The organism is Carnobacteriaceae bacterium zg-84 (genome assembly GCA_013874835.1).
Classification (GTDB): domain Bacteria; phylum Bacillota; class Bacilli; order Lactobacillales; family Aerococcaceae; genus WM01.
Genome location: CP059430.1, coordinates 115,343 through 173,013, shown reverse-complemented (window position 1 = coordinate 173,013; position 57,671 = coordinate 115,343). Strand labels below are relative to the sequence as shown.

The 57,671-nt window shown below is 34.6% G+C and carries 58 protein-coding genes and 1 other annotated feature (2 of these 59 running past the window's edge); of the genes, 17 read left to right on the top strand and 41 right to left on the bottom strand.

The window, feature by feature from the left end; genetic code table 11:
- The 6 genes from H1220_00850 to miaA all read right to left on the bottom strand — a co-directional run.
- Positions 1-232, bottom strand: the 5' portion of a protein-coding gene (locus tag H1220_00850) for a hypothetical protein (GenBank protein ID QMI85951.1). It extends 167 nt beyond the left edge of the window; the window shows 232 of its 399 coding nt (coding positions 1-232); its start codon is at positions 230-232; its stop codon lies off the left edge, out of view.
- Positions 233-574: 342 nt separating this feature from the next.
- On the bottom strand, positions 575-1,039 hold the full coding sequence (locus H1220_00845) for an 8-oxo-dGTP diphosphatase (protein QMI85950.1): 465 nt from the start codon (positions 1,037-1,039) through the stop codon (positions 575-577).
- Positions 1,040-1,055: 16 nt separating this feature from the next.
- Complete coding sequence (thiI, locus tag H1220_00840; GenBank protein QMI86616.1) at positions 1,056-2,243, bottom strand: tRNA 4-thiouridine(8) synthase ThiI; 1,188 nt, start codon at positions 2,241-2,243, stop codon at positions 1,056-1,058.
- 30 nt (positions 2,244-2,273) lie between these two features.
- Positions 2,274-3,404: a cysteine desulfurase gene (locus H1220_00835; GenBank protein QMI86615.1), complete on the bottom strand. Its 1,131-nt coding sequence runs from the start codon at positions 3,402-3,404 to the stop codon at positions 2,274-2,276.
- Complete coding sequence (hflX, locus tag H1220_00830) at positions 3,404-4,648, bottom strand: GTPase HflX (protein QMI85949.1); 1,245 nt, start codon at positions 4,646-4,648, stop codon at positions 3,404-3,406. Before hflX ends, H1220_00835 begins: the two co-directional genes overlap by 1 nt.
- Positions 4,633-5,550: a tRNA (adenosine(37)-N6)-dimethylallyltransferase MiaA gene (gene miaA, locus H1220_00825; GenBank protein QMI85948.1), complete on the bottom strand. Its 918-nt coding sequence runs from the start codon at positions 5,548-5,550 to the stop codon at positions 4,633-4,635. Before miaA ends, hflX begins: the two co-directional genes overlap by 16 nt.
- Before the next feature lie 77 nt (positions 5,551-5,627).
- On the opposite strand from miaA, the gene H1220_00820 reads away from it, so the two are divergent.
- A complete protein-coding gene (locus H1220_00820; protein QMI85947.1) occupies positions 5,628-5,858 on the top strand; it encodes a hypothetical protein in 231 nt (76 codons plus the stop codon).
- A gap of 57 nt (positions 5,859-5,915) precedes the next feature.
- Here the strand turns inward: H1220_00820 and guaB are convergent, their stop codons facing one another.
- The 5 genes from guaB to H1220_00795 all read right to left on the bottom strand — a co-directional run bounded on the left by guaB (position 5,916) and on the right by H1220_00795 (position 10,043).
- A complete protein-coding gene (gene guaB / locus H1220_00815; GenBank protein ID QMI85946.1) occupies positions 5,916-7,397 on the bottom strand; it encodes an IMP dehydrogenase in 1,482 nt (493 codons plus the stop codon).
- 134 nt (positions 7,398-7,531) lie between these two features.
- Positions 7,532-7,951: a transcription antitermination factor NusB gene (nusB, locus tag H1220_00810; protein ID QMI86614.1), complete on the bottom strand. Its 420-nt coding sequence runs from the start codon at positions 7,949-7,951 to the stop codon at positions 7,532-7,534.
- Positions 7,952-7,958: 7 nt separating this feature from the next.
- The gene (locus H1220_00805) at positions 7,959-8,333 is read right to left on the bottom strand and encodes an Asp23/Gls24 family envelope stress response protein (GenBank protein ID QMI85945.1); all 375 of its coding nucleotides are present in this window, start codon (positions 8,331-8,333) and stop codon (positions 7,959-7,961) included.
- Positions 8,334-8,754: 421 nt separating this feature from the next.
- The gene (locus tag H1220_00800; GenBank protein QMI85944.1) at positions 8,755-9,819 is read right to left on the bottom strand and encodes an aminopeptidase P family protein; all 1,065 of its coding nucleotides are present in this window, start codon (positions 9,817-9,819) and stop codon (positions 8,755-8,757) included.
- 77 nt (positions 9,820-9,896) lie between these two features.
- On the bottom strand, positions 9,897-10,043 hold the full coding sequence (locus H1220_00795) for a hypothetical protein (protein QMI85943.1): 147 nt from the start codon (positions 10,041-10,043) through the stop codon (positions 9,897-9,899).
- A gap of 135 nt (positions 10,044-10,178) precedes the next feature.
- Here H1220_00795 and H1220_00790 point away from each other — a divergent pair, with 135 nt between their 5' ends.
- The 4 genes from H1220_00790 to H1220_00775 all read left to right on the top strand — a co-directional run bounded on the left by H1220_00790 (position 10,179) and on the right by H1220_00775 (position 13,180).
- Positions 10,179-10,904, top strand: a complete 726-nt coding sequence (locus H1220_00790) for a helix-turn-helix domain-containing protein (protein QMI85942.1) — start codon at positions 10,179-10,181, stop codon at positions 10,902-10,904.
- A gap of 145 nt (positions 10,905-11,049) precedes the next feature.
- Positions 11,050-11,358, top strand: a complete 309-nt coding sequence (locus H1220_00785) for a hypothetical protein (protein ID QMI85941.1) — start codon at positions 11,050-11,052, stop codon at positions 11,356-11,358.
- A 49-nt stretch (positions 11,359-11,407) separates the two neighbouring features.
- On the top strand, positions 11,408-12,316 hold the full coding sequence (locus H1220_00780) for a helix-turn-helix domain-containing protein (protein ID QMI85940.1): 909 nt from the start codon (positions 11,408-11,410) through the stop codon (positions 12,314-12,316).
- 288 nt (positions 12,317-12,604) lie between these two features.
- Entirely contained in the window at positions 12,605-13,180 is a 576-nt protein-coding gene (locus tag H1220_00775) for a hypothetical protein (protein QMI85939.1), read from the top strand.
- Between the two features lie 655 nt (positions 13,181-13,835).
- Here the strand turns inward: H1220_00775 and recR are convergent.
- From recR to H1220_00695, 16 genes are all read right to left on the bottom strand, one after another.
- Positions 13,836-14,438 carry a recombination protein RecR gene (gene recR / locus H1220_00770; protein QMI85938.1) on the bottom strand — a complete coding sequence of 201 codons (603 nt, stop codon included), beginning with the start codon at positions 14,436-14,438 and terminating at the stop codon, positions 13,836-13,838.
- A 33-nt stretch (positions 14,439-14,471) separates the two neighbouring features.
- Positions 14,472-15,455: a hypothetical protein gene (locus H1220_00765; protein QMI85937.1), complete on the bottom strand. Its 984-nt coding sequence runs from the start codon at positions 15,453-15,455 to the stop codon at positions 14,472-14,474.
- A gap of 89 nt (positions 15,456-15,544) precedes the next feature.
- A complete protein-coding gene (locus tag H1220_00760) occupies positions 15,545-15,856 on the bottom strand; it encodes a YbaB/EbfC family nucleoid-associated protein (GenBank protein QMI85936.1) in 312 nt (103 codons plus the stop codon).
- Between the two features lie 7 nt (positions 15,857-15,863).
- On the bottom strand, positions 15,864-17,597 hold the full coding sequence (gene dnaX / locus H1220_00755) for a DNA polymerase III subunit gamma/tau (protein QMI85935.1): 1,734 nt from the start codon (positions 17,595-17,597) through the stop codon (positions 15,864-15,866).
- 74 nt (positions 17,598-17,671) lie between these two features.
- Positions 17,672-18,382 (bottom strand): glucosamine-6-phosphate deaminase, encoded by a 711-nt coding sequence (locus H1220_00750; protein ID QMI85934.1) that lies wholly within the window; start codon positions 18,380-18,382, stop codon positions 17,672-17,674.
- A gap of 84 nt (positions 18,383-18,466) precedes the next feature.
- Complete coding sequence (rplT, locus tag H1220_00745; protein QMI85933.1) at positions 18,467-18,826, bottom strand: 50S ribosomal protein L20; 360 nt, start codon at positions 18,824-18,826, stop codon at positions 18,467-18,469.
- 87 nt (positions 18,827-18,913) lie between these two features.
- Positions 18,914-19,114 carry a 50S ribosomal protein L35 gene (rpmI, locus tag H1220_00740; GenBank protein ID QMI85932.1) on the bottom strand — a complete coding sequence of 67 codons (201 nt, stop codon included), beginning with the start codon at positions 19,112-19,114 and terminating at the stop codon, positions 18,914-18,916.
- A 51-nt stretch (positions 19,115-19,165) separates the two neighbouring features.
- Positions 19,166-19,678 (bottom strand): translation initiation factor IF-3, encoded by a 513-nt coding sequence (gene infC / locus H1220_00735; GenBank protein QMI86613.1) that lies wholly within the window; start codon positions 19,676-19,678, stop codon positions 19,166-19,168.
- Positions 19,679-19,698: 20 nt separating this feature from the next.
- Positions 19,699-19,815 (bottom strand) — a sequence feature (ribosomal protein L20 leader region).
- A 92-nt stretch (positions 19,816-19,907) separates the two neighbouring features.
- Complete coding sequence (locus H1220_00730; GenBank protein QMI85931.1) at positions 19,908-20,420, bottom strand: adenine phosphoribosyltransferase; 513 nt, start codon at positions 20,418-20,420, stop codon at positions 19,908-19,910.
- A complete protein-coding gene (gene recJ / locus H1220_00725; GenBank protein ID QMI85930.1) occupies positions 20,417-22,711 on the bottom strand; it encodes a single-stranded-DNA-specific exonuclease RecJ in 2,295 nt (764 codons plus the stop codon). Before recJ ends, H1220_00730 begins: the two co-directional genes overlap by 4 nt.
- Before the next feature lie 240 nt (positions 22,712-22,951).
- Entirely contained in the window at positions 22,952-24,577 is a 1,626-nt protein-coding gene (gene groL / locus H1220_00720) for a chaperonin GroEL (protein ID QMI85929.1), read from the bottom strand.
- 16 nt (positions 24,578-24,593) lie between these two features.
- Positions 24,594-24,851, bottom strand: coding sequence for a co-chaperone GroES (locus tag H1220_00715; GenBank protein QMI85928.1), 258 nt, complete (start codon positions 24,849-24,851; stop codon positions 24,594-24,596).
- Positions 24,845-24,988 (bottom strand): hypothetical protein, encoded by a 144-nt coding sequence (locus H1220_00710; GenBank protein QMI85927.1) that lies wholly within the window; start codon positions 24,986-24,988, stop codon positions 24,845-24,847. The genes H1220_00715 and H1220_00710 overlap by 7 nt, the downstream gene beginning before the upstream one ends.
- 304 nt (positions 24,989-25,292) lie before the next feature.
- Complete coding sequence (typA, locus tag H1220_00705; GenBank protein ID QMI85926.1) at positions 25,293-27,140, bottom strand: translational GTPase TypA; 1,848 nt, start codon at positions 27,138-27,140, stop codon at positions 25,293-25,295.
- A gap of 107 nt (positions 27,141-27,247) precedes the next feature.
- A complete protein-coding gene (locus tag H1220_00700; protein ID QMI85925.1) occupies positions 27,248-28,486 on the bottom strand; it encodes a CapA family protein in 1,239 nt (412 codons plus the stop codon).
- 16 nt (positions 28,487-28,502) lie between these two features.
- On the bottom strand, positions 28,503-29,270 hold the full coding sequence (locus H1220_00695; GenBank protein ID QMI85924.1) for a C39 family peptidase: 768 nt from the start codon (positions 29,268-29,270) through the stop codon (positions 28,503-28,505).
- A gap of 260 nt (positions 29,271-29,530) precedes the next feature.
- On the opposite strand from H1220_00695, the gene H1220_00690 reads away from it, so the two are divergent.
- The 5 genes from H1220_00690 (at position 29,531) to H1220_00670 (ending at position 34,634) form a co-directional block, all read left to right on the top strand.
- Positions 29,531-30,451: a U32 family peptidase gene (locus tag H1220_00690; protein QMI85923.1), complete on the top strand. Its 921-nt coding sequence runs from the start codon at positions 29,531-29,533 to the stop codon at positions 30,449-30,451.
- Positions 30,452-30,464: 13 nt separating this feature from the next.
- On the top strand, positions 30,465-31,703 hold the full coding sequence (locus H1220_00685; GenBank protein ID QMI85922.1) for a U32 family peptidase: 1,239 nt from the start codon (positions 30,465-30,467) through the stop codon (positions 31,701-31,703).
- Between the two features lie 9 nt (positions 31,704-31,712).
- Positions 31,713-33,140 (top strand): SLC13 family permease, encoded by a 1,428-nt coding sequence (locus H1220_00680; protein ID QMI85921.1) that lies wholly within the window; start codon positions 31,713-31,715, stop codon positions 33,138-33,140.
- A gap of 11 nt (positions 33,141-33,151) precedes the next feature.
- Positions 33,152-33,418, top strand: coding sequence for a chorismate mutase (locus tag H1220_00675; protein ID QMI85920.1), 267 nt, complete (start codon positions 33,152-33,154; stop codon positions 33,416-33,418).
- Positions 33,419-33,488: 70 nt separating this feature from the next.
- The gene (locus tag H1220_00670) at positions 33,489-34,634 is read left to right on the top strand and encodes an AI-2E family transporter (protein QMI85919.1); all 1,146 of its coding nucleotides are present in this window, start codon (positions 33,489-33,491) and stop codon (positions 34,632-34,634) included.
- A gap of 49 nt (positions 34,635-34,683) precedes the next feature.
- Here the strand turns inward: H1220_00670 and H1220_00665 are convergent, their stop codons facing one another.
- Entirely contained in the window at positions 34,684-35,508 is an 825-nt protein-coding gene (locus H1220_00665) for an undecaprenyl-diphosphate phosphatase (GenBank protein QMI86612.1), read from the bottom strand.
- Between the two features lie 87 nt (positions 35,509-35,595).
- Between H1220_00665 and H1220_00660 the strand changes: the two genes are divergently transcribed.
- Positions 35,596-37,521: an ABC-F family ATP-binding cassette domain-containing protein gene (locus H1220_00660; protein QMI85918.1), complete on the top strand. Its 1,926-nt coding sequence runs from the start codon at positions 35,596-35,598 to the stop codon at positions 37,519-37,521.
- 46 nt (positions 37,522-37,567) lie between these two features.
- Here H1220_00660 and H1220_00655 read toward each other — a convergent pair whose 3' ends face one another.
- On the bottom strand, positions 37,568-37,849 hold the full coding sequence (locus tag H1220_00655) for a hypothetical protein (protein ID QMI85917.1): 282 nt from the start codon (positions 37,847-37,849) through the stop codon (positions 37,568-37,570).
- 156 nt (positions 37,850-38,005) lie between these two features.
- Between H1220_00655 and H1220_00650 the strand changes: the two genes are divergently transcribed.
- Together H1220_00650 and guaC are read left to right on the top strand one after the other, a co-directional pair.
- Positions 38,006-39,484, top strand: coding sequence for a threonine synthase (locus tag H1220_00650; GenBank protein ID QMI85916.1), 1,479 nt, complete (start codon positions 38,006-38,008; stop codon positions 39,482-39,484).
- A 442-nt stretch (positions 39,485-39,926) separates the two neighbouring features.
- On the top strand, positions 39,927-40,913 hold the full coding sequence (guaC, locus tag H1220_00645) for a GMP reductase (GenBank protein QMI85915.1): 987 nt from the start codon (positions 39,927-39,929) through the stop codon (positions 40,911-40,913).
- 88 nt (positions 40,914-41,001) lie between these two features.
- On the opposite strand, the gene H1220_00640 is transcribed toward guaC, so the two are convergent.
- The 8 genes from H1220_00640 to H1220_00605 all read right to left on the bottom strand — a co-directional run bounded on the left by H1220_00640 (position 41,002) and on the right by H1220_00605 (position 49,312).
- Entirely contained in the window at positions 41,002-41,913 is a 912-nt protein-coding gene (locus H1220_00640) for a bifunctional hydroxymethylpyrimidine kinase/phosphomethylpyrimidine kinase (protein QMI85914.1), read from the bottom strand.
- Between the two features lie 171 nt (positions 41,914-42,084).
- Positions 42,085-42,885, bottom strand: coding sequence for an ABC transporter permease (locus H1220_00635; protein ID QMI85913.1), 801 nt, complete (start codon positions 42,883-42,885; stop codon positions 42,085-42,087).
- Between the two features lie 3 nt (positions 42,886-42,888).
- Positions 42,889-43,851 carry an ABC transporter permease gene (locus H1220_00630; GenBank protein QMI85912.1) on the bottom strand — a complete coding sequence of 321 codons (963 nt, stop codon included), beginning with the start codon at positions 43,849-43,851 and terminating at the stop codon, positions 42,889-42,891.
- A 15-nt stretch (positions 43,852-43,866) separates the two neighbouring features.
- Complete coding sequence (locus H1220_00625) at positions 43,867-44,805, bottom strand: succinylglutamate desuccinylase/aspartoacylase family protein (protein ID QMI85911.1); 939 nt, start codon at positions 44,803-44,805, stop codon at positions 43,867-43,869.
- Between the two features lie 10 nt (positions 44,806-44,815).
- Positions 44,816-45,571 carry an ABC transporter ATP-binding protein gene (locus H1220_00620; GenBank protein ID QMI85910.1) on the bottom strand — a complete coding sequence of 252 codons (756 nt, stop codon included), beginning with the start codon at positions 45,569-45,571 and terminating at the stop codon, positions 44,816-44,818.
- Positions 45,568-46,344 carry an ABC transporter ATP-binding protein gene (locus tag H1220_00615; GenBank protein ID QMI85909.1) on the bottom strand — a complete coding sequence of 259 codons (777 nt, stop codon included), beginning with the start codon at positions 46,342-46,344 and terminating at the stop codon, positions 45,568-45,570. The genes H1220_00620 and H1220_00615 overlap by 4 nt, the downstream gene beginning before the upstream one ends.
- 3 nt (positions 46,345-46,347) lie before the next feature.
- Positions 46,348-47,886: an ABC transporter substrate-binding protein gene (locus H1220_00610; protein ID QMI85908.1), complete on the bottom strand. Its 1,539-nt coding sequence runs from the start codon at positions 47,884-47,886 to the stop codon at positions 46,348-46,350.
- A gap of 145 nt (positions 47,887-48,031) precedes the next feature.
- Complete coding sequence (locus tag H1220_00605) at positions 48,032-49,312, bottom strand: hypothetical protein (protein QMI86611.1); 1,281 nt, start codon at positions 49,310-49,312, stop codon at positions 48,032-48,034.
- Between the two features lie 262 nt (positions 49,313-49,574).
- Here H1220_00605 and H1220_00600 point away from each other — a divergent pair, with 262 nt between their 5' ends.
- Positions 49,575-50,978, top strand: a complete 1,404-nt coding sequence (locus H1220_00600) for an IS1182 family transposase (protein QMI85907.1) — start codon at positions 49,575-49,577, stop codon at positions 50,976-50,978.
- A gap of 25 nt (positions 50,979-51,003) precedes the next feature.
- On the opposite strand, the gene H1220_00595 is transcribed toward H1220_00600, so the two are convergent.
- The 4 genes from H1220_00595 to H1220_00580 all read right to left on the bottom strand — a co-directional run bounded on the left by H1220_00595 (position 51,004) and on the right by H1220_00580 (position 54,691).
- Positions 51,004-51,561 carry an NAD(P)H-dependent oxidoreductase gene (locus H1220_00595; protein ID QMI85906.1) on the bottom strand — a complete coding sequence of 186 codons (558 nt, stop codon included), beginning with the start codon at positions 51,559-51,561 and terminating at the stop codon, positions 51,004-51,006.
- On the bottom strand, positions 51,540-52,007 hold the full coding sequence (locus H1220_00590; GenBank protein ID QMI85905.1) for a MarR family transcriptional regulator: 468 nt from the start codon (positions 52,005-52,007) through the stop codon (positions 51,540-51,542). Before H1220_00590 ends, H1220_00595 begins: the two co-directional genes overlap by 22 nt.
- A gap of 87 nt (positions 52,008-52,094) precedes the next feature.
- Positions 52,095-52,514, bottom strand: a complete 420-nt coding sequence (locus H1220_00585) for a CopY/TcrY family copper transport repressor (GenBank protein ID QMI85904.1) — start codon at positions 52,512-52,514, stop codon at positions 52,095-52,097.
- Positions 52,511-54,691: a copper-translocating P-type ATPase gene (locus H1220_00580; protein ID QMI85903.1), complete on the bottom strand. Its 2,181-nt coding sequence runs from the start codon at positions 54,689-54,691 to the stop codon at positions 52,511-52,513. Before H1220_00580 ends, H1220_00585 begins: the two co-directional genes overlap by 4 nt.
- Before the next feature lie 135 nt (positions 54,692-54,826).
- Here H1220_00580 and H1220_00575 point away from each other — a divergent pair, with 135 nt between their 5' ends.
- The 3 genes in view from H1220_00575 to nagA are tightly spaced (at most 32 nt apart) and all read left to right on the top strand, a layout consistent with a single transcriptional unit that may run on beyond the window.
- Positions 54,827-55,555 carry a GntR family transcriptional regulator gene (locus H1220_00575; GenBank protein ID QMI85902.1) on the top strand — a complete coding sequence of 243 codons (729 nt, stop codon included), beginning with the start codon at positions 54,827-54,829 and terminating at the stop codon, positions 55,553-55,555.
- Between the two features lie 32 nt (positions 55,556-55,587).
- Positions 55,588-56,751, top strand: a complete 1,164-nt coding sequence (locus H1220_00570) for an SIS domain-containing protein (protein ID QMI85901.1) — start codon at positions 55,588-55,590, stop codon at positions 56,749-56,751.
- 13 nt (positions 56,752-56,764) lie between these two features.
- Positions 56,765-57,671 carry the 5' portion of an N-acetylglucosamine-6-phosphate deacetylase gene (gene nagA, locus H1220_00565; GenBank protein QMI85900.1) on the top strand. It continues 242 nt past the right edge of the window, so only the first 907 of its 1,149 coding nucleotides appear in the window; its start codon is at positions 56,765-56,767; its stop codon lies beyond the right edge, outside the window.

The window sequence follows — 57,671 nt, the reverse complement described above, 5'->3', positions numbered from 1 at the left end:
CATCATTAGAACCCGAACCACTCGCATATCCTTTCATATATGCATCATCATGCGGTAGTGGAGTGCCAAAATCATATTCTGTTAATGATTCTGCACCATTTCGCTTCATTTGATTGATACAATACTCATTAGGACTACCCACTGCAGCACCCGCATAGACAGCGGTTCCAAAAACAAACGAACAAGCCACTCCTGTTAGAATACCTAAAGTTTTTTTATTTGTTCTTTTCATAAAACTCATCTCCCAACCTGATTTTTCCATATTTTTCAGAAATGAGTACCAGCTACACTTTTATCATAATAATAAAAAGTGTTTTTGTCAATTAAACTTAACAAAAATCAATATTTATAAAAAGAAAGATTTGTATACCCCTTAATTTATAAATAAAAACACCCAAAATTAAATGTATTTTTATACAAAATAAAGATTTAAGGCGAATTTTGGTACTTTACCCTATAAAAACGTCATAAATCCAACAAATTATAGCAATCTATAAGCAGTATTTGGGAAATAAATAGATAAAAAATATGCCAAGTAATAGTCGGTACGGCTATTGCTTGACATATTTGATATTTACTCATAAAACAGCACATGATGATGTGCTAATCGTCCATTATTATACTCCATTTTCGCAGAGAAAAATGGTTTCTTGTTTAATAACCAGTCTAAAAAAAGTAAATCACCTTCCCATGTTGGTTTTTCTCTTACTTTTTCATAAGGCACCCACTCTAAACTTCCTTCATCACTTTCAATGAGATTTCCTGAAAAAGTCGTTGCTGTAAAGACAAAAACATACCAATCTTTAACACCATCAAAATTAGGAAAAGTAATTACTCCATTTAGTTTAGGGTTATTGAGCACTAAACCCGTTTCTTCTAACACTTCACGTTTAATACATTCTTCCGGTGTTTCTCCACGTTCCACCTTTCCACCAACACCAATCCACTTTCCTTGATGAACATCGTGTTTCTTTTTATGTCGGTGTAATAACAAATAAGATGTACCATTATCAATATAACATAATGTGGCTAGTTGCATATAAACACCTCGAGTTCTATAATAAATCTTCTACATCTTCATCAAAGCGTGTTTGTACATCAATCGGATAGACTTTAATACCGTCTACTGCACGTTTTACTAAGGCATCCACGTCTAATCTTTCTTCATACACACGGACTTTTTCTAGATTTGGTTTTGTTTTTGGAGAGGGTGGTGCAAATACTGTACAACAATCTTCAAAAGGTTGGATAGATAATTCAAATGTGTCGATTTTCTCTGCAAGTGCAATAATATCCAATTTATCCATTGCCACAACAGGTCTTAAAATAGGGGTATTTGTAACTTCGTTAATTACCACCATGCTATGCAATGTTTGAGAGGCAACTTGCCCCATAGATTCCCCATTTAAAATGACTAATCCATCACGTTTTTGACGAATAGCATCAGCAACACGCAACATAAATCGTCTTGTGATGGTCATCAAATATGCTTCGGGGCATTTTTCTTTAATAGTTTCTTGAATTTCTGTGAACGGCACTTCAATAAATTGAATAGCCCCACCGTACAATGCTAATTTTTTTGTTAACTCTTGTGTTTTTCTTAAAGACTGCGGACTTGTATAAGGCGGACTGTAAAAATGAACCATTTCCAATTCTAAACCACGCTTTAACGCTAAATAACTGGCAACTGGAGAATCAATACCACCAGAAAGCATCATCATACCTCTTCCACCTGTGCCAACAGGCAATCCCCCTGCACCTATATACGTTTGGGTACTAATATAAACAGCATGTTTTCTCACTTCAACTTTTATATTGATGTCGGGTTGTTTGACTTTTACTGTTAATTGAGGAAAAGCATCTAAAACCATTGCCCCTAATTCACGATTCAACGTATTCGTGTCCATATCAAACTCATGGTCAGCACGTTTCGTGGAAATTTTAAATGTTTTATCAGATAAATCCATATTGGATAATAAAGCATAGATTTGTTGGAACATGGCTTCAAGAGATTTTTCAACCGTATAAATTGGCGAATAACTCTGTATCCCAAAAACATGTTTCAAACGCTCTAATACGACCTCTTCTGGTGCTCCATTTAATGTGATATACATAAAATCATAGTCGGGATTTACTTTTATTTGCTCAAAGTCTTGTAAGATATGCCTCACATTTTGTGCCAATCGTTGTGTAAAACTTTTTTTATTTTTCCCTTTCGTTGATAATTCGCCATAACGAACCATAATTCTAACGTTCATTTTTTATTCTTCCTTTTAAGATTTCAATATTTTACTAAATTTTTGATACACATTGTCAAATACATGTTGAAATTGTGCTATTTCTTCTTGCGTATTCTCTACCGATAAACTTAATCGAACGGCACAACGAGATATATCACCAGAAACATTCATCGCTCCCAATGTATGATGCTCTTTAGCCGTTTTAGAAGAACACGCACTTGTCGTAGATAGATAAATCCCTTGTTCTTCCAGAGCATGTAACAGTACTTCTCCTCGGATACCTTTTATCGCAAATGTTAAAATATGCGGTGCTTGTTCTAGCGGGGACAATATTTCAACACCATGATAAGACGATAAAAACGCTCGCAAGGCAGACTGATAAGATTGAATTGGTATTTGTTTTTGACTGTATAATCGTAGCGCCTTTGCCATACCAGCGATACTTGCGGTATTCTCTGTCCCACTACGCACACCTTTTTCTTGCCCACCACCATGCAATAAAGATTCAATACGTTTCCCTTCACGTTTATACAAAATCCCGATACCACGAGGCCCGTGGAATTTATGTGCTGATAAACTTAATAAATCAACACGAGATGGTATACGCTGTGTTAAAACATAGTGTAACGCTTGGACAGCATCGACATGGAAATGAATGGTTGGATACTTTTCCAATAAGACCGCAACGTCTTGAATAGGTTCTAAAATACCAACTTCATTATTCACCCACATCATAGACACTAAAATCGTATCATGACGAATGGCCTTCCCCAACATTTCTACATCAATTTTTCCATTTGTATCAACGTCTAAATAAGTGACATCAAACCCTTGTTTTTCTAAAAAGTGCATCGTTTTTAAAACGGACGGATGTTCAATTTGAGTCGTAATAATATGTTTTCCAAACGACTGTTTTTCAAATGCTGTACCGATAATCGCCGTATTATTGCTTTCCGTTCCACCACTTGTAAAAAAGATTTCCTCCTTATCACAATATAATAAATCAGCAATTTGTTGTCTTGCCTTATCAATCAAGCTATCTGATTTCACACCTAAATGATGCAAGCTAGACGGATTGCCAATAAAATTTTCTTGAACGGTTGCCATGGTATCAATAACTTCTTTAAACATTGGCGTTGTCGCACTATTATCAAAATATATCATCAAAAATCAAACTCCTCATCTTGTTTTTGGGCAACGAATGGCGACGTTGGTTTAGCATATCCCTCTACTTGATAAAGCAATGTGTCCTCATTAAATTCAGACTTTGTCACAAAGGTTTCAGCCGTTATTTTCGTAACGATTGCTTCTTGCCCCAACTGAAATTGTTTGCGATAGAAAACCAGCTCTTTAGACACATGCTCCCATAAAAACTGGTGTAATTGCTTAATATCACAATCATCTAAAGCAGATATAACAATGCTCGGCAATAATGTCGGCGTAAACATATCCGTTGCCATATCTTTTTTGTTATATACCGTTACCAATGGGATATGCTCCATGTCTAAATCTTTCAATAATTGTAACACTGTTTCTTGATGCCCTTGATAATTTTCAGCAGAAGCATCTACCACATGAATGAGTAAATCAACATCTCGACTTTCTTCTAAGGTAGATTCAAAAGCATGAATTAACTGGGTTGGAATATCTTGGATAAACCCTACTGTATCCGTCAATGTCATTTTAAATGTATCACATAATTTCACTTGTCTTGTAAGGGGGTCTAAGGTCGCAAAAAGTTGGTCTTTTTCATACGTTCCCGCATCGGTTAAACGATTTAATAGAGTTGATTTTCCCGCATTCGTATACCCAATCAAGCCCATTTGAAACGTATGACTATTTTTCCGTTGTTCTCTTGCTCTTTGGCGATGATTTGCCACTTCTTTTAATTGACGTTTACACTCTTGAATTTTCTCTCGAATATGGCGACGATCTGATTCAAGTTTTGTTTCCCCAGGCCCTCTTGTTCCAATACCGGCACCTAGACGCGACATATTCGTCCCTTGTCCAATCAATCTAGGCAATAAGTAGTTTAACTGTGCTAGCTCAACTTGTAGCTTTCCTTCTTTACTTTTGGCACGCATGGCAAAAATATCTAAAATCAGTTGTACACGATCAATCACTTTACACGACACTTGTGCTTGAATATTTCTTACATGACTAGGAGAAAGCTCGTTTTGGAAAATAATGGTTTCTGGTTCTAGTTCTTCTACTAACGCCACCAATTCTTCCATTTTTCCTTTTCCAATCGCCGTTTTACTATCAAAAGTTTCTCTTTTTTGTATCAATGTGGCAACGACTTCTCCACCTGCTGTTTCTGTCAAACGCTCTAATTCTTGTAGACTATACATAAACGCTTCGTCTTTTTCTTGACGTTGTATCGCCACTAATATTACCTTTTCAGCCATTCATCAATCTCCTTATAAATATCTTCTTTATCGACTTGCCACAAATCAAACCATAAAACGTCCATTCTATTTCTAAACCATGTCAACTGGCGTTTTGCATAGCGTCTGGATTGCTGTTTCAGCACATCAACCGCATGCTCCAAAGTATCTTCCCCAGATAAATAAGGAAATAATTCTTTATACCCTATCGCTTTCTTACTTTGAAAATCTCCCTCGTAATGCTCATATAGCCATTTTGCTTCCTCAAGTAATCCTTGGTTTATCATATTATCCACACGTAAATCAATACGTTCATACAGTCTATCTCGCTCTGTCGTCAATCCAATGACCAAACTATCATAGACCAATGTCTTATCTTCTTGTTGCGAAAATAACATTCCCGTACTTTCAATGACTGTCAATGCTCTCAACAAACGTCTTTCATTTTGAATGGGGATTTTTTCGGCCGCCTTAGCGTCTACACGTACTAATCTCTCATATAAAACATTAGCACCTTTTTGCTTCAATTCTTTTTCTAGTTTTTCTGCAATACTCGTATCAATGCTTTTATTACCACCAAATTGCATATTATATAGTAATCCCTCAATATATAACCCCGTCCCCCCAACGACAATGGGTAATGCATTATTTTGGGAAATACTACGGATTTTTTCTTTTGCCATTGCCTGAAATTCACTTGCGCTATAACTTTCGTCAGGTTCTAAAATATCAATCAAATGATGTGGTACACCATCCATTTCTTCTAGTGTTACCTTAGCGGTGCCAATATTTAAATGTCGATAAATTTGCATTGAATCTCCACTAATGACCTCCCCACCATACCTTTTGGCGATGTCAATACTCAATGCGGTTTTCCCCACTGCCGTTGGACCAACAATCACTAAGACTTTTTCTTTTTTCATAAAACTCTCTTTCTTTGTATTATCATTACTGTTATGATAACATAAGCCTAGAAAAAAGTCGTTAGGAGAGTGCCAAAATGTATTTATCCCCTCAAGAAACAGCCGATTATTTAGACCTTTCCCTACAAGACATCACCCGACTTATTCGTGAAAAACAAATTCGCTATCTTGTGGTTGATGACGATATATTCATCAATGCCAATCAATTTACCCTGTTTCTAAAAGAACGTGATAAATATATAAAAGAATTACAAGACTATTTAAACACACCCCTCCCAGAAGATATTGATGTCAAAGATGAGGACTAATTAAAATAGGCTCGAAATCAACATGTTGATTTCGAGCCTATTTGAGTATCATACAATCTACTGAACAGAATAGTTTGGTGCTTCTTTTGTAATTTGCACATCATGTGGGTGAGATTCACGTAATCCTGCTCCACTCATTCTAATAAATTGTGCATTTTCACGTAGTGCTTTAAGATTTGGTGCTCCAACATAACCCATACCTGAACGTAAGCCACCTAACATTTGGAAAATAATATCTGCGGCACTCCCTTTATAAGCGACACGTCCCTCAATACCTTCTGGTACAAGTTTATTTGCTTCATTCACTGAACCTTGGAAATATCTGTCACTTGATCCTTTTTCCATAGCCGCAAGAGAACCCATACCACGATATGTTTTAAAGCGACGTCCTTGATAAATTTCAAACTCACCCGGTGCTTCATCTGTTCCAGCTAGCATACTTCCTAGCATAACAGCATGTCCACCAGCTGCCAATGCTTTTACAATATCTCCTGAATATTTAATACCGCCATCTGCAATAATAGCTTTATTGTACTCACGTGCCACACTTGCTGAGTCATAAATTGCTGTTAATTGTGGAACACCCACACCGGCAACAACACGTGTTGTACAAATAGAACCCGGACCAATTCCCACTTTCACAACATCAACACCGACGTCAAATAACGCACGTGTTCCCTCAGCCGTCGCAACATTTCCTGCAATCAATGTCGCTTCTGGGAATGTTTCTCTAATTTCTTTAATTTTACGAATAACACCTGCACTATGCCCATGAGCAGTATCAATAATGATTGCATCTGCTTCAGCATCTAATAGTGCTTTTGCTCTTTCAAAAGTATCACTTGTTACACCCACAGCGGCAGCCACTAATAAACGTCCATGCTTATCTTTCGCTGCATTTGGAAACTCGATTACTTTTTCAATATCTTTAATCGTAATTAAACCAGATAATTTACCGTCTTTATCCACGATTGGTAATTTTTCGATTTTGTAACGTTGTAAGATTTTTTCTGCATCTTTTAATGATGTGCCAATAGGTGCTGTTACAAGATTGTCGCGTGTCATGACTTCATCAATTTTCACCGTATAATCAGACACAAAACGTAAATCTCGATTTGTTAAAATTCCTACTAACTTTCTGTTTTCAAGTGTATCCACAATAGGCACACCACTAATGCGATATTTTGCCATTAGTTTTTCTGCATCACGTACTAAATGATTAGGCGTTAAGAAAAACGGATCTAAAATCACGCCACTTTCTGAACGTTTTACTTTTCTTACTTCTTCAGCTTGTTCTTCAATGGACATATTTTTATGAATGACACCCAATCCCCCTTGACGAGCCATTGCAATTGCCATACTAGAATCAGTTACGGTATCCATACTGGCACTTATTAACGGAATATTTAATTTTAAATTTGTAGCTAGCTCAACGCTTAAATCTGTATCATTTGGTAACACATGACTTTCCGCCGGCACCAATAACACATCATCAAATGTATACCCTTCTTTTACGAATTTTGATTCCCATAATGACATAAACAATCCCTCCAAAATCTGAAATATTTTGCTTAACAAAATATCATTTTTAGCGGTAGATTGTCAATGATATTTTTGTTTTTTTATTAAATTTTCATTTACAAAAAAAGTGCGTCACATAGTATACGCACTTTCTATTCTTCAATCATACTTGATAAGACACCATTGATAAATTTAGGTGCTTTATCATCACTATAAAGTTTTGCCAATTCAATGGCTTCGTTAATTGCCACTTTTTTTGGCACATTTTCATCCATGACATCAAACATTTCATAAACAGCAAGTCTTAAAATTGCCAAATCTATTTTTGTTAGTCTTGATACTTGCCAATTTTTTAAATGTTCTTGAATGAGATTATCAATCATCTCTTCTTTTCCCAAAATCCCCAAAACTAATTCTGATAAATACGGTACATCTTCAACGCTTGTTGCAATGTCTTCAATGGCATCAATCATCAACGCATTTTCCATAGCTTCTTCTGGAGATAATTCTTTATTCAACGTTAATTGAAAAAGAGTTTGAATAGCTTTTTCACGCACTTGGCGTCTGTTCAACATTTTTTTACTCAACGCTCTCACCTGCGTCTTCTAAAACTAAATTTACAATATGTACATTCACTTCTTGAATATCAATATCACACATAAATAAAACTTGTTCTTTCACACGCTCTTGAATATGTCTAGCCAGCTTAGGAATGGACACACCGTAGAATGTATTTACATAAATATCAACAACAAATTCTCCCTCTGAATTAGTTGTTAAATACACACCTTTACTCACAAGAGGTTTTGAAAAAACGGATACCATATTTGATACTAATTTTCCTTGTATGCTATGTACTCTTTTCATTTTTGAAACAGCAATACCAATAATTAACTCAATGGCTTCAGGAGCAATCTCAATATTTCCTAAAACATTATGTTCATACTTGTTCACTTTACGCTCTCCTTTGCTTTCTATTTATCATAACGATACATCACTTCTACTATATCATTTTTTTTAGAAATAAGATATACTTTTATGCAATATTTTAAGAATAGCGTTGTCGTTCTTAGAAATCTATCTCATGAAATTTAAATATTAGCAATATATAAAATATTATCTTATATTCTCTTACCTCTTGATTTCTATCATTTTTCTAGTTTTTGAATTCTATTGATAATCTTCTGATGAAAAACTCTTGTTTGTTAATAATTTTTTTGTATACTCTTTTGACAATAGAATAAATTGCTATATCATTCTACTAGCTAAATAAAATATGTAGATATACCATATTTATCAGCTTTCATTTAACGTTTCATTAAAAGGTGTCGATTATTTTACTAATCGACACCTTTTGACAAAAAATTCCTTTATTTTATAAAATAATCAATTCTCTATTTGCTTTTGTCACAATTTCTGCACCATTTTCTGTGATGAAAATATCATCTTCGATACGGACACCACCAATGCCTGGGATATAAATACCCGGTTCATTTGTGACTGCATGTCCTACTTCTAAAACAGATTCAGATATTCTTGATACAGCCGGTGCTTCATGAATTTCCAATCCAATACCATGCCCAGTTGAATGTACAAAATACTCTCCATATCCATTTTGCGTGATATAATCTCTAGCGATTTTATCCATATCAGCACATGACAATCCTGCTTTAACAGATTCATTCACTAATGTTTGTGCTCCCAACACCACTTGATGAATTTCTTTTAATTGTGCATGTCTTGGTTCTCCTAAAGAGATTGTTCTTGTCATATCAGACACGTACCCATTGTAATAGCAACCATAATCCATTGTGATAAAGTCACCTTTTTCAATCACTTTAGTACTTGCAACACCATGAGGCATTGCAGAACGTTCACCACTGGCAATAATCGTTTCAAAAGATACACCCGATGCACCTAAACTACGCATATAAAAATCCATTTTATTGGCAATTTCAATTTCTGTTACACCTGGTTTAATTTCACCTAAAATATAATCAAATGCTTGGTCTGCAATATGACACGCTTGTCTAATAATATCAAATTCTTCGGCATCTTTTAAAATTCTTAAACCTTCTACTAATCCTGATGCAGATACTAATTGAGCCGATAATAACTCTTTCAATCCGTCATATTCTTTAACCGACATACTGCCGTCTTCAAAGCCCAATGTTTTAATATGTTCATTTGTCACGATTTTTTTCACTTCTAAGAAAATAGGTCCTAAATTTTGTACAATAGTATATCCTTTACATTGTTTCGCTGCTTGCTCTGTATAACGAGCATCTGTTACAAAAAAAGCATTATCTTTTGTAATAACAGCCAATCCTGTTGTCCCAGTAAATCCTGCTACATAGCGTAGATTATAAAGGTTTGTTACCAATAAGGCATCTAGTCCTCTTTCTACTAATTTTTGTTGTACTTTTTCTATTCTTGACATAAATACTCTCCTTACCACTATGACTTATGCCAATTATACCAAATTGAAACAACTCATTCGAGTATTTATATCTAAGCCTATCGTGTCATCATGCTGATACGTCGATTATGCACTCTTTGTCTTTGTTCCTCTAACATTTTTTGCTGTGTACTCATTAACAAGAAAAAAACACCTGTGCCAGCTACTAAAAACAAAATCATCATCATTTCAAAAATATTAAACATAAACATTCCTCCTGTTGCCAAAAAGTAAAACTTATAAAATGTATTATAGCTCATTTTTACAAATTGTCAACAACTTGTTTACAAATCGTCAAAAAAAATGTATACTGTGGATACATGATAAAAGGAGAGGGCTATATGGTTGAAAAAAATAAACTGCCTATTATGATTGATACATTTCGAAAAGAACAAGATATGACTTTAGAAGATATTGGCAAAAAAATCAATAAATCAAAATCAGCCATTTCAAGATGGATTAAAGGTGATAGAAGCCCGATGATAGAAGATTTAGAACGACTAGCTGATATTTTCCAGACAGATATACATACTCTACTATATGGAAAAAAAACAGTTACCGTGTCAAAAACAACGGCTGAACTTATTAAAGTTGTGAAACAACTGTCTGATAAAGAACAAAAGAAAACACTTGATTTTATTGATAATCTTATCGCACAAAGAACAATAACAATTACGCTTCATCCAATAAACGTTGTTGAAGCTCTTGCCGCAGGTGTTGGATACAACTATGGAAACAACGATACAATCACTCTTTATACAGATAGAGATGATTTAAAACCATACGATGTGGCGAGTGCTGTTTCTGGTGATAGTATGGAACCTTTATTGCATAATCATGATGTCGTTCTTATTAAGAAAAATAGTGATTTTATCAACGGGGAAATTTATGCCATTGATTATGACGGTAAATCATACGTTAAAAAAGTGTATTTTGAAAAAGATACTCTTGTTTTAGTATCCTTAAACGAAAAATATGACAATATTATCATTCCTCGACACTCTGACGATGCGTACTTAAATATCGTAGGTCGTGTTGTGGATTGGTTCACACCTGTTCAAGTATAATCAAACCATTTATCACGTTGATGCACAATAGCCATCAACGTGATTTTATTTACCAATACCACATTATCACAAAAGTATACAAACCTAATACTAAGTATTATAATAGTGGCAAAAATATTATATTTTCAAAGAGGGGTGGTAAAATATGACAAAAAAGCTATTTTTTATAATCTTGTGTTTGCTATTCATTGGCAATACTTGTTTAGTGACGTACGATAATTTACCTGCTGTTTTTTCACTTATTTTAGTAACTATTGGGCATAGTTTATTTTTTATTTTTGGTAAAACAACAAAACAAATATTCGTAAATATAAGTATTGGCTCATTTAGTATTATCTATTTTATTGTGTTTAAACCACTTCATATTGGGTTAGTGAATAATCTGATTTATGCAATCGTTTATTACGGGGTTTATTCTTTTTTAAAAAAAGACCTATCGAAAAATATATGCTGAGTGTGAATAATAAAGATATTACTAAAAATAATTTGAAGTGGAGGCAATCATGTTAAAAATAAAGAAAATAGGGCAAAAAATCAAAAAATTACGTATTCAGAAAAATTTAACACGAGAAGAAATGTGTGATTGTGAAAAAAACTTAAGTGTACGTCAATTAACGCGTATTGAAACTGGTAAATCTTTACCCTCTTTATTAACTCTTTCTTATATTGCAGAAAAATTAAATATCTCTCTAAGTATACTCATTGATGAGCATACAACTATTCTTCCAGAAGAATACTACGATTTGAAAAAAAGAATTATACAACTACATACTTTACAACACAAAGAAAAAACACAAGAAAAAGAATATTTATTTAAACAAATCTATACTCATTTTTTTGATAGCTTAACCACAGAAGAACAATTATCAATTGATATACTTCAAAAAGAAATGCAAATTGTGACAACAAAAGATTTTTCGGTGGGTAAAGCTATTTTAGAAGAACATTTTGACCATGTCAAAAGAAAAAGAACATATTCATTCAATGATTTATTGATTATTGATATTTTCTTTTTAAGTATCTTAGCTGAAGTAAATGATTTTCATATCTATAAATATTATATTAATAAGTTTAAACAGAATCTTTTAAATCATGAGTGCTATTATCATTCTGAATATTACATTATACAAAAATGTTTCTTTGCATTGCTTGGTATTATTATGCAGTATGATGACTTTTCAGACTTTTATCTATGTCTGAATAAGCTTAAAGAAATACTTACTTATACACATGATATAGAGAAAAAGCCAATTATTAATATGTTAGAAGCAAAATATTTTATTTACAAGAAAGATTTTAAACTTGCAAAAAATTTCTATACGTCTGCCATAAAAGGTGCTCAATATCTCAATGATACACCTCTTGAAGAAAAAATTTTACTTGAAATGAAAAAAGATTTAAAACTCATGTAATTTTAAATAACTAACCAACTTTTAATCTATCTCCATTTTTGAATATTTATTCTGAATCATGCAAAAATTCTATAAAAACATTTAAAAACAACAAAAAAATAATAAAACATAACCGGACATTCTCGTCCTGTTATGTTTTTTGATATAAATATAAAATATAACTGTAAAGGAGGTAATATTTTGAATATAGATATATTAGAAATTATTTGGTGGATTGGAGGAATTCTGAAAAAAAATTAGTCATAGCGAATCAAAAAAGAGAAAACAAAGACAAAGGAGAAGATATTTATGAAAAAAGCAAGTAAAAAATTATTAATATGTGGTTTATTAAGTCTCAGTTTCAGTGGTACTATAATACCTTCTTTAGAAACAACAATCGTTTATGGGGAAGAACTTACTGAAAACAAATTTGTCCCTAAAAAATTAACTCTTGAACAACAAGAAAATCTTATCCAAGAATTAAAAAATAAATATCCTACACTTTCTGATTATTATTTAAGAGAAACATTAAGACGTCAATTAAAAGGAGATTTTAGACCTGTCTATGAAAAAATAAGTCATGGTAGTAGACCATTTTTCTTAGGAATATGGGACGAACAAGGACTTACAGTAGATGCAGTTGGAGCTGCAATTGATGTAGCTATTGGTGTATTAACTGGTGGATCTGTTTCGGCTTTAGCGCATCTAGGAAAACATGAAGCAAAAAACATATTAAAACAAGCCATTGCCAGAGTTCTAGGAAATAAATTTATTTCATCCGGTGTAATTGAATTTGCTTTAAATCTTGCATCTCCAGGACATGCCATTGCCCAATGGTGGGATAGTCAAGACGCTTATCCAAACAATGGACATATCAATTTTTAGGAGTAAATATCATGAAAAAAGCACTATTATTTCTATGCTGCTTTGCAACATTGGGTATACTAGGTTATCTAACAAGATCTTGGGCAGGTACTGGCGTTTGTTTAGCTATCTTGATACCATACTGGTTATATAAAGCATACACTCTCATTTATTCTAAAAAATAGCTCATTTTCTTAAAAATATTGCAAACAAACTATCTTATAAAAAAGCTGACTCTAAGAACAGAAAATCCGAGTTCCCCACACCATTTTGGTGTGGGATAGTTCTGTTCAATATTGTTTTTCCAATAGAAAAGAATATATCTAAAAAAAACCGATATTTGTTTCAAAAAACAGATTTAATGACTCTTGCAAAAATTTAAAAGTAATTCCTTAAAATCTTCTTTTCAAACTACTATTTAATAAGTTTGACTCTATAACAAGTTATTCTCGTTCTGTTATATTTTTATGTTCTATAAATATTTAGTCACCAACACTATTGGGTATAGAGTCGAAAAGGATTGAAAGCAACGTGTTGAAATGTTGTTTTCAATCCTTTTACTATTTGATAAGTACGCTAAGTACCTTTATCTGTGCTGATATAACTTTAAGTATCTGTTCTCATTTTTTGGTTAACTTCTTTTTTATATAGCCTTTCAAAATAGCTTCACGCTATTTCAAGTCAATACTCGTCTACCTTCAATGGCACGTAAGAGTGTCATTTCGTCAGCATATTCAATATCACTACCCACGGCTAAACCATGCGCAAGACGTGTGACGGTAATGCCTGCCGGTTTTAGTAAACGAGCAATATATTTAGCTGTTGCTTCTCCTTCTGCTGTTGGGTTTGTCGCAACAATTACTTCTTTTATCATGTCATTATCTTGTAAACGTTGAATGAGTGCAGGAATGGTTAAGTCTTCAGGACCAATACCGTCCATAGGTGATAAAACACCACCTAAAACATGGTACAATCCTCGATATTCACCCATCCGTTCCATTGAAATCACGTCTTTAGAATCTTCCACGACTAATAAAGTCGTTTTATCACGTGATTCATCAGTACATAGTAAACACGGATCAGCCTGCGTGATATTGCCACAAATATGACAATGTGTTAAATCGCGTTTCACGCTAATTAAAGCATTCGCAAATTGTATAATTTCTTCTTCCGGTAAATCCATACTGAAGAAAGCTAGTCTTGCTGCTGTTTTTGCACCAATTCCCGGTAATTTTCGATAACTATCGATAAGTTTTTCAATAGGTGCTGGATATTGCATCTTACTTTTCCTCTTTTTCTGTTTTATACATAGTTATTGTTGTCTAGCAACAATTTCTTTTATCATTTGAGCTCTTAGTAATACTAGCTCAGGGTATTGATAGAAAAATAATATTTTTTGTTCGTAAGGAAGACCTTTAAAATCATTTCTTTGTGTAAAAATAAAATATTTAAAACTTTCTGCAAAGTCTTCATCTGGATCTGTTGTAGCATATGTACCAACAAAATTATCTTTGTTTTTCTCATAAAAGAATCTTTCATCATCTTTGGTTCGCACAGAGGCAAAATCAATCCAGTTCGGATCAATATCTTTCCAAAATGCTTGATAAAATGCTCTTAAATAACCATCACTTTTAATACCATTCAAATAAAAATCAGTGCGTTTATGTCCTTGGAAATCCAAATGACGTTGATCAGGCGACAAAGAAAACATGTGCCCAAACTCATGAACCATTGTTTCAATAATAGATATTTTAGGATAGTAAGCACCATATTGTTTTAAATCATTGTAATTATCTATATCAAAAAATAGCTCTTGTTCAAGCGGATGCTCTTGATCGTTATAGACAGCTGCTGAAAAACCGCTCCCTTTATACACATAAAAGAATGCTAAATATTTTCGCCATTCTTTTGGAATCATTGATTTAAATATATCAAATACCTCTTCCGATTGTTTTTGTTCCTCTGCCGTTAAATCTGTTTTAACTACTGGTAACAGCGTATCGTTCACGACATCATAACGTGCAACAGATTTTCCATTTTCTAAATCTTCATTTCCACCACCGTCTAATGCATACTCAACACGTGGAATAGGAACATTCCAATGTGTTTTTTCAAGTTGACTATCTCCGTACAACGAGCATTCACTAACGCTATGACACAATGTATTCTCCGGTACTTTTTTCTCTTCATCAATACGATAAGTTGTTGTAATCTGAAAGGCTTTCGGCTCAATTTCAGTTACATTTTCTTGATTTTCTTGAGGAATAATTGTTTTGACTGGCGGCTTTTCTGTCATATATTGAATAAGAAAGAACATGCCACACATAAAAATAAAAGATAAGATGATATAGCTATATGTTTTCTTTTTCATTTTGATATACACTCTTAGAAAGGTAATCCTTTTGTATAACGACCCATAACTTCATTCGTACGATCTTCTACTTTTTTCAAAGCATCTGCTATAGCAGCAACCATTAAATCTTGTAACATTTCAATATCATCTGGATCTACAACTTCTCGTGCGATTGTCACATCTAACACATCACGTTTGCCATTTAAAGATACTTTCACAAAATCATTCACAGAACTTCCGACAAATTCTTGTGTGTTCAAGTATTCTTGTGCTTGTTCCATTTCCTTTTGCAATTTTTGTACTTGTTTCATCATACCTTGCATGTTTCCCATATTTTTCATCATTGTTTCATCACTCCTGTATATACACAGCATCTCCAAATAACGCTGTTGCTTTACTAATTATTTCTGGTATTTCTTCTAAAGTTGTTTCTATTGTTTCTTCGATAAACTGTTTTGAATCAACTGCTTGCATTATAGATACTTTTTCTGATACATCAGGTGTTAAATATTGTTCTAATGTCCCCATTTTTTTAGCTTGAATAAATTTATCTCGAACATCTTTCCATTGATTATGTGGCACGCATTCAACCACACATGGATGTTGAATTAAACGCATGGCATGCTTGCTAATATCGTTTCTCAACTCAGCATCTTCTGCAGTTAATCCACATAATAAATCATATTCAAAACCAATAACTACACCTTCTGGACTGGCAGCTAATACGGTAGAAGCGTTCAATTTTGCTCGTTGACTAACTGCTAAACACGACAAAATATCTTGCCACTCATCTTGAATTTTTTGTTTATCTTGCGCTGTAGCACGTGCTAAAATATTAAAAATACGTGCTAAATTAGGCTTAAACACTTCTTGTGGTTTACTTGGTTTTGGCACCACTTTTTCAACTGTTTTTTCAAAGGTTATACCACTGTCCATTAGCTTTTCTAACTGATTCTTCAAATTTGATACTTCTTGTTTCAATGTTTCTAACTCAAGCGGTGCGGTTTCTAAGACTGGTATTTCTTCCTCTGTTGCCATTTTAACCGTCAAAACTTCTAAATATAAATCTCGTTGTGTGGACACTCTCATCGCTTGTTGTGTCAATGTCAATTCATGAATAAAGCGATAGATAAAACTAGACGAAATTTGCGTTAATGTATCTAAATGAACACTAGATACAAGAGTTGTCTGTTTTCCCACTGCATGCATCACTAAAATATCTCTTGAAAAAGATAGCAATTCCTCCAACAAACGTGTTGATTCTTTACCATGAGAAAGAATTGTATGTAAAATAGATAGCGCTGTACCTGTGTCTTGTTGAGATAACGCCACTAAATAAGCTCCCATTTCCTCTTGAGAAATACTCCCAGAAACATCTAAGGCATTTTCATAAGTTACACTATCTCCATAAGAAATCGCCTGATCAAGTAAACTTAGCGCATCTCTCATACCACCTTGTGCTGTTTTGGCAATAATTTGAATGGCTGCTTCTTCATAGTCAATATGCTCTTGCTCTAATATGTACATTAACCGTTTAGCAATATCCTCTTGAGAAATACGCTTGAAATCAAAACGTTGTGCTCTTGATATAATTGTAGCAGGTATTTTATGTGGCTCTGTTGTTGCTAAAATAAAAATAACATTTTGTGTTGGTTCTTCTAATGTTTTCAAAAGAGCATTGAACGCCCCTGTAGAGAGCATGTGCACTTCGTCAATAATATATACTTTGTAAGCAGCTTCTGTTGGTGCATATCTAGATTTATCTCGAATATCTCGGATTTCCTCAACACCATTATTACTAGCAGCATCAATCTCAATAACATCACTCAAAGAGCCTTCCGTAATTGATTGACAAATCGCACATTTATTGCACGGTTCGCCATTTTCTTGGTGTGGACAGTTTATAGCTTTTGCAAAAATTTTTGCCGCACTCGTCTTTCCTGTCCCTCTTGAGCCTGTAAATAAATAAGCATGGCTTACCTTATTCGTTGCAATCGCATTTTTCAATGTTTTGACAACAGCTTGCTGCCCAACAACATCATCAAATGTTTGTGGTCGCCATACTCGATACAAAGCTTGATACATAAAGTACCTCCTTTCACTATCCCTTTTATTATAAGCTATTTGGCATCAAATGAACAGAAAAAAAGGTCATGCAATTATGACCTTTTTAATAAACTTGCTGCACATTCGTCAATAATAATCGTGACATCATCATGCTTTTGTAAAATACTTGCTGGAACATCTATCGTCACAGGACCTTCAATCATATCTTTGACAGCTTGAGCCTTATTTTCACCAAAGGCAAGCAATACAATTTTTTTAGCATCCATGATAGACTGTAACCCCATTGAATAAGCGTATGTTGGGACATCCTCTTCTTTTTCAAAAAAACGTTTATTCGCTTGAATCGTTGACTCCGTTAATGCTACTTTATGTGTGCGAGTATCAAATGATGTACCAGGTTCATTAAACCCAATATGTGCATTCGTACCTAAACCAAGTAATTGCAAGTCGATTGGATATTGTTTCAAAATATTTTCGTATCTTGAAATTTCAATTTCTTCGCAGTGTTCTAGTCCATTTGGAATATGGTTTTCTTTAAAAGGCTTATCATTGAATAATTGCTCTCTCATAAAATAATGATAACTATGCTCATCTTTTGCGGATAAACCGATATATTCATCTAGGTTAATCGAAATTTTATCAGAAAAATCTAAATCACTTTCTCTTAATAACTGATATAATTCGATTGGTGTTGACCCTGTCGCAAGCCCAAAAACAATTGCCTTTTCTTGAAAAGATTGCTCAAATAAAGTAAACGCTTTTTTTGCCCCTTCTGTTGCTGAGTTTACAATAACGATATTCATTACTTTTTCCCTCCTTTTTACAAACGTTGATACTTCTATTATACACAGAATACACAAAAAAGGCACTCAAAAGTGCCTTTTTCCTTATTTATTTAATGCTTTTTTTGCTTCTTCTGCTAAAGCCGTAAATCCTGCTGGGTCATTTACAGCTAAGTCAGCTAACATTTTGCGGTTCACTTCGATACCTGCAACTTTTAAGCCGTTCATAAATACGCTATAACTTAATCCATTTAAACGAGCAGCTGCATTGATACGTGTAATCCATAATTTACGGAAATCACGTTTTTTCTGACGACGATCTCTATAAGCATAAGAATAAGATTTCATCACTTGTTCTTTAGCTGTTTTGAATAACAAGTGTTTTGCTCCATAGTAACCTTTTGCTAATTTTAAAATTCTTTTACGACGTCTGCGCGTCACTGTTCCACCTTTTACACGTGGCATAGTCAATTCCTCCTTATGATAAACGCATATTTGACTTCCTGCGTTTTATATCTCTTATTTTCAATAATAATCGTTACGCAATACCAATTAGCGAAGTTGTGCTAATTGTTTTCTGATACGTCTCATATCGCTGTTGCTTACCATTGTTGCTTTGCGGTGTTGACGTCTTTGTTTTTTAGATTTACCGTGGAAGCGGTGGCTTCTTTCTGAATGAGAACGTTTCAAACCTCCGTTACCAGTTCTTTTAAAACGTTTTGCTGATCCGCGGTGTGTTTTTTGTTTTGGCATTTTGCTTTCCTCCTACAATATTTCTACTTGTCAAGGTTATAAACCTACTATTTATTTTGGCGCTAGCATTAAAAACATGCTGCGTCCATCCATTTTCGGACGTGATTCAATCGCTGCAATATCGGCTGTTTCTTCAGCATATTTTTCCAATACACGTTGTCCTATTTCTTTGTGTGTAATCGCACGTCCTTTGAATCGGATAGATACTTTTACTTTATCTCCTTTTTCTAAGAACTTACGTCCACTACGCAGTTTTGTTTGGAAGTCGTTCTCATCAATTGTTGGACTTAAACGCACTTCTTTAATTGTGACAACTTTCTGGTTTTTACGTGCTTCACGCTCACGTTTTTGCTGTTCAAAACGGTATTTCCCGTAGTCCATTACACGAGCTACTGGTGGCACCGCATTTGGAGAAACTAGCACTAAATCTAAGTTTGCATCCTCTGCCAGCTTCAACGCTTGTGTACGTGTCATAACGCCTAGTTGTTCACCTTGTCCATCAATCACACGTAATTCTTTAGCACGAATGCCGTCATTTACCATCATATCCTTTGCTATTTCAATCACCTCCAAGATTTTTTGACTTAGCAGAAAAACAGTGGGTGCACGTGTGCACCCACTGACATTCATAAATCGAATCTCTATTTGCCCAAGGACCTTTGGTCTACTTAGGCGAGAAGCGGGAGCCTCTGCTTTATCGTCTTGTCTATTCTATAGGAAAATAGAGTATTTGTCAATAATTTTATGAAATACACTCACGCTAACGGGATTAACGTGAGTGTACAACTATTTGTTAATATTTTAAAAACACTTTAATGTCGTAGTTTTTAATTTTTTCACGTCCATTTAAATCTAATAACTCGATAATAAACGCTGTACCGACAACTATACCACCTAATGATTCAACTAATTTAATCGTAGCTGCGATTGTACCACCCGTAGCTAATAAATCATCACAGATAAGTACACGTTGCCCCGGTTTAATGGCATCTTTGTGAATTTGTAATGTATCTTGTCCATATTCTAAACCGTACGTCACTTCTGCTGTTTCACGAGGTAGTTTTCCTTTTTTACGGACCGGTGCAAAACCAACGCCTAATTCATTGGCAACAGGACAACCAATAATAAACCCTCTTGCTTCTGGCCCAACAATAATATCAACTTCTTTTTCTTTGGCATACGCCGCAATTTCTTTTGTAACATAGCGATATGCCTCTCCATTTTCCATTAGTGGAGAAATATCACGGAAAATAATCCCCTCTTTTGGAAAGTTTGGTACTGTTGCAATATAATTTTCTAACTTCATCTTGCCTCTCCTTTTCCTAGATACCCTTTGATACCATCTATCACTTGAGAAAATTGTGTGTAAATTAGAGCTTGCTCAATCCACATTTTTTCTTTATATGCTTTAAATACTTCGGTTTCTTCTAATACACATTTCTCATGTTGTGGATTGAATATTAAAACACCGTCTTTTATTGTAACAAATTTTACCTCAGAAAACACCTGTATCATGAAAATCAATACATCTTTTTTAATATTTAATTGTTTTACAAGCGTATCTAACATATCTCTAATCACAAATTCTTGTTTTTTATGAATGTATTTATAAAGCACGCCAAATTGTTCACGTGTTGGTAATCCTATTAAATAGGCACTTTTTCGCGTGTGTGCCATAACATATACATTATCCGCTGCTATATTTTGCAAAACATTTTTGAATATGTCTTCATTGGGCGGACAATCAAATAAAACTAAGTTTTCAACGGTATTGGGTACATCTTCTTCATAATAAACGGCTGTACTAGTATCTATCAGTTTTTCTTTAAAGTAATCATAATATTTTTTGTCAAAGAATAAATAGACAGCATTGTCTATCATCATATCTTTTTCTGTCATTTTTGTTCCACGGTAGTCAAAAAATTGTGTACCGTTAATACAACTATCCATGACACGAAATTGCACTCGCTCGAGTCCATTCCATTCATTTAAATTTAACTGTCCAACAAGACTGGCTACGACATTATCTTTTAAATAAGGAATATCTTGAATCGCATTGAATTGAACAATATCCATTTGATCTGCTTGTCCTTTTAAATGCTGTTTTTTTGTACCGATTGCTTTCATTTGAGAGAGCATCGTGTGTTTCACACAAATAATTGGTCGTTCATTTCCAGTACCAAAAGGTGCTAGTGTATCAATCGCATGAAGCAATTCAATAGTACATGTTTTTGCATCTAAAACGGTATCGTATGTTAAAAATCGCTTTGTTTCGCTCGGGACAAATTCTTGTAAACGTTGTTGTAAGATGTCAATTTTATCAATAGCAACAGTCATCCCCGCTGCCATTTCATGCCCACCAAATGCAACAAATTCTTCTTTCACACTCGATAATACATCGTACAAATTCACAGAAGAAACACTTCTTCCAGAACCTTTAGCCAATCCCGTTTCTATATTTTTTTGTAATAAAATGGTTGGTTTTCCTGTTTTTTCAACAACTTGACTGGCAACAATGCCTAAAACACCTGCTTGCCAATGTTCATTAGCTAATAAAATAAGGTTTGGCAACGGATTCGGTAAAGACGCCATCACTTCATTAGAAATGGCATCAACAACGGCTTTTCGCTCATTGTTTTTTTGTTCAATCAAGTCAACCAACGCATCTGCTTCATCTTCATCAAAAGTCATAAGCAAATCAACACCCGGTGTTGCATCATCTAACCTACCAATTGCATTTAAGCGTGGCCCTATCGTAAAGCCTATTGTATCAGTCGTTGCCTTTTCAGTATCAACGCCTGCTTTTGAGAGCAGTTTCAATAAACCGACACGCTGTGTTTGTTTAAGCATTCGTAACCCGTGCGATACAATAACCCGATTCTCGTCCACCAAACTCACAACATCAGCCACTGTACCAATAGATGCAATGTCCAATAATTCCATTGGAAGTTCTTCCAAAAGAGCACATGCCACTTTGAAGGCAACGCCTGCTCCGGATAAATCACCAAATGGATAACTCCCTTTAGGGTGCCTTGGATGTACAATAGCGTATGCATTGGGTAACGCTTCGGGTAGTTCGTGATGATCTGTCACAATGACATCAACACCTTTTTTCATCGCTAAATCAATCGCTTCATGCCCAGCAACACCATTGTCACATGTAACAATCAGCTCTACATGGTCAACATCAATCATATATTTATACACATCTACATTTGGTCCATATCCGTCAGTTGCTCGATTTGGCAAGTAAAAATGAACATTACCACCTAGCATATCAATCGCTTCAGATAAAATCGTCGTACTCGTTATCCCATCCGCATCATAATCACCATAAATCAATATTTTTTCATTTTTTTCAATGGCTTCTTTAATACGATTAACCGCTTTTTCCATATCGTGCATTAAATATGGATCATGTAGCTGGTCTAATGTAGGATTTTGGAATTGTTCTAATTGTATTTTTGAGTGAACACCTCGTTGCAAACATAGTATGGCAAAACTTCTATCACAGCCTGTTTCTTCTTGAAAGGCTTTAATATCTTGTTCTTCTGGTTGCTCTTTTTGAACCCATTCATATACTGATTTTTTTGCCAAAATACATTCTCTCCTTTTTTATCCGTCACTTTCTATTATAAGGACGGATAAAACACTCGTCCATTAAAAATGCTTATCACATGATGACTTTATCACTATACGCTAAACTTGTTTTCTAATCAATAGAAAAATAGTGTTATCGCTCATTTATCGCTCAAAAAGTGAGCGATAAATGAGCATTAACATCAAAAACCGGAGTGGCTACTTCGAGCCACTCCGGTTTTATCATTTTTTCTAAAATTACATCATACCCATGCCTGGAGCGCCACCCATTGGATGTGCTGGCATACCGCCTTCACCCTCTTTATCAGCGATAACAGCTTCTGTCGTCAATAATAATGCAGCAACACTTGCGGCATTTTGTAATGCTGAACGAGTTACTTTCGTTGGGTCAACGATACCTTCTTCAATCATGTTTACCCATTCGTCTGTTGCAGCATTGTATCCAATACCTACTTCTTTTTCTTTTAATTGAGAAACAATAACAGAGCCCTCTAATCCTGCATTTTCAGCGATTTGACGTAATGGTTCTTCTAATGCACGAACAACAATACGCACACCTGTTGCAACGTCACCTGTTTCTTCAATAGAAGCCACTTGTTTTTGAACTGTCACAAGTGCTGCACCCCCACCAGGAACGATACCTTCTTCAACAGCAGCACGTGTTGCGTTTAAGGCATCTTCGATACGTAATTTACGTTCTTTTAATTCTGTTTCTGTAGCAGCACCGACACGAACAACCGCAACACCACCAGATAATTTTGCTAAACGTTCTTGCATTTTTTCACGGTCAAACTCTGATGTAGATTCTTCAATATGAGCACGGATTAAACGAATACGTTGTTCAATCGCTTCTTTTGAACCAGACCCTTCAACAATTGTTGTGTAATCTTTTGTGACAACGATTTTACCTGCTGATCCCAATTCAGCCATTGTCATGTCTTTTAATTCTAAACCTAATTCTTGTGTAATCACTGTCCCACCCGTTAAAATGGCAATGTCTTCTAACATCGCTTTACGGCGGTCACCAAAGGCTGGTGCCTTTACAGCAACAACATTGAATGTCCCACGAATTTTATTTAAAACTAATGTCGGTAATGCTTCACCGTCTACATCATCAGCAATAATCAATAATGGACGTCCTTGTTGCACGATTTGTTCTAAAACCGGTAATACTTCTTGAATATTTGAGATTTTTTTATCTGTGATTAATACATAAGGATTTTCTAAAACAGATTCCATTTTATCTGTATCTGTTACCATATATTGTGACAAGTATCCACGATCAAATTGCATACCCTCTACAACGTCTAACTCTGTATCCAAGCCTTTTGATTCTTCGATTGTAATAACGCCGTCTTTTCCAACACGTTCCATTGCTTCTGCCAATAAAGCACCAATTTCATAATCACCTGAAGAAATCGCTGCAACTTGTGCAATAGACTCTTTAGATTCAACCGGTACAGAAATAGCATGTAATGCTTCCACGGCTTTTTTCGTTGCCAATTCGATACCACGACGAATACCGACTGGATTTGCACCAGCAGTCACATTTTTTAACCCTTCACGTACAATCGCTTGTGTTAAAACAGTTGCTGTTGTTGTACCATCTCCGGCAATATCATTTGTTTTTGAAGCAACTTCGGCTACTAATTTTGCACCCATGTTTTCAAAGTGGTCTGATAATTCAATATCTTTTGCAATGGTTACACCATCATTTGTAATAAGCGGAGAACCAAATTGTTTTTCTAAAACAACATTTCTACCTTTTGGTCCTAAGGTTACTTTTACAGTGTTCGCTAAAATATCAACACCACGCATCATACTTGCGCGTGCATCTTCTGAAAATTTAATATCTTTTGCCATGTGTTACTACCTCCTATTAGTCTACGATTGCTACTAAGTTTTCTACCTTAACAACAATGTATTCCTCTCCATTATGTGCTACTTTTTCACTTGCGAATGCTTCAAACACGACCATGTCACCGACTTTAACATCCTCTACATCTTTTGCCACAGCAACAACTTTTGCCATATTTTCCGCAGGTTTTGCACTGTTTGGTAATAAGAAACTACCGACTTTTTTTTCTTCTTCTTTTTCAAATTGTAAAACAACTCTATTTGATAATGGTTTTAACATGATAAACCTCCTTGATTTTTTTGGCACTCTTTGAACAAGAGTGCTAACACATACATTATAGTATCATAAAATAAAATTTTTTCAAGATTTTTATCTGATATTTCTTTTTCTTCTTTTTTTAACATTTTGTTTTTCATTTTTTCCTTCTTTATACATGTATTTTATCACAATCACAACGTATAAAAAGAATAGAACTAAGCTAAATTCTCTGAGAGATACCTTCTGAAAACCATGGTAATACTCCGGTGTACAATATAACATCAATAAAAAGGTACAAACTAAAATGGTTATTGTAGATAAGTATTTTTTCATGAGTCCACATCTCTTTATAACTGTATTATAACAGAAACCTTTCATCATGCCTATTGTACATCAATACCTATAAAGTCAAAACGGAGAAAATCGAACAGGCATGTCGATTTTCTCCGTTTTCTTCATATACTAATTCATTTCTTCAGCTTTTTTCTTGCGTTTCGCAACACGGTCACGTTCGCCTTTATCTAAAATTTGTTTACGTAAGCGAATATTTTCTGGTGTAATTTCACAATATTCATCATCACTCATAAATTCGATAGATTCTTCCAGAGATAACACACGTGGACGTTTAATAACAGCCGTTTGGTCTTTCGTTGCTGAACGAATATTCGTCATTTGTTTTGCACGTGTAATATTAACTGCTAAGTCATTTTCACGAGAATTCTCTCCAACAATCATACCTTCATAAACTTCTGTTCCTGGTTCAATAAAGATTGTTCCTCTATCTTCAACACCCATAATACCATAAGTCGTTGCTTTACCCGTTTCTGTAGATACTAACGCTCCATTATGACGTCCACCGATTTTTGCTTTAATTTCTGGTAAGTATTGATCAAATGTGTGGTTAATAATACCATATCCTCTTGTCATAGATAAAAATTCTGTTGAGTACCCAATCAACCCACGAGCAGGTACTAAGAATATTAAGCGAATTTGTCCATTTCCTGTGTGTACCATTTCTTGCATTTCGCCTTTTCGAGAGCTTAATGATTCAATGATAGAACCCATGTATTCTTCGGGCGTATCAATTTGTACGCGTTCATACGGTTCACAACGCACACCGTCAATTTCACGAATAATCACTTCTGGACGAGATACTTGTAATTCATATCCTTCACGACGCATGTTTTCAATTAAAATAGATAAATGTAGTTCTCCACGTCCGGATACAACCCACGCATCTGGGGAATCTGTTTGATCGACACGTAAAGAAACATCTGTATGTAATTCTGACATTAAGCGTTCTTCGATTTTACGAGAAGTGACAAATTTTCCTTCACGTCCTGCAAATGGAGAATTATTCGTTAAGAAAGTCATTTGTAGCGTTGGTTCGTCAATTCGTAAAATTGGTAATGCTTCTTGTGCATCAATCGGCGTCACTGTTTCTCCAACGAAAATATCTTCCATACCACTTACGGCGATTAAATCTCCTGCTTTTGCTTCTTGAATTTCGACACGACTTAGTCCAAAGAAACCAAATAATTTTGTGACACGAAATTGTTTAGCTGACCCATCTAATTTCAAAACAGATACAGCATCTCCCACTTTAATCGTTCCTCTAAACACACGTCCAATTCCAATACGTCCAACATAGTCATTGTAATCTAATAATGACACTTGGAATTGTAGTGGCTCATCGCTATTATCCACTGGAGCAGGAATATGATTGATAATCGTATCAAAAATATAGTCCATTGTTTGTTCTTGCTCAGCTGGATTATCTGATAAACTAGAGGTCCCGTTAATTGCTGAAGCATACACGACTGGAAATTCTAATTGGTCATCGTCAGCACCTAATTCGATAAATAATTCTAATACTTCATCAACGACTTCTTCGGGTCTGGCAGCATCTCTATCAATTTTGTTCACAACAACGATTGGTGTTAATTTTTGTTCTAATGCTTTTTTTAATACGAAACGTGTTTGAGGCATTGTTCCTTCGTATGCATCCACTACTAATAATACACCGTCAACCATTTTCATAATACGTTCTACTTCTCCACCAAAGTCGGCGTGTCCAGGTGTATCCATAATGTTAATACGTGTGTCATGATATTGTACAGCTGTATTTTTAGCTAAAATCGTAATTCCACGTTCTCTTTCAATATCATTTGAGTCCATTGCGCGATCTTCTAAGTTTAAGCGTGCGTCTAATGTATGAGATTGTTTCAATAATTCATTTACAAGTGTCGTTTTTCCGTGGTCAACGTGTGCGATAATCGCAACGTTTCTAATATCGTTTCTTAATGTCATATTTTCCTCCAATTCAAATTATCAACTGATACATTCTAACACTATACACTCTATTTGTAAAAAACTTTTCATGAAAAACCATAGAAAAAGTGAGTAAATCTGAAAATTTACTCACTCCATTTTAAATTGACATGTTCATTGACTTCTTTGTATGCTTTATCAATTCTTTTTTGTGTTGCTTCATCGAGCATATCTCTATATTTTCCACCTTGGATAAAATCTTGTAAAATATAGGTCGTGTAGTCGTACAAATCATATCCATTCGGAGATTTTCTACCATTTGGTGTGCGACTTACCCACGTTGGATGTGCCTGTACGGTATCGATAATTGTTTTGTCATTTTCCTTTTTGATTGTCACATCCATTAACAATCCTCGTTCTGTCCATTCATTGTCCAGTGTTTCGATACGCTGATTGGAAATAAAATTACCCATTGAATAAATAATAAATTTTTTATCCCCATTTTTCACAACCGTTTCACTCGGTTCAATCACATGAGGATGCCCACCAAAGATAATGTCGGCTCCCCAATCAATCATTTTGTGGTATAAAGCAACTTGTTCTGGTGTTGGCTCTAGAGCATACTCGATACCCATTTGAGGCATCACAATCGTTATATCTGCTATTTTTTCTGCTTTTTCAAGATCACGTTTTATTTTTTCTTCGTTTAAATCAGCTAAATAATCGTCATAATCTTTTTGAGAAATCGTCTGTTCAATGCCATTAAATCCATACGCATAACCTAGTATCGCTATTTTAATACCGTTCACTTCTTTGACTAAAATCTCATTTCGACTTCTCTTGGCAAAAACACCAAATGTATCTATTCCTCTTTCATCAAAAGCTTTAACCGTTGATTTAATCCCTTCAATACCCGTATCTAAAATATGATTATGCGCTAAGTCCATCACATGATACCCCGCCCATTTTATCGCATCCGCTGTTTCGATAGGTGCATTAAATGTTGGGTAGCCTGCCAACTCTTTATCCGGAGCAATGGTTCCCTCAAAATCTCCAATAGCTAAATCGGCTTTAGCTAGCCATTCTTTGACATATTTGAAATTTTGTTTAAAATCATATGTTCCATTCTCTTGCAAAGCACTCATATACAATAAATCATGATACAAAATATCGCCATTTGCCATAATTCGCGCTGTTTGCACGGATGATGTTTTTTGTATTGTTGTGCTCTCTATATGTGGCTGCTCTTGTGTTTGTGTTGCAGGTGCTTTTAACCAAATATCTTTAAACAAAAAAGCAAATCCTAAAAGACAGCATACAAGGATACTCAACAAGCCAATCATGATACCGGCATGACTTTTTTTGCGATGTCTACTTCTTCTCATTTATATTCCCCCTCTATTACCAAGCATAATTTGGTTCTTCACATGTCATCATAGATTCAAATAATTCGGCTGGTGTAATCGTTTTTAATCCGCCATAAACTTTGTCTTGTTGGTTTGGAGATGGGTCTAAATAATACAAGACATCAATGTCTTTCCCGTCGGGTGTTGTTTTATACCCGATACCAATGACATTGTGTTCACCTTTAGAGCCTGTATACACTTTAGATACATCCATTGTATAGTACATCGGATAACCGTCTTGAATATTTTTCTTCACTCGTTCTTTAAATAGTCGCATTTGTTCTGATTGCGGGGAAGGATTTGTCACTGTTTCTAAACGATACCCCGCCTGATTCCCCGTAGGTACTTCGTATCCAAAAAGATGTTTGTTTAAAATACGAATAGCATCACGGTTATGCGTGCCGAATGGTTCGTATGTTCCCATTTCTTTTGCGAGCGTATATTGGTCAACGTCAACATTTCGAGAAGACAGCATCATGCTCACGGTTGTTGGTGCACAATAATTCCATACTTGTTGAATTTGTGGTTTAACACTTAACACTACTTTTTGATTTCCTAGACTTTGTTGTGTGGTTTCTTTTTTAGTTTCTTGTTGTTGACTTTTTGGTTGTGTTGTCATTTGTTGTGAACTCGGCTGAGATGTTGTCTGTTGTGTAGTCACTATTTTTGAGTCCGTTGTCACGACCATTTCTCGTTTTACTTGTACATTTAAAGAACACCCAGCTAGCAGAAGGTATACACCCATAAATAAATATTTTTTCATAAGTTTTCCTCCTTACACATTTATAAGCCTATTATACTATTGAAACAATCTTTTTGTAAGTGTTATTTTCATTTTAGTTTTTAGGTTAAAGTCGCATTTATACTGGACTTTTTACATCAATTTACTTATAATATTGCTTAATAAACAACTTAGGTGCAAGGTAAGTTGTCGTGTCAAACAGACATCGTTACTTTGCTATTTCACGCTTAAACGACTTTGTCTGTTTAAGTTTTTTTATTATATACAGAAAGGGTTACTATATGATTGAAATTATCGCAACTGTTGAATCTATCGAACAGGCTCGCCAATTATTAGAAGTCGGAGTAGACTGCCTATATTTTGGTGAGGATACATTTGGATTACGTTTGCCTCACTCTTTTTCAAGAGAGGAGCAAAAAACATTAACTGAATTAGCACACCAATATGGTAAAAAAGTATCTATTGCCTTAAACGCTATTTTCCATAATAGTGGCATTGCAAAAGTACCTGAATATCTTACGTTTTTAAAACGTATTGGTGTGGATACTATCACATCAGGAGATCCCGGTGTCGTACAAATTATGAAACAAGATGAGTTATTTATTCCATATCGTTATGATGCTCAAGTCGTTGTAACAAGTAGCAAACAAATTAACTTTTGGGCAAACCGACGAGCTGTTGGTGCAGTCGTTGCCCGTGAAGTACCTAAAGAATCTCTTGAAATTTTAGCACGTGACGTCATTGTTCCCATCGAATATTTGGTATATGGTGCCACTTGTATTCATCAATCAAAACGTCCACTTCTACAAAATTATTTTAATTTTATTAAACGAACAGAATCTGTCGGTCGAAATCGGGGTTTCTTTTTATCTGAGCCAGATAAACCAGATACACACTACTCTGTTTATGAAGATGATAATGGTACACATATTTTTGCCAATAACGATATTTTGCTGGCACAATATTTACAAGAACTAGCTGATATGAACGTTACACAGTGGAAATTAGAGGGGATTTTCTCACCTGGGGACAATTTTGTAGACATTGCGAAACTATTTGTTCAAGCCAGAAATGACATCGTGGCTAAAAATTGGTCACATGAAAAAGCATTACACTTAGAAGAAAGTGTAAGAGCATTACATCCTAAAACACGTGGTTTAGATACTGGATTTTATTTATTTGATCCAAACATTGTGAAATAACGAGGTGACATAGATGACAAAAATATTAAAAAAACCAGAAGTACTAGCACCTGCCGGTACACTGGAAAAACTAAAAACAGCTGTTTTATACGGAGCAGATGCTTGCTTCATTGGTGGAGAAGCTTACGGTTTACGTAGTCGTGCAGGAAACTTTGGTTATGATGAAATCGCAGAAGGTGTTGCTTTTGCACATGAACATGGTGCAAAAGTATATGTCGCTGCCAATATGGTTACTCATGAAGGCGACGAAGAAGGTGCAGGAGAATTTTTCAAAACGATTCGAGATATTGGTGTTGATGCTGTAATTGTATCCGACGTAGCATTGATGGATATTTGTGTGATGAATGCTCCTGGTTTACCTATTCACTTATCTACTCAAGCCTCTGCTGCGAATTATGAAAATTTAAATTTTTGGAAAGACGAAGGTTTAGAGCGTGTCGTTTTAGCACGTGAAGTGTCTATGGAAGAAATTTTTGAAATGCAAGAAAAAGTAGATGTAGAAATTGAAGCCTTTATCCACGGCGCAATGTGTATTTCCTATTCAGGTCGTTGCGTACTATCTAATCACATGGCACAACGTGACGCTAACCGTGGTGGTTGTTGTCAATCATGTCGTTGGAAATACGGTTTATACGACATTGACACAACAGGACAGACACATCATATTGGAAATGGGCATGACGGTGTTGACGAACCTTTTTCAATGAGTGCTGTGGATATGTCTATGATTTATCATATTCCAGACTTAGTAAATGCAGGCGTAGACAGTTTGAAAATTGAAGGACGTATGAAATCTATTCATTATGTATCTACTGTATGTAATGTTTACAGAGCTGCTGTAGATAGTTATTGTGAAGACCCTGATCATTACGAAGTGAAACAAGAATGGGTAGATGAACTATGGAAAACAGCCCAACGTGAATTGGCAACAGGCTTTTATTATCATGTACCGACTGAAAATGAACAGTTATTCGGGGAACGTCGTCAAATTCCTGCATATAGTTTTATCGGGCAAGTATTAGCGTATGACGAGGATACACAAATCGCAACGATTCAACAACGTAATAACTTTAAAGTAGGCGATAAAATCGAGTTCTACGGCCCAGGCATGCGTCACTTTGAACAAGAATTAACACAATTATGGAATGAATACGACGAAGACATTACTGTTGCACCAAACGCTATGATGATTTGCAAAATCAAAACAAACCGTCCTGTCAAACCTATGGATATGATTCGTAAGCAAAAATAGGAGGTACGTATGACACGCACAAAAAAAAGCATTACTTTTTTTAGTTTATGCCTTATTTTATTAGGTTATATAAACACACACTATCACTGGCAATTATTTGGCATTCAACCTGCGAGTTTTATGGCACTGTCTGTTTTTGTGGCAAGTTTATGTTTGTGGTTATTTGTCAGTATCGACTGGTCTAGTTTACTTTGTATTGTGTCGTTAAGTTTGGTCCCTACCATTAGCTTAAATCAGATTTTGGAAAAATCATTCGGAAATAGTACCTTTATCTTTTTACTATTTACATTTATATCTACTTACGCAATCAATCAAACGGTATTTTTAAAACGCGTGATTGCCAAAATATTGATGAGCCGCTTCGCAAGAAGTCATCCTACACGTTTTATATTTGCCTTTTTAACAAGTGTTTTAGTATTGAGTAGTATTATTTCACCAACGGTTATGTTCATGTTTGTCTTTCCGATTTATGAAGAAATTTGTTTACAATTCGGATTAGAAAAACAAGATAAAGCAGCATCTTATTTATTGATTGCTGTATTTTCAACCATTGCTATTGGATGTGCAATGACACCTATCAATCACGTTTTTGCCATTACGGCAATGGGTTTATTCACAAGTGCTACTCATATTTCTATTACAAACAGTCAATATATGAGCATGGCTATCCCAACAGGACTTTTACTATATGGCATCTTATTATTAAGTGTACATCATTTATGTAAACAATCCTTTTCAACAAAAACCATTCATACATTAGATACTTTAAAGCATTTACCAAATCAGACAAAGCGTGAAACATGGATTGTCATATTATTCTTCATGATGATTAGCCTATGGATTTTACCGGAATTTTTTGGGGTATCGAAATATATCAGTATCGTACTGCCACCAATGCTTGCAACGATTGCGATGTGTATGATACATATCGAAGGAAAACCTTTATTAAATTTATCGGATGCTTTAACTAAAGGTGTACACTGGCAAAGTTTGTTTTTAGTTGGTGCCACATTAGTATTGGGTTCGGTATTATCTGATGCTAAAGTTGGTGTTATTGACTTACTGAACACCTATATGACACCATTTGTATTAAGTTTATCACCTATGTTCATGATTTTATTCTTTATCGCATGGGCAGGTATTCAGACAAATTTCACGTCTAATTTAGTGACCGTATCAGTAGTCACCACTTTAGCTATAACCATTTGGCAATCTGCACAATTACCTATCAATATGGGCGTTTTAGCCTGTTTCATCGGATTCATGTCCTCTCTAGCATTCGCAACAGCTCCTGCAATGCCCTATGTTGCAATTTCCATTGGATCTGGATGGACAACAAGTAAAGATACTTTTTTATTTGGTACGTGGTTATTATTTTGGAGCATTGTACTTGCTGTGTTAATAGGCTACCCACTAGGAGCATGGATATTATCATAAGGAGATTAAATATGTTAGAAAAACAAAGGAAAGAGATTGATGCGATTGATAAAGAGCTAGTCGCATTATTTGAAAAACGAATGGCAGTCGCCTTAGAAGTAGCAACAATAAAAAAGGAGCATCAACTACCCGTATTTGATGCCAAAAGAGAACAAATGGTTTTTGAAAAAGTAATCTCTTATCTTGAAAATGATACATTAAAACCTTTATTAAAAGAAGTGTATAGCACATTGATGAAAGTTTCTAAAGATTATCAGAACATTCATTTATCTGAGTAAATATAACCATATTATTTTTTATGAAATTATGATATAATGCTTGTCAAATAAGGTAGAAAAGAGGCTTTATATGAAACGTTCAGATGAAACACCCTTGATACGATTTTTAGGGGGGAAAAACTTAATATTTACACTTGTATCCCTCTTATTATTATGTTTATGTATTTATCTTACAACTAAAATTTCATTCATTTTTGGTCCAATCAATATTTTAATGACATCTATCATTACACCTTTTCTACTAGCTGTTATTTTTTATTATATGTTTATTCCATTAGTAGATTGGTTAGAAACAATAAAAGTACCTCGTGCTATTGGGGCATGTATATCTCTTATTTTAATGCTTGCGTTCATCGTGATTGGTTGCGCATTTGCTATCCCAATTATTATTTCGCAAATCGTATCTTTTACCCAAGCGTTACCCGGATTGATTGAAAACTTTGTTGCAACACTTCAACAATTTAGTACATCAAAAGAATTTCAATCTTATTACAATCAAGCATTGATTTGGTTTAACGATAGTTTAACAGAATTAGTACAACAGTTAGTAAGCACATTAGGCACAACCATTCAAGGTATTACATCTATTTTGTCAACAATATCTAGTGTCATGTTCACACTCATGACTTTCCCGATTTTTCTATTTTTCTTATTGATTGATGGTAGAACCTTTAAAAATCATTTTTTAAGTATTTTTCCAAAGAAAAAAAGAGAAGAAATCAATCAGTTAACACATGACATCAATGTACAAGTGGGTGCTTATATTAAAGGACGTCTACTCGTGAGCTTTTTAGTGGGTATTTACTATTTCATCGGCTATTCTGTCATTGGTTTAAATTACGCTTTCGTATTAGCATTACTATCTGGTATCATGAGTTTAATTCCTTATCTTGGTGCTATTATCGCATTAGTGCCCGCTATAATTATCGCTTGTATCCATTCATGGTTAATGTTTATTGAAGTATTGATTGTATGGGGATTTGCTCAAATTTTAGACGGTAATATTTTAGGGCCACATATCATTGGTAAGTCACTTAAAATGCACCCACTAACGATTATCATTGTCTTAATTGGGACAGGTAGTTTAATGGGTATCGTAGGTATGATTATTGGCATTCCGCTTTATGCGATTATCCGTATTATTTTTGGATTTTTCTTTAAAAAATATAAAGAACGTTACAATAAATACTTTGGTGAAACTGAAGACGGCTATTAAATACAAAAAGAGAGGTTGCGATTGCAACCTCTCTTTTTGTATAAAACTGCTATTTCACAAAAAAACTAGCTAATAACACAACAAAACCAAGAACAATACGATATTTACCAAATGCTGTGAAATTGTGTTTTTTCACATATTTTACTAAACGTTGAATAACAATCATTGATACGACAAACGCTACTAACATTGCGACTAAAAGCATCATAAATTCTTCAAGGGACATACTATGCTTTAATAAAAATTTTATCAATTTTAATCCACTTAAACCAAACATGGCAGGAATACCTAAGAAAAATGAAAATTCTGTCGCAACATAACGTGATGTACCTAATAAAACAGCTGCTAGAATGGTCACACCTGAGCGAGAAGTCCCTGGTATCAAGGCTAAAATTTGAGAAATACCAATAAATAAAGCTGTTTTATACGTTAATGTTTCTAATTGAGATATGCTCACTTTGCGTGACGCATTTTTTTCTATCCATATAAATAAAATACCATATAAAATAAGCATGAGTGCAACGGTCACATGATTCATAAAATGAGCTTCAACAAGATTATCAAGTGGAAATACCAACACAGCCGGTAATGTCGCAATAGCAACTTTTATCCACAAATCAATAGACTGTTTTTTCTCCTCTTGTGTTTTTGAGGGGGATATAGGATTTAATTTATGGAAATAAATAACCATAACTGCTAAGATAGCGCCTAATTGTATAACAACTTTAAATAACTCAAAAAAGTCTGGTCGTACATCTAATGGTAAAAATTGTTGTAATAAAATCAAATGCCCTGTACTACTAATCGGTAACCACTCAGTAATACCTTCAACAATACCATAAATAATGACTTTAATAATTTCTAACATACTAATCTCCTTTCACATCTGATAACAGTATATCACTTTTTTAGAAAAATATGGTATCATAATAACGCATTTAGTTTAGAAAAGGAAACGATTATGATTATATTACAAGGGCAGCAACTCTCCCGCCATTTTGGTTCTGATGTCTTATTTGAAAACATTCATATTGCGATTCAAGATCAAAGTCGAATTGGATTAGTTGGGCGAAATGGAACAGGGAAATCGACACTTTTAAAAATATTGGCAAGCATTGAACAAAGTGATAGTGGTCAAATTAGCATGGTCAAACAGTTAAAAATCGGCTACTTAGATCAACATAGTGCTGTAAATACAGAGAACACGATTTGGGAAGAAATGTTACACGTTTTTGATGATGTGATTGCTTTACAAGACCGACTAAATCGTATAGCACTCTCTTTGAGTGATGAGGCAATTTTAAACGATGAAAAAGCGTATCAAGAAACACTTTCTCAATACGATACACTCCAACACGAATTAGACAATCGTGGAGGATACCAATATGAAGCCACAATAAAATCTGTATTAAATGGATTTAAATTTTATGAAAAAGACTATCATCAATCTATCGGAAATTTATCAGGTGGACAAAAAACACGTTTAGCTCTGGCTAAATTACTTTTGGAAAAACCCGATTTACTTATTCTTGATGAACCTACGAACCATTTGGATATTGATACATTGTCGTGGCTTGAAACATATCTTATAAACTATCAAGGTGCCTTATTGATTGTATCTCACGACAGATACTTTTTAGACAAAGTCGTCAAAGAAATTTATGAAATAAGTCAAAAACAAATACATCACTATAAAGGAAATTATTCGTACTATTTAGAGGAACGTGATAAGCGTTTAGCACAAGAATGGAAACAATACGAAAAACAACAAGAAGAAATCGAAAAATTAGAAGATTTTATTGCGAAGAATATTGTACGTGCCTCAACAACGAAACGTGCACAGAGTAGACGAAAACAACTGGAAAAAATGGTCCGTTTGGAAAAACCAAAGGGAGATGAAAAATCAGCACGATTGACATTTGTAACAGAAAAAGAAAGTGGTAATGCTGTCTTACAAGCAGAACAATTAGGTATTGGATATGAAGATACCTTGCTGGCATACCCTATTGACTTAGACATTCGCAAACAACAAGCCATTGCTGTTGTGGGGCCAAATGGTATTGGAAAAACAACGCTATTAAAAACATTACTAGGTACTTTACCAACAATAAAAGGTCATTATAAAGTGGGTGCAAATGTAAGCATCGGCTACTATGACCAAGAACAACGGCACCTAACGCCGACAAAAGATGTTTTATCTGAATTATGGGACGACTATCCCTTAATGAATGAAAAAGATGTCAGAAGTGTTTTAGGGAGTTTTTTATTTAGTGGAGATGATGTAAAAAAACTAGTAGCTTCACTAAGCGGTGGCGAAAAGGCACGTTTGTTATTAGCAAAATTAGCATTACAAAAAGATAATTTCTTAATTTTAGACGAACCAACAAATCATCTTGATTTGGATAGTAAAGAAGTGCTAGAAAATGCATTGATTGATTTTGACGGAACGTTATTATTTATCTCTCACGATAGATATTTTATCAACCGTGTCGCTACATCTGTTTTAGAACTGTCTAAAAACGGCAGTACATTATATATAGGTGATTACGATTATTACATAGAAAAAAAATCTCAAGAAAAACAAGAGATTCTCATAGAACAAGAAAAAAACGTTTCTATTCAACAATCCGATTACACCCTTAGCAAAGAAAAACAAAAGCAAAAGCGTCAGCTGGAAAGACAGCTAGAAACTTTAGAACAGCAGATGCATGACTGCCAAGAACGCATAGGGAACATTGAAGAATCATTGGCTTCGCCTGATGTGTTTACGAATCACGAAGAATCTTATCGTTTAAACACGCAGCTTGAAGAAGAACGTCAGAAATACGACACCTATTTAAACGAATGGGAAACTGTCGCACTAACTTTAGAAGACTTGCCTATTTAATCAAAACGGAGACAATCGAACTCTAGTGCCGATTGCCTCCGTTTTATTATCCTTCAAAAATAATTTCATACGAATCACTATTTTCCATACGTTTTAATGGATAGTTTGTACGATACACACTTCTGGTTGGTTCTTGTTCTAAATACATAAAGAAATCATGTGTTTCACTCGGATAAATGGTGACCATTTTTGTGAAATAATGATCTTGATCAATAATGATGGTTTTCATTTGTGTCGGATCTGTAATCCATGGTGTGTAAACATTAAAAAATGCACCTGGAGATACTTCGTATTCATATTTTAATAGTGTAATCATTGGTAAATCCATGTCCTATTCTCCTTTCTTTAAATTCCTTTAAATTTCTTTAAAACCACTTGTAAACGATATATACATTGTATCACAAAGTTTATTAAAAATATATGATAGCCAATATATTAAAAACTTGATATAATGCAAAAGACAATGTATATAAAGGAGTTTATTATGAGTATCATCTATCAGAGTACACGAGATGCAAAAAATCAAGTATCTGCAAGCCAAGCTATCTTAAAAGGAATTGCTGAAGACGGTGGTTTATATGTTCCTCAAACATTTCCAACACTACCTGTTTCTTTAGAAGCACTAGCCGATATGTCTTATCAAGAAATTGCATTTTTAGTCTTACGTGCTTTTTTATCTGATTTTTCAGATGATGAATTAAGAGCGTGTGTCAACAGTGCTTACTCAACAACAAAATTTGATATTGACGACATCGTGTCTATTCAATCATTTGGCAACAAACATTATTTAGAACTATTTCATGGCGAAACTATCGCCTTTAAAGATATGGCATTATCCATTTTGCCATATTTAATGTCCACAGCTGCTAAAAAAAATGACAGCCATAAAGATATTCTTATCTTAACGGCAACATCTGGAGATACGGGTAAAGCAGCAATGGCAGGTTTTGCCGATGTACCTCACACAAAAATTATCGTGTTCTATCCAAAAGGCGGTGTGAGCCATATCCAAGAATTACAAATGTTAACTCAAAAAGGCGATAACACTCATGTTATTGGTATTACAGGTAATTTTGATGATGCACAAAGTGCTGTTAAAGCAATGTTTACTGATACAGATATGATTGAAAAAGTAAATCAAGCTGGTTATCAATTTTCATCTGCCAATTCAATCAATATTGGTCGTTTAATGCCTCAAGTTGCTTATTATGTGTATGCTTATGCCCAATTAGTGAAAAACAAAGTTATTCGTTGTGGCGAATCAATCAATGTATCTGTCCCAACAGGTAATTTTGGTAATATTTTAGCTGCCTACTATGCAAAACAAATAGGTCTACCGATTGATACATTTATTTGTGCCTCTAACAAAAACAATGTATTATCCGACTTTTTTGCAACAGGCACATACAACAAAAACCGTCCGTTCTATGTGACAAATTCTCCGTCTATGGATATTTTGATTTCAAGTAATTTAGAGCGATTGATTTATCATGCTGTAGAACAAGATACACAAAAAACACGTGATTTAATGCATGCTTTAAGCCAACAAGGTGAGTACCATGTTGATTTAAATGATATTTTATCGGCCTTTTATGGTGATTTTGCAACAGAAGACAATATTACCGCACAAATTAAGCGTACATTTGATAACTATAAATATCTGATTGACCCACATACAGCCGTGTCTGATTTTGTATATGATATGTATGCTGAAAAAACAGGAGATAACAAACATGTCGTTATTGCCTCAACAGCAAGCCCATATAAATTCCCTAAAAGTGTCATGAGTGCATTTAGACACGATAATTTAGACGATGATATGGCATTAGTGGATGCATTAGAAACCTTATCAAACATCCCTCAACCACAAGCTGTTTTAGATGTGAAACAAGCAACTATTCGCCATCATAAAGTAGTATCCGTTGAAGAAATGGCGCAAAGTGTACTTGATTGTTTATCATAAAGCAATACTAAAATTTTTAAATAGTAAAAAGGCTTAAAATCAATATTTTGAACAAATTGATTTTAAGCCTTTTTGAGTAATACTATACCTTTTAAAACAATCTATAGCCAAATTTTGACTAGTCATTAATTTGTCTGAAAAGAGTTGTTTTCTCTGTCATAAAAAATTTTCTAATAAAAAGATTTCACAAAAAGCTTCTTCTATAAAAATAAAAAAACTTATTAAAACTACTTGTAAAAAATACTCTTCTTTTTTCTATGCCCAACTTTACTAAATATAATTGATGATAAACACATATTATCGCTATTCCGATATGTTTATTATTTGACTTCAAGACATGAATACGATATGATAACTGAGGATACATTTTCCCCTACACAGATTTTGTGCGATAAAATGTGTCTTTTTTTATGCATAAAATCAATTATAAAGGAGTGTTATCATGGAACAATTCTCTGTTTTTGATTACGAAGATATACAACTTATTCCAAATAAATGTATCGTGAATAGTCGTTCAGAATGCGATACAACGGTGACATTAGGAAAACATACATTTAAAATCCCTGTTGTCCCAGCAAATATGCAAACAATTATAGATGAAAAACTAGCAGAAGAACTAGCAAAAAACGGCTACTTTTATATTATGCATCGTTTTGATGAAAGCACACGTTCAACTTTTATTAAAAATATGCACGATAAAGGTTTAATTGCATCTATTAGTGTAGGTGTTAAACCACATGAATATGATTTTATTACAACACTAGCACAAGAAACACTAATCCCAGATTATATTACAATTGATATTGCACATGGACATTCTAATGCAGTCATTAACATGATTAAACATATTAAAGAACATTTACCTGAAACATTTATTATTGCAGGAAATGTGGGTACTCCAGAAGCTGTGCGTGAATTAGAAAATGCTGGTGCTGATGCAACAAAAGTGGGTATCGGACCAGGTAAAGTATGTATCACAAAAATAAAAACAGGTTTTGGTACAGGTGGCTGGCAATTAGCCGCTGTACGCTGGTGTGCAAAAGCTGCTAGAAAACCAATTATTGCTGACGGTGGTATTCGTACACATGGCGATATTGCAAAATCTATTCGTTTTGGAGCAACAATGGTCATGATTGGCTCTCTTTTTGCAGGACATGAAGAATCTCCTGGAAAAACAGTAGAAATTGACGGTAAGAAAATGAAAGAATATTTCGGCAGTGCTTCTGAATTCCAAAAAGGTGAAAGAAAAAATGTCGAAGGCAAAAAAATGCTTGTTGATTATAAAGGAAGCATTCACGACACATTAATTGAAATGCAACAAGATTTACAATCTTCTATCTCTTATGCAGGTGGAAAAGATTTAGACGCTATTCGTCACGTTGATTACATGATTGTAAAAAACTCTATTTTTAACGGTGACACACACTAATAAATAACCCCAGCAAGATGACTTGTTGGGGTTATTTTTATTCTTCATCAAATGGATTGATACCTTATAGAACTTTTTTGACTATTGTTTAAATAGGCTTCTTTTCTAATTGTGCTTTGCTATCTTTATACATGTTTTTTGGTAAATTACTCGACGCAACACTAACTACTTTAGTCGCAAGATGATTGGCGAAATATAAAGCTTCTTCTACTGTATACCCCTGGCACATTGCCGATAAAAATCCTCCAACATGGCTATCTCCCGCTCCTATAGTATTCACGACCGTCGCTTTTTCTGTTGGAACAAGATGACAGATTTTCCCGTCATAATACAGAGCCCCTTTTTCTCCACATGTCACAATCACAAGCTGATTCGTTTTAGAAAATAATTTTTTTGCGGCACTTTCTACATCATCACAAGACGCTAATTCTTTTGCTTCGACATCGTTCATATGCAAAATAGGACGACAAGCAAATAATTTTTCCAAACGTTCTTTTGGAATAAATTTTCCTCTAGGACTTGGGGCAAAAATAATTTGACAAGGTAAAGTGGCCAATGTATCGACCAAACGCTCTCCGTCAATATCCTCTACCTCTAAGCCACAAACATACACATAACGATACGCATTCATATTTAAATTTCCCAACCATGTCGGTTCAAATGTATATTCTGCTCCGTGATGTGATAAAAATGTACGTTCTCCATTTTTTTCAACAAAGCAATAACAACACCCATTTTCTTGTGTGCTTTTCACAAAGGATTGAATACCTACTTGCTGTATATGTTTTTCGACAAACTCACCAAAAATACCTGTTCCTATTGGAGAAATAAATGTATAGGGAATATCTAAATGGTGCAGAACATGTACAACATTATACGCACATCCACCTAACCCCATTCGTTGATGTAACACATTCCCCGATTCTTGTCTACGTGGTAATGTATCGATATTTACAACAATATCACACACTGTTGACCCAATAACTAAGCATTTATCCATTTTAAAACCTCTAACATTATTATTTATTCATAAAAAATCATTCGTGTTAAAACGATTATATCACGATATTTTTGTTTTTTCATTCTTTTTTACAGAAAATGTCAGTTCTATTTAAACCGTAGACAAACAAAAAAGCTCTTCATCAACTTATGTTGGAAAAGAGCCTTTTTATTAGTTTAATTTTTGTTTTAATAACTCTCCAAAACGTGTGAATAATAACACGGTTAAAATAATCATCAAACATGGGAAAACAACAATCCACGGTGCTTCTTGAATATACGCTCTTCCGTCATTTATCATCGCCCCCCATTCTGGACTAGGAACTTGTGCACCTAATCCAATAAAACTTAATCCTGCAATTTCCATAATCGTATTACTCACATCAAAAATAGCTGTCGTTAAAATTTGCGGAAATAAACTTGGTAAATAATAATTACGAATAGTTTGTAAGTATTCATTCCCAAACATTGTTGCACTTTGAATATATGGTTCTTCTTTTAATTGTAAAGTTAATATCCTTGTTAAATAAGCATATTTTGCCCAGTTTGTCATACAAATCGCAATAACCGTTTGCTGTAATCCAACACCTAAAATACCCACAAGCATAATGACAAAAATAATAGCTGGAAAGGCTTGAAAGGCTGTAATAATCAAAAAAATAGTTCTATCAAATTTACCACCTATTAACCCACTACTAATACCAATAAAAGAACCTACCGTCACAACAATAAATAAAATGAATAAGGACGGTATAACGGTTTGAATCCCCCCACTTAGTGTCCGCTCAAAGACAGATCTACCTAATGCATCGGTACCAAACCACTCCTTGCTATTCGGTGCATGAAAAGCTTGTGCCAAATTCACTTTCGTCACACTTTCACCAAATACAAATGCAGCGATACATAAAATACCGATAAATAAGAGAATGATAGCTCCGTATATCTTTAATTGATGATTCATTTTTCTTTTCATTACCTACACCACCTCTTTCACGCGCATGTCTTTTAACGCTTCTTTTCTTGTTCGTGGATTTAACCAAGCAATGACAATCTGAAACACTAAATTAACAACTAAAACACCTGCTGTAATAAATAAGACGATACCTTGAATAAGTGGATAGTCACGGTTCCCTGCAACTGTAATCAATAGTTTCCCGATGCCTGGCCATGAAAAGAGATTTTCAATAATGGCGACACCACCTAATAAAGAACCTAAAGACAAACTTACTAATGTTAAAAGGAATGGTAATGTATTTCCTAATACATCAAACAGCAAAATACGCCATTCGGGAATGCCTCTTCCTCTTGCACCCTCTACGCTTGGAGAATGTAATTCATCAATCAAATGCGTACGCATTTGTGGAATATAGCGTGTCGACATGGTAATACTTACGGTTAAAACAGGAAGAATAAGCCCCAATTCGTTCGCCGTAGATTGAATAGGCAATAATTTTAATTGAACAGAAAAAATAATCATAAGCAAAATACCAATAACAAAACCTGGAATAGCATTGATAAAACCTGTTATCATTAAAATAGCTCTATCCATTTTAGAATGTTCATAATAGGCACTAATCAATGCAAACGGAATGGAAATTGTGAGTGTTGCCAATAATATATATAGTGCTAAATAAACTGTATTCGGGAAATAAAAAATCAACTGCTCCCAAACAGATGCTCCTGAATTATAGGTCACCCCAAAATCGCCTTGTAAAATTTTGAATAACCATATTCCATACTGTTCAATAAATGATTTATCAAATCCAAACTCGTGTCGTTTCAACGCTAGGAGTTCTTGTGTATACGGAATACCTTGTGCCGATAAAATACTTTCTGCTGGATCACCGGGTGCTAAATAAATAAACAAAAAAGATAAAAAAGTTACACAAAGTAAAATCACGACAAAATGAATGACTGATTTTCGTATCATTTTTAACATAATAACGTCCTTTCATCAGTAGACAATCGTGACAAGTGATTCATCTTTTTCGACTGCTACAACTGCTTTTTTATACAGGAGTAATCCTTTTTGAGTGGCGATCACAGATTGAAGTAAAGCTCCATGAACAGAACGAATTTCTCCTAAAAGTTGCCCCTCTTCTACATACGTCCCCACTTCAACATAAGAAAACCAACATCCTTGATATTCACTAGATAAGACGTACGTTTTATCAAATACAGTTGCTGTATGCTCTTTTTCAATACCGTCTAAAAGATACATCATTGTATTGCAAACAGCTTCTTTTAATAATCGAACATCTTCACATGTACATTTTCCATTTTCACCTTGTTCTAAAATCACACTCGGAATACCATAATCAATAGACGCCGATTGATACAACCCTCCTGTTGCATGAGAAGCATATACAACCGGAATCCCGCTAGCTAATGCCATTTTTTTAGAAATTGTCATCACTTCTTCACTTGCTAGCACAGAGTAATAACAATGTGGCAATAAGCTTTCTGTTAGATTCCCTCCATGCAAGTCAATAATGAATTGACACACGGAAAAAACTTCATCTTGTACAACTTGCTTGATTTGGTAACTTAGTGTTTCTTTATGTTCCTTATCTTGAAAAATACGATTTAAGTTAATTGTATCTTCAGGAACAAAACATGGATCTATTTCTAAAAATCCTGGCATATTCACAACATGAAAGAAGCACAATGTCCCATTTAAAGTCGTTACATCAATCTCTTCAATAAGATCTATCATCACTTTTAACCCAACATATTCGCTACCATGCACTGCTCCTGTAACACCAATAACTTTATCTTCCGTCTTTCCTTTTAAAATCGTAAAAGGAATAGATACATCCTCTCGAACATATAAATCGGATTGATAAATAGAACCCGGCTCTAATGTCTTAATGATTTCTTTTAAAATTGTCATCTTCTTTCTCCTATTGATTATATTCAAACGATTGATACTGATTTAACAATAATTTTGTATAGTCAGATTTTGGCGATGTCACAATATCTTTCATTTGTCCTTGCTCCATAATGCAACCATTTTTTAAGACAATGGATGTATCGCAAAAGTCGCTGACTAATGCCAAATCGTGTGATATAAACAAAAAAGTTGTTTCTCTTTCTTGCTTAATTTTTTTTAAAAGTGTCATAATATCTGCTTGAATCGTTACATCCAATGCACTTGTAATTTCATCACATACTAAAAGGTCAGGTTTAACAAGCAATGCTCTAGCAATACCTGCCCGTTGGCATTCGCCTCCACTTAGTTGAAGTGGTAACTGATGCGCATGATGCTCATTTAATCCCACAGATTGTAAACTTTCTATAATCAAAGCTTCACATTCAGATTTTGTGGCTAATTCATAGTTTATCAAGACTTCCTCAAAACTTTTATACACTGTTCGTTTTGGATGAAAAAACCATTGTGGATGTTGTGGAATATATTGCACGCGTTTGTAGTAATCTTTCAAGGAATACTGACTAATATCTTTTCCGTCAAGTAATATTTGTCCTTTTTGTACAGGTGAAAAACGACATAAAATATGTGCTATTGTACTTTTTCCACTTCCACTTTCACCAACTAGACCTAGTACACTTTTTTTCTCTAAATCGAAAGAAATATCAAAGACACCGACATTTTTTGTGTACTGATGAGTTAACTCCTGACATTTTAATAAAGCACTCATTCTGTCTCTCCTCGCTTTAATTTTGGTACAGCTTGTAATAATTTTTGCGTATATGGATGTTGAGGACTTTTTAAAACATTTTTTGTGAGTCCCTCCTCAACAAATTCGCCTTTTTTCATAATATAAATTCTGTCAGATAATTCATACGCCAAACTGATGTCATGTGTTGAAAACAGTAACGCCACATGCTCCGTTTTTCGTAGACGTTTTAATAATTCTGTTAATTCACGCTTGCTCACCACATCTAGTGCACTCATGGGTTCATCGGCAATTAGTAATTTTGGATTGGCAACCAGTGCTAGTGCAATACTCACGCGTTGCATCATACCTCCACTTAATTCAAATGGATATTTATCAATAATATCTTTTGGATTTTTAAACTCAACCAATCTCAAACATTCTTCTAAACTTCTAAGTTTACTTGATTTTCGACCATAACTTTTCACTAGATCATTATAGTGTGCCTTTATTTTACGTCTATTATTAAAACTCACACTAGCATGCTGGCTAATCCACGTCACATCTGTTCCTAAAAAATGTAGATGTTGGCGCCTTTTTTGTGGTTCAATCTGAATACCGTCAAATATAATTTGTCCAGATGTTTTTTCAAGTTCTCCAAAAGGAAATCCTAGTAAACTTTTTAATAATGTCGATTTGCCACTCCCGCTTTCGCCAACTATAGAAACAGCCTCTTTCTCATTCAGAGAAAGAGACATGTTTGTCAAAATAGTTTTTGTAGGGGATTGAACACTTAGCTGTTCTACCTTTAACATAGTTTATTCCTTTACTAATTCATTTGTGACATGGTAGTAGTCTGTCGGATGAGATACAAGACCTTTTACATCTTTGCCCATCACAAAAGCAACTTTGAAATGCCCGATGTACGTAAATGCATAATCTTTATCAATCAATGCTTCAATTTCTTGGCTCAACGCATTACGTTTTTCTAAACCAACAGTTGTTGCCAATTCTTTGATTTTTGCATCGACTTGTTCATTTTTATAATGTCCCACATTCACAACACCGTCAGAAGCAACAGACCCTAAGAAATAAGAATACGCATCTCCTATTGGTGCACCCACCATTGTATATGGTGATACATCATACGTATTTTCTTTTAAAGCAGGTCCAATTTTTTCAACTGTTTTAATCGTTGAGTCAATGCCTACTTCTTTTAATTGTTGTTGGAATGCTTGCATTGCCAATGGAATTTCTGCTAAACGATTATAAGATAATAGTTCTAAATTGATATTTTTTCCATCTTTTTCACGAATACCATCATTATTCGTATCTTTATAACCCGCTTCATCTAATAATGCTTTTGCTTTTTCAACATTATATTCATGTACACTTGTATGAATGGCAAATCCTAAATTTTCTGTAAAGGCACTTTTCGCGACTTCTGCTGACCCTGCAAATAAAGATTTTGTATATGTTTCTTTATCAACTAATGTATCTAATGCTTGTCTAAATTTTGCATCTGCAATCAATGGTTTATCAAAATTATACATGAAGTTTACAAAACGAGTGCCCCCAACTTCTGAAATCGTATAATCAGCATTTGAACGATAAGAACCTAAATTTGCATAAGCAATACCAAAAGCCGCATCAATTTCTTTTGATTGTAATGCTAATGATAATGCATTGGCATCTGTAAAGTATTTAATAGAAATTTGATTTGTTTTTGGTTTGCCATTCCAGTATTGGTCATACGCTTTTAATTCAACACCACTTTCAGCAATATAACTTGTCACAATATAAGGCCCCGTTCCCACAAGCGCTTTATCCGTGTCCAATTTTCCTGTTGTATCAACAATACATGCATATGGTTCTGATAATAAATTTGCCATAATCGGCACTTCTTGTGTTGTTTTAATCACAACTTGATTATCTTTGGCTGTAATATTTTCAATCGTTAAATCGCCTTTAGCACGTTCATTTTTCTCTAGTAAACGTTCCAAAGATGCTTTTACTTTTTCGGCTGTCATTTTTTCGCCATTTTGGAATGTCACATTATCTTTTAATGTCACTGTCCATTCTAATTGACTTGTTTGTTCGATACTTTTTGCCAACCATGGTTCTGGTTCTAATTTATCATTTAATTTAAATAATGTTTCCCCTGAACCATAACGAACTGTAAACCAGCCATTATAATCTGCAGCAGGGTCTATATTAGCCGGTAACTGATTATATCCGATTGTTATTTTTTGACTTGCCTGTTTTTGTTCTGTTTTTGGTGCAGTCTGCGTTTGTGTTGGATTAACACATCCGGCTAAAACACATAAAGCTACACCTGTTAATAATGTTTTTTTCATTTCGTAGTCCCTCCTATTTACAAAATTATTATATAGTTATTATTACGTTTTGTAAACGTCTTTTTTTATAAGAAAAATGCGATTTACGAAAAAAATGTGTATATTTATTCCGATTTAGGTCAATATACACACTTCTTTTTACTTGTTAATAAACTGATTTTTCTACGACAATACTATGTTTTTTCTCAAACTCTCTATCTAAGTACGTTTGGTACGTCCCCGGAGAAATAAAGCCTTTTACATTTAATATATCTGTACCAGCTCGACCAACGATACTATCTGCCAATAGCACACAATTCGTGCTTAAAACAAAATATGTTTTAAATTTAGACGATGTAAATTTAAAGAGATTTGCTCCAGTTTCTTGTTTTAATTTGTACGCATACATCACATCTTGTTGTTCACCTTGTTTTGTCACATACTGATTTGGTTCCCAAGGTGTGACTAAAGCATCAATCGTATGTAGCTGCTCTTCTACTGCTTGTCTTTGTTTATCATCTAATGACAAACCATAGACTAATAATGTTTTATGACTTTCTTTTTTACAAAATGCAATATATTTTTCACGGTCTGTTTTAAATAAAACACCGTCTCCAATCATACCAAATAAGCGTTCTGAATTTGTATCATAATTTCCATACGAAATCACTTGATTTTGATAAGAAATATCTACATGCCCAATCGCACCAAATCCTGATTCGGTTACGTGTACGAATAATTCCAAATCAACAGTAGCCTCTTCTTTTTTCACATCATAAGCTAACTCAAGAGAAATATATTCATCTGATGCCATATAGTCATTTAATTTTTGAAGCGTTCGTCTTGGAATAAGTGCTGCAAAAACAATAGGTAGCGATACTCTGACACGTCTTGTTAATTCACCTTTATGCATTTCTTTATCGAATGTCACACCATCTCTTAAATTGGTTAAACCAAGTACAATTAAATAAATACCCAGAATAAACAATTGAACACCAACACTGTCTTTCGGCGTTAAAGCCGATACACCCAAAATAAATAACCAACATGCATCAAATAAAAACTTAAATCTTGGTTTAATATCGTTTTGACGATAGATGTAATACGTCACAACATTGATAAACGCTTGTAATAATTGGTAGATACCAACAAAAATCGTCAATAAATATAAAGGCATACGTACAATAATTGCTAAATCACCAAAAACAAAAATACATAATGGCTTTATGAGTGTTATCCAAAAGAACTGTCTTTTATCTTTTGCACGAAACGGCCACATAATCAAGTCAAAACTCGTAACCAATAATAGTAAAAACAATATCAATTCGACCGCATAAACAGCAACTACTTCTTGAAAAACAGTTAGTAGTATCCCTACGAGGATTTCTAATATCCCTTCAATGATAAGTTTTCTACCGGAATAACCGATGTCACTAATCTTTTTCACGTCCACTTGCCGTATACCTCCTTACCGTATTGATTATAACAAAAAATCGGGGATAAACCCGATTCAGACTGTTGACAAATTAAGAGCGTCAACAGTCTTTTTTCGTATCAGACGTTAAGTTGTACGGCTTACCACGATGTACACGATACATCTCTCGTTCTCTACTACGTGCGAGAACGAAGCCATTCGTACCACAACGTCTGATACGATAATGATACTTAAAAGTGGTATAATAGAGATAAGAAAAAGGAGGGAAAAATCTATGTTTTATAAAGAAACTCACCCAAATGATGAAATCATATTAAACACGTTGTCCGAATTAGTACCAAAAGACCATTTACTACGTAAAATTGATAAATCAATTGATTTCAACTTTATTTATGATATTACTTCTCCCTATTATAGTCATACCAACGGTCGCAATAGTTTAGACCCTGTTGTTTTATTTAAATTGGTCTTTTTAAAAGATATTTATGGCATTAAATCCATGCGAGAAACCATTAAACGTGTCGAAACGGATGTAGCGTTTAGATGGTTTTTAAACCTCCCTTTCTCTAAACCTACCCCACATTATTCTACTTTCTCTCAAAATTATAGTCGCCGTTTTCAAGGGACTTCTGTGTTTGAAGATATATTCAACACTATTGTACACCAAGCTATCTCACATCATTTAATTAGCGGCACAGCATTATTCACAGATTCCACACACATTAAAGCAAACGCCAATAAAAATAAATTTAGAAACGCTGTTATTGAAGTGGTTCAAGAACGTAAACGAGATTTAGAAAACGAAATCAACGCCGAACGAGAAGCTATTGGAAAAAAGCCGTTTCATTACACCGATAAAACCATCTCTAAAACTATTAAAGAAAGTACGACTGATAAAGAAAGTGGCTATTACCATCGGGATAATAAAGAAAAAGGATTTATGTACTTAGACCATCGTAGTGTAGATGGTAAACACAATTTTATTGTAGACTGCTTTATTACGCCAGGAAATGTTCATGATAGTGTACCGTATATGTCACGATTAACGTATGTGATGGAAAAATTTAAATTTGATGTCAATTGTGTCGCGTTAGATAGCGGGTATTATAAAAAAGACATTTTAAAATTTTTAGAAGAGAAAAAGATATTTTCTGTGATTGGGTATAGACGTTTTCATCGCAATCCTGACCATAAATTTTTTCGCTATCATTCATCTAGAGATTGTTTTACGGATACACGTACGGGAGAAATTTACACCTACAGAAACATTGATAGACAAGGATATAAACAGTATCGTATAAGCGATAACAGTAATAAACGGATACTACGTCGAGCGATAGATGCTGATGTATACGATAGATGTCGTGAGCGTCGATTATCTACGTTTGGGAAAGCACTATATAAACGACGGAAAGAAACGATTGAGCGTAGCTTTGCAGACTCTAAACAAAATCATGGGTATCGGTTTGCACAATATAGAGGAGTAGCCAAGATGCAGCAGTACACTTGGTTATCTTGTGCTGCCCAAAATATGAAAAAAATGGCAATTCTACTCACGAGAGATAGCCATTTTTTACAATATAGTTCTTTATTTATCATTTTTAAATGCAAAATCCAACGTATTTTTCAAAACTGGAAAAATACGTTGGATTTTTTATCGCTATTGTCAACAGTCTGAATCGGGGATAAACCCGATTTTTCTATTATACATTCACAAATTCAATAAATTGTTTTACTTGTTCATTCAAGGCAGCTTTTTGTTCATCTGATAAAATCAACTGACCTGTTACCCATGATTCCATTGGTAACGCAATACCTACACCTGTATCGTCCATAGTATTCATACGAATTTTTTTCAAATAAATACCTAATTGCTCACGTACGTAGAACGCCTCCGTAGAACCCCCTGCACCAGAGAATGTTATTGGTTTTCCTGCAATAACTGTTGGTTGTTGGCTTCCTGCTTCAGATGCTCTTGACAACCAGTCAAATAAATTTTTTACGATAGCTGGATACGCATGATTGTATTCAGGTGTTACAACCCATACACCATCTGCTTTAGCAACTGTTTCTCGAATACGTACAACAGAAGCAGGTGTTGGAAATTCTGCATCTTGTTCTAATATAGGAACATCTTTATAATCTAAAAAAGATACATCTGCATGCTCTTGTAATTGTGCTGCGATATATTCCGCTAGCGCTTGATTATATGATTGTTGACGTGTTGATCCTACGACCATTAAAATTGATTTTCTTGACATTGTTTTTCCTCCGTGTGTACCTGTTTAAATGTTTTTAGTAAACTAATCAATAATGCTTTCTGTTCTTTGGATAAAAGACGATAAACTTCTTCTATTTCTTGGTGATGTTGTGGCAAAATTTCTTGAAAGAGTTGTTTGCCTTTTTCTGTCATACCAATAATAGTTGCTCGCTTATCTGTTGCTGAAGTCTCTTTATAAATCAAACCTTGTTTTTCCATATTTTTTAACACAACAGTCATATTTCCAGATGTGGCAAGCATACTTTGAATAAGCTCGCAAATACGTAATGGTCCCTTTGCATATAGGACATCTAGCACACCAAACTGTGTCATGGTTAAGCCATTCGATTTAACAATTTTACCTAGATTACTTTCAACTGTTCGCCATGCTTTCATCATTACAATATGTGTATGAAGTGATGAATTGGTTTCATATAAATGCTCCATGTTATCCTCCTGAAAAATACTACTAATTAGTGGTAAAAGCATTTTATCACTAATTAGTAGTATCGTCAATAATTTTATTACAAAAAGTTAGTGGCTTTTACAACAATGGCATTGCCCTTTTAAACACGTACACATTATCGTTTCGGGAGCTGTATCTTTTTTATATTGTAAAAGATGTATTATCTCTTCAATAATATTTTGCGTTAGCGGGACTGTTTTCATCATATCTAAAATAAGTTGCCCTTGTTTTGTGGGACATACGTGTTCTAAAACAGCATTCATTTTTTCAAGAGCAATCTCTTGTTCTAAAACGCTCGCTTCGTATAAAAAACACTTTCCTTGTTTTTGCACAGAAACGTATCCTTTTTTTACTAATCTACCGAGTAATGTTTTAATCGTGGATAATTGCCAATCTTTATTTTTCGCTAAAATATCAAAAACAACTTGCGCAGTGACATGCTCATTTGCCCAAATAACACGCATGATTTCCCATTCTGCTTCACTCATGATATACGCCCTCTTTTTCTATTTAATCTTAAAGCGTTAAGTACAACCGATACGGAACTTAGACTCATGGCTAACCCTGCCAACATTGGATTTAACATCACACCAAAGGAATGGAATAAGCCCATCGCAATGGGTATCATCGCAATATTATATGCGAATGCCCAAAATAGATTTTCTTTAATAATCTTCATTGTCCGTTTACTAATATCAATAAGTTGTACAACATCTTGTAAATGATGTTGCATTAGGACGATATCCGCCGCTTCAATAGCAATATCTGTTCCACTTCCAATCGCCACACCAACATCTGCTTGCGTTAATGCAACAGCATCGTTAATACCGTCCCCAACCATTGCCACCATTTTTCCTTTTTCTTGATAGGTTTTCACAATATCCGCTTTATCAATAGGTAACACGCCACTATAAACATCCACAATACCTACTTCTTTAGCAATCGCACGTGCCGTTATATCGTTATCTCCTGTTGCCATGACAACCTCAATACCTTGATGTTGTAGCATTTGAATAGCGTCTAAACTACTTGATTTAATCGTATCGGCAACACCTATTATTCCAACGACACAAGCATCTATACTCACAAAAAGCGGTGTTTTCCCTTGACTAGATAAAAGATGCGCTTTTTCAATAAACATCTCATACTGTGTATGCTCTTTAATAAATTCGCTATTTCCAATCATAACTTCTTTTCCGTTAACGATACCAGATATACCTTTTCCATCATGAATCGTATACGTTTGACACGGTAACACGTTTAGTTGTTTTTCTTTTGCTTTTTCTACAATAGCATGTGCTAATGGATGTGTGGACAACTGTTCTAAGCTAGCTGCATAAACAAATAAATCCTCCTCAGAAATAGACGTATCTACATCTGAAACACTTGGTTTTCCATTAGTAATCGTTCCTGTTTTATCTAAAATCACGGTATTAATTTGACTGGCATGCTGTAATGCTTCACCATTTTTGATAAGTATACCTTGTCTAGCACTTTGTCCAATAGCAACCATAATAGCTGTTGGTGTTGCTAAACCTAGTGCACATGGACAGGCAATGACAAGCACAGCAATCATCATATCAAAAGCAAAAAATATACTCTCTCCAACGAGTAACCAACCAATCAATGTAGCTAAAGCTAAAAACATGACAACTGGCACAAAAACACTGGATACTTTATCGACAAGTTGTGCAATAGGCAATTTAGTACCTTGTGCTTGTTCAACCCATTTCATAATCATGGCTAAAGTTGTTTCTGAACCAATATGAGTCACTTCATACGTTAATGCTCCATTTGTATTCAAACTCGCACCAACGACTTTATCTCCTTTTTGTTTCGTAACAGGCATACTTTCTCCGGTAATCATCGACTCATCTACTTTTGCATACCCGTCAATCACAACACCGTCTAATGCTATTTTCTCGCCGGCTTTCGATAAAATAATGTCCCCTACACGAACATGTTCAACAGGAACAATACGTTCATTACCATGCTCTAATAATCTTGCTTCTTTTGGTGCTAGCTCACCAAGTTTTGCAATCGCACTCGTCGTTTGTTTTTTAGCTCTTTTTTCAAAATATTTTCCTAATGAAACAAGCGTTAAAACAATAGCTCCTGCTTCAATATAAACATGTACATCTTCTTTTTGAAATGCCATTAAAAAAATAGCAATTATTCCTTGTAAAAAAGCTGCACTTGTCCCTAATGCGACAAGAGAATCCATATTTGGCTGCTTTCTCCATATATTTTTAAAACCTACTATATAGTAATGCTTTCCCCACCAAACAATAAGGATTGACAACACAAGTGTGACAATCGCATTGATGAGTGAACTTTCAAAAAGCATTGGTAAGCCAATCATGTGACCCATAGAAATATATAAAATAGCAAGTGATAGAATTCCCGAAAAAACAATCTTTTTCTTGGCATCTTCGTCATCGCTATTATCAACTGTCTCTTCTTCACTAAATAAATCGTATCCTAATTGAGAAACAGCTTGCTCAACATCTTGTATTGCTTGTTTATCAGTATATGTCACATACAATTTTTCATTGGCTAAATTTACATTCGCTTGAGTGACATAGTTAATTTTATTAACGACCTTCTCAATTTTACTGGCACATGCTGCACAGCCCATTCCTTTTACTTGATATACTTTTTCCATATTCGTCACCTCTTTTTTCTAATACCAAAAGTTTACATTTGTAAACGATAAAAGTCAATACTTTTTTATTGACTAGAGAAACATTCAAGCATACAATAAAAGCAACTGGTAATTACCAGTTGCGGAGGTTTATGTATGACAGATAAAAAAAACATCTCCTTACATTCCACATTGAGTGCAAAACTCATTGATTATATTCAACACAAAGGCTACGTTCATCAACAAATGCCCTCTGAAAGAGATATTTGCCAAACCTATCAAGTTAGTCGCACTACCGTAAGACGTGCGTTACAGGAGCTTGAAGTATTAGGGTATATTTATAAACAACATGGTAAGGGTACTTACATATCAGATCATTGGAAAACAAAACAAGATGTTTTTGAAGGATTTAGCTTTACAGAATATATGACGTCTATTGGGAAAACACCAAAAAGCATTGTTACAGATTTTAACATTGAACATCCCAATAGTTTCATTGCACATCAACTGGGATTAAGTGAAACAGATTTTGTTTTTTGCTTTAGTCGTATTCGCTTAGCAGACGATATTCCGATGCTTTTTGAAACGACATATTTGCCCCATGCTCTTTTTTCTACATTAACCTTAAAAGACATTGAGCAAATCCCATTATATCAACTACTTGAAACAAATTTTCATCAATCTATTTTATATGCAGATGAAACATGCCAAGCAGGCTACTTAACAGAGCAAGAAGCGAAACTTTTACATAAAGAAGTGAAAGAGAATTGTTTACGTTTAACACGGCAAACCGTTAACAAGCAGTTTCAATTACTCGAATATACAACGAGTGTGACACATAATGACTTATTCGTCTATCGTGTTCGCCATTATAAAAGGGGCTAATCATGTTATAAAAAATATAAAGGAGGTATTTTATGTTTCAATATACAAAGGAACACCTTGAACAATTAAGTGCTGAAATCACAACACGTGAAATTAAGCAACAACCTGAATTATGGCAGGAGGCGTTTGATTACTTTACAACACATAAAGAACGTATCCAAACATTCTTCAATCAATTACCAAATACACATATCCGTGTCATCTTTACAGGTGCAGGAACATCTCAATATGTTGGAGATACTGTTTTGCCACATATTAAACGTTACGGAGATGACAAACACTTCGACTTCCAATCTGTTGGGACAACAAATATTGTATCTAATCCACACGACTACTTTAAAAAAGATGTTACAACAATTTTAGTATCCTTTGCTAGAAGTGGTAATTCACCTGAAAGTGTCGCAACTGTTCAACTTGGTCAACAAATCGTTGAAGATTTTTACCAAATCACAATCACATGTGCACCAGACGGCAAATTAGCACAATATGCACAAGGCGATGACAAAAACTTATTATTGATGATGCCTGAACGTTCAAATGATGCCGGTTTCGCCATGACAGGAAGTTTTACATGTATGGCATTAACCGCTCTACTCATCTTTGATCATGCATCAGATGCAGATAAAGAAAAATATGTAAAAGCGATTTGTGACATGGGTCAATCCGTTATTGAACGTGAACAAGACATTCAAGAACTTGTCAACACACATTTCAACCGCGTGATTTACTTAGGTTCAGGTGCTCTGGCAGGATTGGCACGTGAAGTACAATTAAAAATTTTAGAATTAACAGCCGGTCGTATCGCTACTGCATTTGATTCATCATTAGGGTTCCGTCACGGTCCAAAATCATTTGTCAATGAAGATTCTCTTGCTTTTGTTTTTGTATCGAACGACGACTACACACGCCAATATGATTTTGACATATTAAGAGAATTACAAGGCGATAAAATTGCTCGTTTAGTTGGTAGTATTAATGTTGGAAAAGAAGAAAACTTCGACGGCGTTCAATTCACCTTTGACGAAGCATATCGTTTCATTCCAGACGGCTACCTAGCATTACCTTACGCTATGTTTGGACAAACATTATCATTATTAACATCTGTTAAAGTAGGGAATAAACCAGATACACCTTCTCCAACTGGAACAGTTAACCGTGTTGTAAAAGGTGTTATCATTCATCCGTTAGAAAAATAGAAAGAGGCGCAATATGGCAACATATATTTATGCAAAACAATTTTTCTATGAACATGACGTCAAAGAAAAAGGGTATTTAGAAATTCGTGATAATGGTACATTTGGTCAATATACAACAGAAAAACCAAATGGCACTATTATTGATTACAGTAATTATAGTATCGCTCCAGGACTTGTTGATACGCATATTCATGGGTATTTAGGCCACGATGTTATGGACAATGATATAGAAGGAATAAAAATGATTTCAAATGGTTTACCGTCTTGTGGTGTAACGTCGTATTTACCAACGACTTTAACAGCAAGTGCTGACCTTTTAAACGATGTGTGTCAAACCATTGGTCAACATGCAAGCCATATCAAAGGGGCAAAAATTCAAGGAATTTTCCTTGAAGGCCCATTTTTCTGTGAAAAATATAAAGGGGCACAAAATCCAAAATATATGAGTGATCCTCAAAAAGAATTATTAGATAAATGGCAAGACAGCGCACAAGGTTGGGTTAAAAAAATTGCTATCGCACCTGAACGTGAGGGATCTGTCGATTTCATCAAACACGCCAAATCAAAAGATATTTATGTCGCACTTGCGCATACTGATGCAACTTATCAAGAATGCCTTGAGGCAACGAATGCAGGTGCAAACATTTTCGTGCATGTTTATAATGGCATGCGTGGCTTACATCATCGTGAGCCTGGTGTTGTCGGTGCTGCTTTAACAATACCAACTGCTTTTGATGAACTAATTTGTGACGGACATCATGTCAACCCAATTTCTGCAAAAATCGTAATGGACTGTCACGGACGTGATAAAACAATGTTAATTACCGACTGTATGCGTGCGGGTGGACTTGGCGAGTGCCAATCAACACTAGGTGAATTTGATGTGATTGTGAAAGACGGTACCGCACGCCTAGTCGATA

Excerpts from the sequence above, each read along its gene's own strand:
- H1220_00845 (QMI85950.1), bottom strand. The coding sequence starts at position 1,039 with ATGCAACTAGCCACATTATGTTATATTGATAATGGTACATCTTATTTG.
- thiI (QMI86616.1), bottom strand. The coding sequence starts at position 2,243 with ATGGTTCGTTATGGCGAATTATCAACGAAAGGGAAAAATAAAAAAAGT.
- H1220_00635 (QMI85913.1), bottom strand. The coding sequence starts at position 42,885 with ATGAAAAGAAAAATGAATCATCAATTAAAGATATACGGAGCTATCATT.
- H1220_00575 (QMI85902.1), top strand. The coding sequence starts at position 54,827 with ATGACAGATAAAAAAAACATCTCCTTACATTCCACATTGAGTGCAAAA.
- dnaX (QMI85935.1), bottom strand. The coding sequence starts at position 17,597 with ATGTATCAAGCTTTGTATCGAGTATGGCGACCACAAACATTTGATGAT.
- H1220_00580 (QMI85903.1), bottom strand. The coding sequence starts at position 54,691 with ATGGAAAAAGTATATCAAGTAAAAGGAATGGGCTGTGCAGCATGTGCC.
- H1220_00790 (QMI85942.1), top strand. The coding sequence starts at position 10,179 with ATGGTTGAAAAAAATAAACTGCCTATTATGATTGATACATTTCGAAAA.
- miaA (QMI85948.1), bottom strand. The coding sequence starts at position 5,550 with ATGAAAAAAGAAAAAGTCTTAGTGATTGTTGGTCCAACGGCAGTGGGG.
- H1220_00620 (QMI85910.1), bottom strand. The coding sequence starts at position 45,571 with ATGAGTGCTTTATTAAAATGTCAGGAGTTAACTCATCAGTACACAAAA.
- rpmI (QMI85932.1), bottom strand. The coding sequence starts at position 19,114 with ATGCCAAAACAAAAAACACACCGCGGATCAGCAAAACGTTTTAAAAGA.
- recR (QMI85938.1), bottom strand. The coding sequence starts at position 14,438 with ATGCAATATCCAGCACCTATTGAAAAACTTATCGATAGTTATCGAAAA.
- H1220_00780 (QMI85940.1), top strand. The coding sequence starts at position 11,408 with ATGTTAAAAATAAAGAAAATAGGGCAAAAAATCAAAAAATTACGTATT.
- H1220_00610 (QMI85908.1), bottom strand. The coding sequence starts at position 47,886 with ATGAAAAAAACATTATTAACAGGTGTAGCTTTATGTGTTTTAGCCGGA.
- H1220_00630 (QMI85912.1), bottom strand. The coding sequence starts at position 43,851 with ATGTTAAAAATGATACGAAAATCAGTCATTCATTTTGTCGTGATTTTA.
- H1220_00570 (QMI85901.1), top strand. The coding sequence starts at position 55,588 with ATGTTTCAATATACAAAGGAACACCTTGAACAATTAAGTGCTGAAATC.
- H1220_00800 (QMI85944.1), bottom strand. The coding sequence starts at position 9,819 with ATGTCAAGAATAGAAAAAGTACAACAAAAATTAGTAGAAAGAGGACTA.
- H1220_00585 (QMI85904.1), bottom strand. The coding sequence starts at position 52,514 with ATGAGTGAAGCAGAATGGGAAATCATGCGTGTTATTTGGGCAAATGAG.
- hflX (QMI85949.1), bottom strand. The coding sequence starts at position 4,648 with ATGGCTGAAAAGGTAATATTAGTGGCGATACAACGTCAAGAAAAAGAC.
- groL (QMI85929.1), bottom strand. The coding sequence starts at position 24,577 with ATGGCAAAAGATATTAAATTTTCAGAAGATGCACGCGCAAGTATGATG.
- H1220_00590 (QMI85905.1), bottom strand. The coding sequence starts at position 52,007 with ATGGAGCATTTATATGAAACCAATTCATCACTTCATACACATATTGTA.
- H1220_00750 (QMI85934.1), bottom strand. The coding sequence starts at position 18,382 with ATGAATATCGTTATTGTAAACTCAGCAACAGAAGGGGCAAAAAAAGCG.
- H1220_00650 (QMI85916.1), top strand. The coding sequence starts at position 38,006 with ATGAGTATCATCTATCAGAGTACACGAGATGCAAAAAATCAAGTATCT.
- rplT (QMI85933.1), bottom strand. The coding sequence starts at position 18,826 with ATGCCACGTGTAAAAGGTGGAACAGTGACGCGCAGACGTCGTAAAAGA.
- H1220_00700 (QMI85925.1), bottom strand. The coding sequence starts at position 28,486 with ATGAGAAGAAGTAGACATCGCAAAAAAAGTCATGCCGGTATCATGATT.
- H1220_00715 (QMI85928.1), bottom strand. The coding sequence starts at position 24,851 with ATGTTAAAACCATTATCAAATAGAGTTGTTTTACAATTTGAAAAAGAA.
- H1220_00680 (QMI85921.1), top strand. The coding sequence starts at position 31,713 with ATGACACGCACAAAAAAAAGCATTACTTTTTTTAGTTTATGCCTTATT.
- H1220_00655 (QMI85917.1), bottom strand. The coding sequence starts at position 37,849 with ATGGATTTACCAATGATTACACTATTAAAATATGAATACGAAGTATCT.
- typA (QMI85926.1), bottom strand. The coding sequence starts at position 27,140 with ATGACATTAAGAAACGATATTAGAAACGTTGCGATTATCGCACACGTT.
- H1220_00785 (QMI85941.1), top strand. The coding sequence starts at position 11,050 with ATGACAAAAAAGCTATTTTTTATAATCTTGTGTTTGCTATTCATTGGC.
- H1220_00660 (QMI85918.1), top strand. The coding sequence starts at position 35,596 with ATGATTATATTACAAGGGCAGCAACTCTCCCGCCATTTTGGTTCTGAT.
- H1220_00670 (QMI85919.1), top strand. The coding sequence starts at position 33,489 with ATGAAACGTTCAGATGAAACACCCTTGATACGATTTTTAGGGGGGAAA.
- H1220_00835 (QMI86615.1), bottom strand. The coding sequence starts at position 3,404 with ATGATATATTTTGATAATAGTGCGACAACGCCAATGTTTAAAGAAGTT.
- H1220_00615 (QMI85909.1), bottom strand. The coding sequence starts at position 46,344 with ATGTTAAAGGTAGAACAGCTAAGTGTTCAATCCCCTACAAAAACTATT.
- guaB (QMI85946.1), bottom strand. The coding sequence starts at position 7,397 with ATGTCATTATGGGAATCAAAATTCGTAAAAGAAGGGTATACATTTGAT.
- H1220_00765 (QMI85937.1), bottom strand. The coding sequence starts at position 15,455 with ATGACAGAAAAGCCGCCAGTCAAAACAATTATTCCTCAAGAAAATCAA.
- H1220_00685 (QMI85922.1), top strand. The coding sequence starts at position 30,465 with ATGACAAAAATATTAAAAAAACCAGAAGTACTAGCACCTGCCGGTACA.
- H1220_00690 (QMI85923.1), top strand. The coding sequence starts at position 29,531 with ATGATTGAAATTATCGCAACTGTTGAATCTATCGAACAGGCTCGCCAA.
- H1220_00595 (QMI85906.1), bottom strand. The coding sequence starts at position 51,561 with ATGTCAAGAAAATCAATTTTAATGGTCGTAGGATCAACACGTCAACAA.
- H1220_00730 (QMI85931.1), bottom strand. The coding sequence starts at position 20,420 with ATGAAGTTAGAAAATTATATTGCAACAGTACCAAACTTTCCAAAAGAG.
- H1220_00625 (QMI85911.1), bottom strand. The coding sequence starts at position 44,805 with ATGACAATTTTAAAAGAAATCATTAAGACATTAGAGCCGGGTTCTATT.
- H1220_00710 (QMI85927.1), bottom strand. The coding sequence starts at position 24,988 with ATGAAAAACAAAATGTTAAAAAAAGAAGAAAAAGAAATATCAGATAAA.
- H1220_00600 (QMI85907.1), top strand. The coding sequence starts at position 49,575 with ATGTTTTATAAAGAAACTCACCCAAATGATGAAATCATATTAAACACG.
- H1220_00795 (QMI85943.1), bottom strand. The coding sequence starts at position 10,043 with ATGTTTAATATTTTTGAAATGATGATGATTTTGTTTTTAGTAGCTGGC.
- H1220_00695 (QMI85924.1), bottom strand. The coding sequence starts at position 29,270 with ATGAAAAAATATTTATTTATGGGTGTATACCTTCTGCTAGCTGGGTGT.
- H1220_00760 (QMI85936.1), bottom strand. The coding sequence starts at position 15,856 with ATGATGAAAAATATGGGAAACATGCAAGGTATGATGAAACAAGTACAA.
- H1220_00675 (QMI85920.1), top strand. The coding sequence starts at position 33,152 with ATGTTAGAAAAACAAAGGAAAGAGATTGATGCGATTGATAAAGAGCTA.
- H1220_00640 (QMI85914.1), bottom strand. The coding sequence starts at position 41,913 with ATGGATAAATGCTTAGTTATTGGGTCAACAGTGTGTGATATTGTTGTA.
- guaC (QMI85915.1), top strand. The coding sequence starts at position 39,927 with ATGGAACAATTCTCTGTTTTTGATTACGAAGATATACAACTTATTCCA.
- H1220_00775 (QMI85939.1), top strand. The coding sequence starts at position 12,605 with ATGAAAAAAGCAAGTAAAAAATTATTAATATGTGGTTTATTAAGTCTC.
- H1220_00820 (QMI85947.1), top strand. The coding sequence starts at position 5,628 with ATGTATTTATCCCCTCAAGAAACAGCCGATTATTTAGACCTTTCCCTA.